At 57.3% G+C, this 57,671-nt stretch carries 55 protein-coding genes (2 of these 55 running past the window's edge); 40 read left to right on the top strand and 15 right to left on the bottom strand.

Annotation, left to right across the window (positions count from 1 at the left end):
• The 11 genes from murC to C5L39_RS03750 all read left to right on the top strand — a co-directional run.
• Positions 1-839, top strand: partial view of a UDP-N-acetylmuramate--L-alanine ligase gene (gene murC, locus C5L39_RS03800; RefSeq protein WP_123047533.1) — the 3' portion only. 616 nt of this gene lie to the left of the window's left edge; the window shows 839 of its 1,455 coding nt (coding positions 617-1,455); its start codon lies off the left edge, out of view; its stop codon occupies positions 837-839.
• 14 nt (positions 840-853) lie between these two features.
• The gene (locus C5L39_RS03795) at positions 854-1,513 is read left to right on the top strand and encodes a cell division protein FtsQ/DivIB (RefSeq protein ID WP_123047532.1); all 660 of its coding nucleotides are present in this window, start codon (positions 854-856) and stop codon (positions 1,511-1,513) included.
• A gap of 156 nt (positions 1,514-1,669) precedes the next feature.
• Positions 1,670-2,899 (top strand): cell division protein FtsZ, encoded by a 1,230-nt coding sequence (gene ftsZ / locus C5L39_RS03790; RefSeq protein WP_123047531.1) that lies wholly within the window; start codon positions 1,670-1,672, stop codon positions 2,897-2,899.
• 10 nt (positions 2,900-2,909) lie between these two features.
• Positions 2,910-3,659, top strand: a complete 750-nt coding sequence (pgeF, locus tag C5L39_RS03785; protein ID WP_245974867.1) for a peptidoglycan editing factor PgeF — start codon at positions 2,910-2,912, stop codon at positions 3,657-3,659.
• A gap of 2 nt (positions 3,660-3,661) precedes the next feature.
• The gene (locus C5L39_RS03780; RefSeq protein WP_123047530.1) at positions 3,662-4,369 is read left to right on the top strand and encodes a YggS family pyridoxal phosphate-dependent enzyme; all 708 of its coding nucleotides are present in this window, start codon (positions 3,662-3,664) and stop codon (positions 4,367-4,369) included.
• A 65-nt stretch (positions 4,370-4,434) separates the two neighbouring features.
• The gene (locus C5L39_RS03775; protein WP_123047529.1) at positions 4,435-4,956 is read left to right on the top strand and encodes a cell division protein SepF; all 522 of its coding nucleotides are present in this window, start codon (positions 4,435-4,437) and stop codon (positions 4,954-4,956) included.
• 67 nt (positions 4,957-5,023) lie between these two features.
• Complete coding sequence (locus C5L39_RS03770; RefSeq protein WP_123047528.1) at positions 5,024-5,311, top strand: YggT family protein; 288 nt, start codon at positions 5,024-5,026, stop codon at positions 5,309-5,311.
• Between the two features lie 193 nt (positions 5,312-5,504).
• Positions 5,505-6,623 carry a DivIVA domain-containing protein gene (locus tag C5L39_RS03765; protein WP_123047527.1) on the top strand — a complete coding sequence of 373 codons (1,119 nt, stop codon included), beginning with the start codon at positions 5,505-5,507 and terminating at the stop codon, positions 6,621-6,623.
• A 331-nt stretch (positions 6,624-6,954) separates the two neighbouring features.
• Complete coding sequence (gene ileS / locus C5L39_RS03760; RefSeq protein WP_123047526.1) at positions 6,955-10,161, top strand: isoleucine--tRNA ligase; 3,207 nt, start codon at positions 6,955-6,957, stop codon at positions 10,159-10,161.
• A complete protein-coding gene (locus tag C5L39_RS03755; protein WP_245974866.1) occupies positions 10,161-11,015 on the top strand; it encodes an EamA family transporter in 855 nt (284 codons plus the stop codon). The genes ileS and C5L39_RS03755 overlap by 1 nt, the downstream gene beginning before the upstream one ends.
• A gap of 9 nt (positions 11,016-11,024) precedes the next feature.
• Complete coding sequence (locus C5L39_RS03750) at positions 11,025-12,416, top strand: DNA polymerase IV (RefSeq protein WP_123047525.1); 1,392 nt, start codon at positions 11,025-11,027, stop codon at positions 12,414-12,416.
• On the opposite strand, the gene C5L39_RS03745 is transcribed toward C5L39_RS03750, so the two are convergent.
• A complete protein-coding gene (locus C5L39_RS03745) occupies positions 12,400-13,320 on the bottom strand; it encodes an asparaginase (RefSeq protein WP_123047524.1) in 921 nt (306 codons plus the stop codon). The two genes, C5L39_RS03750 and C5L39_RS03745, sit on opposite strands and share 17 nt — an antisense overlap.
• 132 nt (positions 13,321-13,452) lie before the next feature.
• Here C5L39_RS03745 and C5L39_RS03740 point away from each other — a divergent pair, with 132 nt between their 5' ends.
• Positions 13,453-14,034 carry a WKL family lipoprotein gene (locus C5L39_RS03740; protein WP_123047523.1) on the top strand — a complete coding sequence of 194 codons (582 nt, stop codon included), beginning with the start codon at positions 13,453-13,455 and terminating at the stop codon, positions 14,032-14,034.
• Here the strand turns inward: C5L39_RS03740 and C5L39_RS03735 are convergent, their stop codons facing one another.
• Both C5L39_RS03735 and C5L39_RS03730 read right to left on the bottom strand, forming a co-directional pair.
• Positions 14,035-15,708 (bottom strand): ABC-F family ATP-binding cassette domain-containing protein, encoded by a 1,674-nt coding sequence (locus tag C5L39_RS03735; protein ID WP_123047522.1) that lies wholly within the window; start codon positions 15,706-15,708, stop codon positions 14,035-14,037.
• A gap of 5 nt (positions 15,709-15,713) precedes the next feature.
• Complete coding sequence (locus C5L39_RS03730) at positions 15,714-16,706, bottom strand: DUF6263 family protein (RefSeq protein ID WP_123047521.1); 993 nt, start codon at positions 16,704-16,706, stop codon at positions 15,714-15,716.
• 60 nt (positions 16,707-16,766) lie between these two features.
• Between C5L39_RS03730 and lspA the strand changes: the two genes are divergently transcribed.
• Genes lspA through C5L39_RS03715 form a run of 3 tightly spaced genes read left to right on the top strand, consistent with a single transcriptional unit; the run spans position 16,767 to position 18,843 of the window.
• Positions 16,767-17,291: a signal peptidase II gene (gene lspA, locus C5L39_RS03725; protein ID WP_342767895.1), complete on the top strand. Its 525-nt coding sequence runs from the start codon at positions 16,767-16,769 to the stop codon at positions 17,289-17,291.
• Positions 17,288-18,217: an RluA family pseudouridine synthase gene (locus tag C5L39_RS03720; RefSeq protein WP_123047519.1), complete on the top strand. Its 930-nt coding sequence runs from the start codon at positions 17,288-17,290 to the stop codon at positions 18,215-18,217. Before lspA ends, C5L39_RS03720 begins: the two co-directional genes overlap by 4 nt.
• A complete protein-coding gene (locus tag C5L39_RS03715; RefSeq protein ID WP_123047518.1) occupies positions 18,214-18,843 on the top strand; it encodes a hypothetical protein in 630 nt (209 codons plus the stop codon). Before C5L39_RS03720 ends, C5L39_RS03715 begins: the two co-directional genes overlap by 4 nt.
• 28 nt (positions 18,844-18,871) lie before the next feature.
• Here the strand turns inward: C5L39_RS03715 and rarD are convergent, their stop codons facing one another.
• On the bottom strand, positions 18,872-19,768 hold the full coding sequence (rarD, locus tag C5L39_RS03710) for an EamA family transporter RarD (protein WP_123047517.1): 897 nt from the start codon (positions 19,766-19,768) through the stop codon (positions 18,872-18,874).
• An 86-nt stretch (positions 19,769-19,854) separates the two neighbouring features.
• On the opposite strand from rarD, the gene dnaE reads away from it, so the two are divergent.
• Together dnaE and ilvA are read left to right on the top strand one after the other, a co-directional pair.
• On the top strand, positions 19,855-23,418 hold the full coding sequence (dnaE, locus tag C5L39_RS03705; protein WP_123047813.1) for a DNA polymerase III subunit alpha: 3,564 nt from the start codon (positions 19,855-19,857) through the stop codon (positions 23,416-23,418).
• 58 nt (positions 23,419-23,476) lie between these two features.
• Entirely contained in the window at positions 23,477-24,781 is a 1,305-nt protein-coding gene (gene ilvA / locus C5L39_RS03700; RefSeq protein ID WP_123047516.1) for a threonine ammonia-lyase IlvA, read from the top strand.
• A gap of 10 nt (positions 24,782-24,791) precedes the next feature.
• Here ilvA and treZ read toward each other — a convergent pair whose 3' ends face one another.
• A complete protein-coding gene (gene treZ, locus C5L39_RS03695; RefSeq protein ID WP_123047812.1) occupies positions 24,792-26,519 on the bottom strand; it encodes a malto-oligosyltrehalose trehalohydrolase in 1,728 nt (575 codons plus the stop codon).
• A gap of 55 nt (positions 26,520-26,574) precedes the next feature.
• Between treZ and C5L39_RS03690 the strand changes: the two genes are divergently transcribed.
• The 3 genes from C5L39_RS03690 to C5L39_RS03680 are packed head-to-tail and all read left to right on the top strand — an operon-like array spanning position 26,575 to position 27,865.
• Positions 26,575-27,210 carry a YigZ family protein gene (locus tag C5L39_RS03690; protein ID WP_425453846.1) on the top strand — a complete coding sequence of 212 codons (636 nt, stop codon included), beginning with the start codon at positions 26,575-26,577 and terminating at the stop codon, positions 27,208-27,210.
• A 23-nt stretch (positions 27,211-27,233) separates the two neighbouring features.
• Positions 27,234-27,473, top strand: coding sequence for a hypothetical protein (locus C5L39_RS03685; protein ID WP_123047514.1), 240 nt, complete (start codon positions 27,234-27,236; stop codon positions 27,471-27,473).
• A gap of 8 nt (positions 27,474-27,481) precedes the next feature.
• Positions 27,482-27,865: an RNA-binding S4 domain-containing protein gene (locus C5L39_RS03680; protein WP_123047513.1), complete on the top strand. Its 384-nt coding sequence runs from the start codon at positions 27,482-27,484 to the stop codon at positions 27,863-27,865.
• On the opposite strand, the gene C5L39_RS10925 is transcribed toward C5L39_RS03680, so the two are convergent.
• The 4 genes from C5L39_RS10925 to C5L39_RS03665 are packed head-to-tail and all read right to left on the bottom strand — an operon-like array spanning position 27,862 to position 32,030.
• Positions 27,862-27,990 (bottom strand): hypothetical protein, encoded by a 129-nt coding sequence (locus tag C5L39_RS10925; protein ID WP_281270221.1) that lies wholly within the window; start codon positions 27,988-27,990, stop codon positions 27,862-27,864. The two genes, C5L39_RS03680 and C5L39_RS10925, sit on opposite strands and share 4 nt — an antisense overlap.
• Before the next feature lie 43 nt (positions 27,991-28,033).
• Positions 28,034-29,059, bottom strand: coding sequence for a GTP pyrophosphokinase (locus tag C5L39_RS03675; RefSeq protein WP_123047512.1), 1,026 nt, complete (start codon positions 29,057-29,059; stop codon positions 28,034-28,036).
• Positions 29,052-31,544 (bottom strand): malto-oligosyltrehalose synthase, encoded by a 2,493-nt coding sequence (gene treY / locus C5L39_RS03670; protein WP_123047511.1) that lies wholly within the window; start codon positions 31,542-31,544, stop codon positions 29,052-29,054. The genes C5L39_RS03675 and treY overlap by 8 nt, the downstream gene beginning before the upstream one ends.
• A 45-nt stretch (positions 31,545-31,589) precedes the next feature.
• On the bottom strand, positions 31,590-32,030 hold the full coding sequence (locus tag C5L39_RS03665) for a hypothetical protein (protein WP_123047510.1): 441 nt from the start codon (positions 32,028-32,030) through the stop codon (positions 31,590-31,592).
• 392 nt (positions 32,031-32,422) lie between these two features.
• Here C5L39_RS03665 and C5L39_RS03660 point away from each other — a divergent pair, with 392 nt between their 5' ends.
• A complete protein-coding gene (locus C5L39_RS03660; RefSeq protein WP_123047509.1) occupies positions 32,423-33,277 on the top strand; it encodes a serine hydrolase family protein in 855 nt (284 codons plus the stop codon).
• A 5-nt stretch (positions 33,278-33,282) separates the two neighbouring features.
• Here C5L39_RS03660 and C5L39_RS03655 read toward each other — a convergent pair whose 3' ends face one another.
• Positions 33,283-34,632 (bottom strand): 3'-5' exonuclease, encoded by a 1,350-nt coding sequence (locus tag C5L39_RS03655; protein ID WP_245974865.1) that lies wholly within the window; start codon positions 34,630-34,632, stop codon positions 33,283-33,285.
• Between the two features lie 82 nt (positions 34,633-34,714).
• Here C5L39_RS03655 and C5L39_RS03650 point away from each other — a divergent pair, with 82 nt between their 5' ends.
• Positions 34,715-35,083: a winged helix-turn-helix transcriptional regulator gene (locus tag C5L39_RS03650; RefSeq protein ID WP_123047507.1), complete on the top strand. Its 369-nt coding sequence runs from the start codon at positions 34,715-34,717 to the stop codon at positions 35,081-35,083.
• Positions 35,084-35,092: 9 nt separating this feature from the next.
• Here C5L39_RS03650 and glgX read toward each other — a convergent pair whose 3' ends face one another.
• Together glgX and C5L39_RS03640 are read right to left on the bottom strand one after the other, a co-directional pair.
• Positions 35,093-37,546 (bottom strand): glycogen debranching protein GlgX, encoded by a 2,454-nt coding sequence (gene glgX, locus C5L39_RS03645; RefSeq protein ID WP_123047506.1) that lies wholly within the window; start codon positions 37,544-37,546, stop codon positions 35,093-35,095.
• Positions 37,543-38,136: a TetR family transcriptional regulator gene (locus C5L39_RS03640; protein WP_165857963.1), complete on the bottom strand. Its 594-nt coding sequence runs from the start codon at positions 38,134-38,136 to the stop codon at positions 37,543-37,545. Before C5L39_RS03640 ends, glgX begins: the two co-directional genes overlap by 4 nt.
• 118 nt (positions 38,137-38,254) lie before the next feature.
• Between C5L39_RS03640 and C5L39_RS03635 the strand changes: the two genes are divergently transcribed.
• The 4 genes from C5L39_RS03635 to C5L39_RS03620 all read left to right on the top strand — a co-directional run bounded on the left by C5L39_RS03635 (position 38,255) and on the right by C5L39_RS03620 (position 40,956).
• On the top strand, positions 38,255-38,938 hold the full coding sequence (locus C5L39_RS03635) for an Rv0361 family membrane protein (RefSeq protein WP_123047504.1): 684 nt from the start codon (positions 38,255-38,257) through the stop codon (positions 38,936-38,938).
• Positions 38,939-38,944: 6 nt separating this feature from the next.
• Positions 38,945-39,481, top strand: a complete 537-nt coding sequence (locus C5L39_RS03630; RefSeq protein ID WP_123047503.1) for a hypothetical protein — start codon at positions 38,945-38,947, stop codon at positions 39,479-39,481.
• A 5-nt stretch (positions 39,482-39,486) separates the two neighbouring features.
• Complete coding sequence (gene nadC / locus C5L39_RS03625) at positions 39,487-40,368, top strand: carboxylating nicotinate-nucleotide diphosphorylase (protein ID WP_123047811.1); 882 nt, start codon at positions 39,487-39,489, stop codon at positions 40,366-40,368.
• Positions 40,369-40,575: 207 nt separating this feature from the next.
• Entirely contained in the window at positions 40,576-40,956 is a 381-nt protein-coding gene (locus tag C5L39_RS03620) for an META domain-containing protein (protein WP_197714709.1), read from the top strand.
• Between the two features lie 152 nt (positions 40,957-41,108).
• Here the strand turns inward: C5L39_RS03620 and C5L39_RS03615 are convergent, their stop codons facing one another.
• A complete protein-coding gene (locus tag C5L39_RS03615; protein WP_123047502.1) occupies positions 41,109-42,155 on the bottom strand; it encodes a YbjN domain-containing protein in 1,047 nt (348 codons plus the stop codon).
• 143 nt (positions 42,156-42,298) lie between these two features.
• Here C5L39_RS03615 and hisD point away from each other — a divergent pair, with 143 nt between their 5' ends.
• The 14 genes from hisD (at position 42,299) to pyk (ending at position 54,283) form a co-directional block, all read left to right on the top strand.
• The gene (hisD, locus tag C5L39_RS03610) at positions 42,299-43,627 is read left to right on the top strand and encodes a histidinol dehydrogenase (RefSeq protein WP_123047501.1); all 1,329 of its coding nucleotides are present in this window, start codon (positions 42,299-42,301) and stop codon (positions 43,625-43,627) included.
• A 1-nt stretch (position 43,628) separates the two neighbouring features.
• Positions 43,629-44,732, top strand: coding sequence for a histidinol-phosphate transaminase (locus C5L39_RS03605; protein ID WP_123047500.1), 1,104 nt, complete (start codon positions 43,629-43,631; stop codon positions 44,730-44,732).
• Positions 44,733-44,735: 3 nt separating this feature from the next.
• Positions 44,736-45,338 (top strand): imidazoleglycerol-phosphate dehydratase HisB, encoded by a 603-nt coding sequence (gene hisB, locus C5L39_RS03600; protein WP_123047499.1) that lies wholly within the window; start codon positions 44,736-44,738, stop codon positions 45,336-45,338.
• Positions 45,339-45,341: 3 nt separating this feature from the next.
• Complete coding sequence (locus tag C5L39_RS03595; RefSeq protein WP_123047498.1) at positions 45,342-45,551, top strand: hypothetical protein; 210 nt, start codon at positions 45,342-45,344, stop codon at positions 45,549-45,551.
• Positions 45,552-46,865: an MFS transporter gene (locus tag C5L39_RS03590; RefSeq protein WP_245974864.1), complete on the top strand. Its 1,314-nt coding sequence runs from the start codon at positions 45,552-45,554 to the stop codon at positions 46,863-46,865. It begins immediately after the preceding gene.
• Between the two features lie 61 nt (positions 46,866-46,926).
• Positions 46,927-47,562, top strand: a complete 636-nt coding sequence (gene hisH, locus C5L39_RS03585; protein ID WP_123047808.1) for an imidazole glycerol phosphate synthase subunit HisH — start codon at positions 46,927-46,929, stop codon at positions 47,560-47,562.
• Positions 47,563-47,580: 18 nt separating this feature from the next.
• Complete coding sequence (priA, locus tag C5L39_RS03580; RefSeq protein ID WP_123047497.1) at positions 47,581-48,321, top strand: bifunctional 1-(5-phosphoribosyl)-5-((5-phosphoribosylamino)methylideneamino)imidazole-4-carboxamide isomerase/phosphoribosylanthranilate isomerase PriA; 741 nt, start codon at positions 47,581-47,583, stop codon at positions 48,319-48,321.
• A 9-nt stretch (positions 48,322-48,330) separates the two neighbouring features.
• Positions 48,331-49,122, top strand: a complete 792-nt coding sequence (locus tag C5L39_RS03575; RefSeq protein ID WP_197714715.1) for an inositol monophosphatase family protein — start codon at positions 48,331-48,333, stop codon at positions 49,120-49,122.
• A gap of 27 nt (positions 49,123-49,149) precedes the next feature.
• Complete coding sequence (gene hisF / locus C5L39_RS03570) at positions 49,150-49,914, top strand: imidazole glycerol phosphate synthase subunit HisF (RefSeq protein ID WP_123047496.1); 765 nt, start codon at positions 49,150-49,152, stop codon at positions 49,912-49,914.
• Positions 49,911-50,267, top strand: coding sequence for a phosphoribosyl-AMP cyclohydrolase (gene hisI / locus C5L39_RS03565; RefSeq protein WP_123047495.1), 357 nt, complete (start codon positions 49,911-49,913; stop codon positions 50,265-50,267). Before hisF ends, hisI begins: the two co-directional genes overlap by 4 nt.
• Positions 50,267-50,914: a TIGR02234 family membrane protein gene (locus tag C5L39_RS03560; protein WP_123047494.1), complete on the top strand. Its 648-nt coding sequence runs from the start codon at positions 50,267-50,269 to the stop codon at positions 50,912-50,914. The genes hisI and C5L39_RS03560 overlap by 1 nt, the downstream gene beginning before the upstream one ends.
• A gap of 86 nt (positions 50,915-51,000) precedes the next feature.
• Entirely contained in the window at positions 51,001-51,822 is an 822-nt protein-coding gene (locus C5L39_RS03555; protein ID WP_123047493.1) for an indole-3-glycerol phosphate synthase TrpC, read from the top strand.
• Positions 51,823-51,828: 6 nt separating this feature from the next.
• Complete coding sequence (gene lgt / locus C5L39_RS03550) at positions 51,829-52,785, top strand: prolipoprotein diacylglyceryl transferase (RefSeq protein ID WP_123047806.1); 957 nt, start codon at positions 51,829-51,831, stop codon at positions 52,783-52,785.
• Between the two features lie 73 nt (positions 52,786-52,858).
• On the top strand, positions 52,859-54,283 hold the full coding sequence (gene pyk, locus C5L39_RS03545) for a pyruvate kinase (protein WP_123047492.1): 1,425 nt from the start codon (positions 52,859-52,861) through the stop codon (positions 54,281-54,283).
• Between the two features lie 88 nt (positions 54,284-54,371).
• Here pyk and C5L39_RS03540 read toward each other — a convergent pair whose 3' ends face one another.
• The gene (locus C5L39_RS03540; protein WP_123047491.1) at positions 54,372-56,753 is read right to left on the bottom strand and encodes a glycogen/starch/alpha-glucan phosphorylase; all 2,382 of its coding nucleotides are present in this window, start codon (positions 56,751-56,753) and stop codon (positions 54,372-54,374) included.
• Positions 56,754-56,861: 108 nt separating this feature from the next.
• Positions 56,862-57,671, bottom strand: partial view of an amidohydrolase gene (locus C5L39_RS03535; RefSeq protein WP_123047490.1) — the 3' portion only. 456 nt of this gene lie beyond the right edge of the window; only the last 810 of its 1,266 coding nucleotides appear in the window; the start codon falls outside the window, past its right edge — the gene reads right to left on this strand; its stop codon occupies positions 56,862-56,864.

The following is a 57,671-nucleotide window of genomic DNA, read 5'->3' as shown; positions in this document are numbered from 1 at the left end:
TCGATGACTTCGCGGACCGGATCAACCAGGGTGGCTCCTTGGTCGTGTGTCTGGATGATGTTCATGCAGCGAAGCTAGGGGAGCGCAGCCTAGGCAGAGGGGTAAACGTAGTCGGCTACGGCACTGCTGCAGCGGCAGCCCTGCACCCGAATATCCCCTTGGGTGCGGAAGTGTTGAGTACTGAAATTACTGATGCCGGGACTACGGTCCATCTCACCATTGATTCCCAGCCGGTGACTACGACCTTGCAGATTCCGGGTCAGCATATGGTCCTCAACGGAGCAGGAGCACTGCTTGCCGGATACCTAGCTGGCGGCGATCTGGAAGGCCTATCGGCCGGGCTCAGTGACTTCAATGGGGTGCGCCGTCGTTTCGAATATCGCGGTTCCATTGACTCGGGAGAATTCGCTGGGCTTCGGGTATATGACGATTATGCCCACCATCCGACCGAAGTCACTGCGGTAATGCAAGCAGCTCTGCAAAAGGTCGAAGCAGAGGGTGAGGGTGCTCGAGTAGTCGTAGTTTTCCAACCGCACCTGTACTCACGAACCATCGAATTCGCCGAAGAATTTGCAGCCGCCCTTTCGCTGGCGGACCACGCTGTGGTGCTGGAGATCTATGGGGCCCGTGAACAGCCGGTGGAAGGAGTTACCTCCCGCATTATTACTGATGCCATGAGTGGCGGGGTTTCCTATGAACCAGATTTCTCTGCTGCGGTAGGCACACTGCGCAGGCATGTTCGCGCCGGAGATCTCGTCCTGACTATGGGTGCAGGCGATGTCACTCTCCTCGGCAGCGAGATTATCAGCGGCTTGGCTGAGTCTCTTCCGGATCAGTAAACCGGGACAACCTCATGTCAAAAAGACGCATCGCCGGGATTGTGGCTGGCCTATTCGCGGTGGTGGTCATCGCCGCTGGTCTGCTGTGGGTATTTCCGATCCTCAAGGTCTCTAACTACGAGATCATTGGTATCGAACAAACTCCGCAAGAGACAGTCGTGGAGGCCACCGGGGTAGACGAGGGCGACAACCTCGTCCGCGTAGACGCGACTGCGGCTGCTTCCGGGGTAGTAGAACTGCCGTGGGTCAGGGCCGCGACGGTTTCTCGTTCTTGGCCTTCCACTCTGCGAGTTGAGGTCACCGAACGCGAGGCACTGTTATTCATCGAAGAAAGCGACGGAAGCTATCTCATCGACGCTAAGGGAACTCCATTTATTATTGGTGTTCCGCCAGAAGGTGCGATAGAGGTCACTGGAGTCTCACTAGATAATCCAGATGATCTCTCATCGGTGGCATCTGTGGTGGACACTCTTCCTGAGTCAGTGCGCAGCCAAGTCTCCAGGGTAGATGTACCCGGCAGTTTCGACATTACGTTCTACCTTTGGGACGGGCGTATTGTGTACTGGGGAGCAGATGAAAACAACCAGAACAAGGCAATTGCGATGGAGACAGTGCTCACCCGCGAAGGGCAGGACTGGAATATCTCAAACCCGACGATGGTCACGGTGCGTTGATGCTAAGAAACTGCATGTCAACAACCTTAAAGTTAAGGTTTAGACTAGCGACACGCCGTTTAGAATGAGACTTGAAATGTCTCTACAGTCGCCCATGATAGAAACTAAACTTCACACTTCATATTCCTGATAACCCGAAAGGCGAGACCAGAACCCATGACCTCACCCAACAACTACCTCGCCGTCATCAAGGTCGTCGGTGTCGGCGGCGGTGGCGTGAACGCCGTCAACCGCATGATTGAGGAAGGGTTGAAGGGTGTTGAATTCGTCGCCATCAACACCGACTCCCAGGCACTGCTGTTTTCTGATGCCGACACCAAACTCGACATTGGCCGCGAAGCTACCCGTGGTCTGGGCGCTGGCGCCAACCCTGAGGTAGGACGCACCTCCGCTGAGGATCATAAATCGGAGATTGAGGAAACCCTCAAGGGTGCTGACATGGTCTTCGTTACCGCCGGCGAAGGTGGCGGAACCGGAACCGGCGCTGCCCCGGTCGTTGCTGGTATCGCCAAAAAGCTCGGCGCTCTAACCGTCGGTGTGGTTACCAAGCCGTTCAAGTTTGAGGGCCCGCGCCGTACCCGTCAAGCCGTCGAAGGTATCGATGCATTGCGTGACGTCTGCGACACGCTCATTGTCATTCCAAATGATCGCCTGCTCCAGCTCGGCGACTCGTCGTTGTCGATGATGGAGGCCTTCCGCGCCGCCGATGAGGTCCTGCATAACGGCGTCCAGGGGATCACCAACCTGATTGTCACCCCCGGTGTCATCAACGTCGACTTTGCCGACGTGCGTTCGGTCATGTCCGATGCTGGCTCTGCGTTGATGGGTGTTGGTTCTTCTCGGGGCGATGACCGCGTCATGAGCGCTACTTTGCAGGCGATCAATTCGCCGTTGCTCGAGTCCACCATGGAAGGTGCTCAAGGCCTGCTGCTGTCGGTTGCCGGTGCCTCCGATCTGGGTCTGCAGGAAGTCAACGAAGCCGCCACTATCGTTCAAGAGAAGGCCGATGAGGATGCCAACATCATCTTCGGCACGATCATCGACGATAACCTCGGTGATGAAGTGCGCGTGACCATCATTGCCACCGGCTTTGATGCAGAAAACAACAATCCTCCCGCAGTGGTGACGCGACAGGAGCCAGCAGCTTCTGTCACTCCGGCACCGTCCACTCAAGAGGACAACAACCGCGGTCGCCTTTTCGAAGAGCGTGACCGTAACACTGAGCGCCACGATAACTCTGATGGTGGCCGCCATCATCACCGCGGTTCCACTCCCGGTAACAGCGGTCTATTCACTTCTGGTCGGGATGATCGTTACCGCGACGAGTCCCCGAGCCGTCGGGGCGGCAACTCCGACGATCTCGATGTGCCGGACTTCCTGCGCTAACCTTTAAGGCATGGCAGCTTCTGCAATGAACCGGGAAACCGGTCAACCCACCCGCCCCGTCCGCATGGTCTTTAGTACCCGAGCGGGCGGGGTGTCGGTCTCTCCTCATGACTCTTTTAACCTCGGCGATCATGTCGGCGATGATCCCGCCGCGGTCGCAGCCAATCGCACCCGTTTAGCAGGCGTGCTTGGCCTTGATCCGGCTGATGTCGTCTGGATGGAGCAGATTCACTCCAATACGGTCACTGTGGTTGAGGCCGCGCAAGATGGCCCCGTAGCGGCCACCGATGCCCTCGTGACTACTCAGCGAGGGTTAGCCTTGGCCGTACTGGTGGCTGATTGCGTCCCCGTGCTCTTGGCTGATCACGTCAACGGCGTGGTGGCTGCAGCCCATGCCGGGCGGATGGGAGCTCGAAACGGGATTGTAGCCAAGACCGTCGAGACCATGATTGGGCTGGGCGCCGCACCCGCAAATATTCAGGTTCTCCTCGGTCCGGCAGCCTCAGGGCGCCATTATGAGGTGCCGGCTGGGATGGCCGCGGACGTCGAAAAGCATCTTCCAGGCTCCCGTACTCGTACAGCGGCGGGCACGTGGGGAATCGACGTGCGAGCGGGCTTGGTCCGTCAGCTTCTCGGCTTGGGCGTGACTAATATCGAGGCCGATCCGAGATGCACTATCGAGGACACCGATTTTTATTCCTACCGCCGTGAAGGAACCACCGGCCGCCAAGCCGGTCTGGTCTGGCTGACAGGACACTAATGATGGATAACCGTACCGAAGAACTACAACGCAACCTGGCGGCTGTCCACCAACGAATCGCCGCCGCCGCCCGCGCCGCCGATCGAGATCCTTCGGGAATTAGATTGTTGCCAGTGACCAAATTTCACCCAGCGGCCGATGTTGCCCGATTAATATCACTCGGCATCGTTGATGTGGCGGAAAATCGTGAGCAGGAAGCTCGCACCAAAGCGGAAGAAGTCTCAGAAGCGCAGGTCCACATGATTGGCCAGATTCAATCAAAAAAGGCCAACTCCGTAGCAAGGTGGGCTGCAGGAGTGCAGTCGTTGGATTCTCTGAAACTTGCTCATGCGCTGGAACGCGGGATGGGTTTGGCATTAGAACGTGGAGAACGTGCCAGTGAGCTCCTTCCGTGCCACCTCCAGCTGTCTGCGGATGGAGATCCACAGCGTGGGGGAGTGTTAGAGGCTGACCTTGATCAGTTGGCGCAGGTAGTTGCGGAGTCTCAGCACTTGCATTTGGCCGGGCTGATGGTTGTGCCACCACTTGGGTCAGATCCATTCCGAGTCTTTGCCCGAGCTCGAGAACTCAGCGATGGACTTGCTGCCACTTTTGGCCGGCGGATGTCCCTGTCTGCTGGGATGTCAGGGGACCTAGAACAAGCGGTGGCTGCGGGCAGCAATATCGTGCGTGTCGGAACTGGCGTGCTTGGTAGACGCCCAGTACCGTAGATCACAAGCTATTAATAAACGCCCCGCCAGCTGCATGAACGGTCATTTTTCGGGAGGAAAAACACATGTCGACCTTCAAAAACCTCAAGGATTTTTTTGGCCTCGCCCCGGTAGATCTGGAGCACGAGGACGCCTACTATGAGGACGAGCCACGCTACTCATCTCAAGGATCTTCCGCTTACGCCCCAGCTCCGGCACCTGTCGCTGCCGCTGCCAGCCGCGACTACGGCTATAAGTACGATTCCTATGAGCGCCCGAGCCGAGACTTCAGCGCGGCTGCGCCTCAGCGTGAAGAGCCTGCGTTCGCCCCGACCATTGTGGCCGTGGAAGTTGCTACCTACAGTGAAGCTGCGGAAATCGGTGGACCTTTCCGCGACGGCGACGCTGTGGTCTTCGACATGACCCGGATGGACAATGGCGAGAACAAGCGCATCGTCGATTTCGCAGCTGGGCTGTGTTATGCCTTGCGCGGACGCATGGTTAACCTGACCAAGAATCTGGATACTTCCCGTACCGTATTTGCCATCGTTCCGGACTCTGCTGAGATCTCTCAGCTTGAGCTCGAGCGCGCAGCTGGCCTGCGTTAGAAATCATGGCACTGCTTGAGGGCGTGGTGGTGTCATTGTTAAGGCAGTTGAGTTAGGCTCGTTGATCGTGAGCCTGATTGGAACTGTCCTTTACCTTGTCCTTCAACTGTTCGTCTTGATCTTGATCGCGCGAATAATCATCGAGATGATCCAGTCGTTTTCTCGTAACTTTCAGCCGCCGCGATGGTTTTATTATGTCGCCGAGCCGCTGTTTAAGATCACTGATCCGCCGGTAAATGCTCTGCGCCGGATTGTGCCGCCCTTGCGGCTAGGCGGAGTTTCTCTAGATCTTTCGGTGATTGTGCTGTTCATCATCATCTCGCTGCTGCAGTTTGCCGTGCAGGTCATCTTCTAAACCCCCTCTCTTGGGTGTGACAGAACGGTTGAGTGTGTGAACCTCCGGTAAAGATTAAGGGTGTTCCTCGGTCAGGACATGGTCTGTTGGGGTTACACTTGATAGAAACCACAACGTATAATTAGTTAAATTGCACTGTGGGGGTCCCCCCGCACCCGCCCTTAGGGGCTGAAAAGAACTCGAAGGGAACGCTATGCCGCTGAGACCAGCCGACGTGCACAATATCGCTTTCAGTAAGCCGCCGATCGGCAAGCGGGGGTACAACGAGGACGAAGTTGATCAGTTCCTTGACCTCGTAGAAGACACCCTCAACCAGTTGCAGGACGAGAACGAAGCCCTCAGCACTCGCGTTGAGGAGCTGGGATCCGGTGAAGCTGGTGCGTCAAAGACTCCAGCATTCGGGTCCGCTCCGGCTGATGAGGCCAAGCTCCGCAAGGAGATTGAAGCCAAGCTCCGCGGTGAGTACGAAGCCAAGCTGGCTGATGCTCGCAAGTCTGCAGAGGCTGCCAAGGCTGAGGTTGCAGATGCTAAGTCCGCAGCCGATAAAGCCAAGGCTACTGCCGCTGAAGCTAAGGCCGCGGCCGCTAAGGCTCAGACCGAGGCAACTGAGGCCAAGAAGAAGGCTTCTGCTGCTTCGTCTACCCCGGCTGCAGCAGCGCCGGCTCCGACTCCGGCTCCGGCCGCCAGCGGCGCTGTTGCTTCTGCCGATACCCACATGCAGGCTGCAAAGGTTCTGGGGCTGGCACAGGAGATGGCAGATCGCCTGACCTCGGAAGCTCAGGCAGAGTCTCGCTCCATGCTCGACGAGGCACGTACTGCCGCCGAGAAGCAGCTCTCTGAGGCTGATAACTTCTCCAAGACTCAGCTCGCTGATGCGAAGAAGCGCGCTGAGACTCAGCTGGCAGAAGCCGACAACCGGGCCAAGACCCTCGTCGCTGATGCGAAGAAGCGCGCTGAGACTCAGCTGGCAGAAGCCGACAACCGGGCCAAGACCCTCGTCGCCGACGCTGAGAAAAAGGCTGCTGATACCACGAGCCAGGCTTCTTCTCGGGCAGAAGCTCAGATTCGTCAGGCAGAAGAAAAGGCCAGCGCATTGCAGGCTGACGCAGAGCGTAAGCACACCGAGATCATGGCCACGGTCAAGCAGCAACAGACCGCCCTTGAGACTCGCATCTCTGAACTGCGCACCTACGAGCGTGAATACCGCACTCGTTTGAAGACCCTGCTGCACTCCCAGCTCGAAGAGCTAGAGTCCCGCGGATCTTCGGCACCTGTCGCAGGTTCGGGTGAGAACATCGTCAAGGACAACTAGTCCAGAGGATTAGGCAATAGAGATTTTCCCCGTCAGACCGCAAAGGTCTGACGGGGAATTTTTCCGTTATCATCCAGAGGGTATAGTGGCCCTCGTATGACACCCAGCGAGGTGGGCTACCGCATTGATCCGGCCATCACCGGGGAGCGTATTCGGAAGAACGGCGCTTGGCGTCTAGTAGAACCGGACGGGTAGGACCGTGAAAGACCTTCACCACGAATCAAGTGGGGTGTGCAACTGGTATGTGCATCCAAGCAGGGTGGTACCGCGCAATCAAAGCGTCCCTGCAGACCTTAAGAAGTAGTCGTGAGTGAAGGAAGTTGAGTCGGCGATGTCCGCACCCGAGCAAAAGAAGAACTCCGTAGGCGGGGTCTACCCCCGAGTCGATTTGACCGGCGGATCCTCTCGTTTCCCGGACCTAGAACAAAATGTTCTGGATTTCTGGAAACAGGATGACACCTTTCAGGCATCCCTCGACCAGCGGGAAGGCAACGAAGAATATGTTTTCTACGATGGTCCTCCCTTCGCCAATGGGTTGCCCCATTACGGGCACCTGCTAACCGGCTACGTCAAGGACATTATTCCGCGCTACCGCACGATGGCTGGCTACCACGTACCGCGCGTATTCGGCTGGGATACCCACGGCCTGCCTGCTGAGTTGGAGGCTGAAAAGCAGCTCGGTATTACCGACAAGGGCCAGATCAAAGACATGGGCTTGGCCAAGTTCAACGAATATTGCGCATCTTCGGTTCTGCAGTACACCGAAGAGTGGAAAGAGTATGTCACCCGTCAGGCTCGCTGGGTGGACTTTGACAATGGGTACAAGACCATGGATCTGTCCTATATGGAATCTGTGATCTGGGCTTTCAAAGAACTCTATGCCAAGGGCCTGATTTATCAGGGCTTTAGGGTGTTGCCCTATTCCTGGGCAGAGCACACCCCGTTGTCGAACCAAGAGACCCGCCTGGACGACTCTTATAAAATGCGCCAGGATCCCGCGCTGACGGTGACCTTCCCGCTGACCGGAGCGCGCCCAGGAACTGCTGCTGAGCAGACTTTTGCCAATCATCCTGAACTTGCCGACGCCGCCGCTCTGGCATGGACGACCACGCCGTGGACCCTGCCGTCCAACTCTGCACTAGCCGTACACCCAGAGGTCAACTACTCACTGGTCAAGGCCGGCGAGAAGTCTGATTTTGCTGGCCAGTCCTTGTTGATCGCAGAAAACCTAGTGGGCAACTTTGCTAAGGAGCTCGGCGAAGACCACGAGCTGCTGGGGAACTTCCTCGGCGCACAGTTGGTGGGCCTGAGCTACCAGCCCATCTTCAACTTCTTTCCGGATCTGGAAAACGGCTTCCAGATCCTAGCCGCCGACTATGTCACCACCGAAGACGGCACCGGTATCGTCCACCAGGCTCCGGCCTTTGGTGAAGACGACATGATTGCCTGCAAGGCGCTCGGCATCGAATTGGTCATTCCTGTTGATATGGACGGAAAATTTACTGAGCAGGCAGCTCCCTACGCCGGCCAGCTCGTCTTTGACGCCAACAAGGACATCATCCGTGACCTTAAGGCCGCTGGTCGAGTGTTGCGCCATGAGACGATCGATCACTCCTACCCGCACTCTTGGCGCTCCGGCCAGCCGCTGATCTACATGGCACTGCCGTCTTGGTTCGTCAACGTCACTGAGATCCGTGACCGGATGGTGGAACTCAATCACGAGCAGATTGCCTGGATGCCCGAGCACATCCGCGACGGTCAGTTCGGTAAGTGGCTCGAGGGTGCTAGGGATTGGAATATCTCACGTTCGCGCTACTGGGGTTCCCCGATCCCGGTCTGGGTCTCTGATGATGAGAACTACCCGCGCACCGATGTCTACGGTTCCTTGGATGAATTGGAAGCCGATTTCGGTGTCCGCCCGACCTCTTTGCACCGGCCCTACATCGATGATCTGACTCGCCCGAATCCCGATGATCCGACTGGCAAATCCACCATGCGCCGAGTCTCTGACGTTCTCGACGTCTGGTTTGATTCCGGTTCCATGCCGTTTGCCCAGTTCCACTACCCCTTTGACAACAAAGAGTGGTTCGAAGATCACGCCCCGGCAGACTTCATCGTCGAGTACATTGGCCAAACCCGCGGCTGGTTCTACCTGCTGCACGTGCTCTCGGTTGGCCTGTTTGATCGCCCCGCTTTTAACAAGGTGGTCGCTCACGGCATCGTCCTTGGTGATGATGGGCTCAAGATGTCCAAGTCCAAGGGAAACTACCCGAATGTCAACGAGGTTTTCGACCGCGACGGCTCGGACGCTATGCGTTGGTTCCTGATGTCCTCGCCGATCCTGCGTGGTGGCAACCTCATCGTTACTGAGCAGGGCATCCGTGAGGGTGTTCGTCAGGCAATGCTGCCGATGTGGAATGCCTACACCTTCCTGCAGCTCTACTCTTCTAAGCCAGCGCAGTGGTCGGTTGACTCGACTGATGTGCTCGACCGCTACATCCTGGCCAAGCTGCATGACCTAGTGGTCGATGTTGATGCGGCCTTGGCCAGCGCCGAGATCGCCGATGCTACTGATGCGGTCCGTCAATTCTCTGATGCACTGACCAACTGGTACGTGCGCCGCTCGCGGGAGCGCTTCTGGGCTGGAGATGAAGAACATCCAGAGGCTTTCAACACCCTCTACACTGTGCTCGAGGTGCTCACTCGCGTGACTGCTCCGTTGCTGCCGATGCTCTCCGAGGTTGTGTGGCGTGGCTTGACCGGGGGTCGCTCGGTGCACTTGACGGACTTCCCCGCAGCAGCGCAGATCCCAGCCGACTCAGCATTGGTCTCTGCGATGGATGCCACGCGTGCGGTGTGCTCGGCAGCTTCTTCGGTACGCAAGGCTCATAAGCTACGCAATCGCCTGCCACTGCCGCTGCTGACTGTGGCGCTACCCGATGCTGGTCAGCTCGCAGACTTCTCCGACATCATTCGTGATGAAGTCAACGTTAAGGAAGTTGTACTCACCGATGACGTCGATGTGGTGGGCACCTTCGAGGTCGTCGTCAATGCCAAGGTGGCTGGCCCACGCTTGGGTCGGGACGTCCAGCGCGTCATCAAGGCCGTCAAATCTGGCAACTATGAGCGGGTCGGCGATACCGTTATCGCCGACGGCATCGAGCTGGCAGAAGGGGAGTTCACTGAGCGCCTCGTTGCGGCCAACCCAGAATCCACCACCCGGATCGAGGGGCTTGACGGCTTGGTCGTCTTGAACATGGAGCTAACCGAGGAACTCGAAGCCGAAGGCTGGGCCGCCGATGTTATTCGTGGCTTGCAGGATGCTCGTAAGGCCTCCGGTTTGGAGGTCTTCGACCGGATTGCAGTTGAGCTATCGGTACCCGAGGACAAGCTCTCTTGGGCCACCCGCCATCAGGGAGAAATCGCAGCTGAGGTCTTGGCACTGAAGCTGGAACTGAGCACGCAAGCACTTTCGTCCGAGCCGATCCATGACGTGGTCAAGGGAGTAACTGCCACGGTTGTAAAGATCGAGGCCTAATGAAAACGCTCAGCCCGAGCTCCTCGGCGGCGGCACCAGCCGTCATGATTATCTCGGGGCTGAGTCTCTATGCAGGGGCGGCAGTGGCCGTCGGGCTTTTCGACGTCCTCCCGCCCCTGATCGTTGCTTGGTTTCGAATCTCGGCGGCAGCACTGATTCTATTGGCGGTGCTGCGACCGTCGCCACGATCTTTTATCGGCCGCAGCGGAGCTCAAGCAGCGGTCTATGGGATCGCGACCATGGGCATGAATATGAGCTTTTATGAAGCCATCGCTCGTCTGCCGCTGGGCACGGTTGTCGCGCTGGAATTTCTCGGCCCGGTGGTAGTGGCTGCGCTGGGTTCTCGCAGCATTCGTGATTGGGTGGCGTTGGGGCTGGCAGCGGCAGGCGTGCTGGTCATTTCTGGGGCGGTGTGGTCAACCTCTGCCAGCGGGCTATTTTTTGCGCTGTTGGCCGGTGGGCTATGGGCGGTTTATATCCTGATCGGTACTCGGATCGTCGGTGGGGTCGGAAAACCGATGGAATCAATGACTGTGGGCTTTAGCATTGCTGCGGTGGTTGCACTGCCAGCGATCTGGTTGCTTTGGCCCACCAGCGTTGATCTGCCAGCACCGCAACTATTTGGGTTGGCGATGGGACTTGGGGTGCTTTCTGCACTCATTCCTTATTCGCTCGACCAAGTGGTGATGAGGATGGCTGGCTCCTCCTACTTTGCCTTGCTCCAAGCATTGCTGCCCGTTACTGCTGCACTATTGGGTGCCGTGGTGTTGGGCCAGTGGCTCACCGGGCCAGAGTTGCTCGGCATTGTCTTAGTAGTGGCAGCGGTTGGTCTACGCCGGCCCAGTTCCGCCTAATCTAGATACATGCAACGCTGGGTTCTGCACATCGATATGGATGCGTTTTATGCTTCCGTTGAACAGCTGACCCGGCCTACCCTCCGTGGGCGTCCGGTTCTGGTGGCGGGCGTCTCGGGCAGGGGAGTGGTCGCTGGTGCCAGCTATGAAGCGCGTGCATTAGGAGCACATTCCGCCATGCCCACGCAATTAGCTGCGCGGTTGGTGGGTTATTCGGCCGTGCTGGTGAGCCCGCGCAGGGCGGTCTATTCGGCGGCCTCACGCCGAGTGTTTGAGCTGGTTTCCGCTCAGGTGGAGGTGCTCGAGCAGCTCTCGATCGATGAGGCCTTCTTAGAACCTGAGGAGCTCATTGGCGCTGACTCGGCGCAGGTGAAGAAGTGGGCAGATGATCTGCGCGCACTAATTTATGAAGAGACCGGGTTGCCTGCGTCAATCGGAGCTGGAACGGGCAAACAATTCGCCAAAATCGGCTCCGGCGAGGCGAAACCGGCAGGCACTTTCGTCATCCCGGCGGATCGGCAGCTGGCGATGCTCCACCCACTCGAAGTGGCCAAACTCTGGGGAGTAGGTCCGGTGACCCAAGCTAAGCTCTCCCAGATTGGGATTGCCACCATCGGTGACTTGGCTGCCATGACTGAAAAAGAAGTCATAATCTCCCTCGGTGGCACGATTGGTCCGATGCTCTGGCGGCTGGCCCAAGGCATTGATGATCGTCCTGTTGCCCCCAGAGCCGAAGCCAAACAGATCTCTGCTGAGTCCACTTTCCCGCGGGATCTGAACTCTCGCGCACAAGTCGATGCTGCTTTGTGCCAGGTGGCTGAGTCAGCTCATCGCCGTTTGCTTATCGACGGCCGTGGCTCCCGTACCGTCACCGTCAAACTTAAGATGGCTGATTTTCACACCGAATCTCGTTCCGCGACCTTGAGCTATGCCACCGATGATCTCGCGACCTTAAAAGCAACTGCCGCCAGACTGGTGCGTTATCCAGATAGTGTTGGTCCTATCCGCTTGGTGGGAGTTGGCTACTCAGGGTTGGAAACGGCACGCCAAGATGTCCTGTTTCCCGAGTTAGACCAGCAACTGCTTCGAAACCCTAGCCAGGCAGACGATGATTTCGAAACTGGAGTCAGCGACCATGCCACCGAGCTGACAGTCACCGAAGTCTTGCTGGGAGACGATGAGCAGGCAGGTTGGCGGGCTACCCAAGACGTGTGGCACCCGAAGTTTGGCCACGGGTGGGTGCAAGGCACCGGTCATGGCATTGTTTCTGTGCGTTTTGAAACTCGGGCCACCGGCCCCGGCCGGACGCAGACTTTCCAGATCGATGACTCAGAGCTGCAGCCTGGTGACCCCCTCGACAGCCTGGCCTGGGAAGACTGGTTGGCTACAACAGAGTCCTGACATCGACTCCGGTGGCTAGTGCCGCGATCAGTACAATCCGAGCTTGCCCGGCCCGAAGATAACCAGCCCCGACGGCCCCAGCGGCCGCTAGCACCGAGCCTCCACCAGCTCCTGCATAAGCCAGTGCTACTTCTCCGGCTGGCACTCGAGTAGTAATCACAACTGGAATCCCTTGGGCTAGCGCGTCCTGGATTCCAGCGCCCATTTGTGGGCCAGTGTTACCGGAGCCCAATCCTTCCACGATGAGACCTTGGGCACCGGCAGCAAGCGCGGCGTCGATTAGTTCTCTGCCTGATCCTGGCCAAGCCGCGATCACGGGGACAAAGATCCCCGAGAGCGAAGCTGGAGACAGTGCTGCTGGTCGGGAAACCTCTATTGGGGTAGTAGAGATGAAGGCGTCGATCTCGTTGGTGTGGCGCTTGGCAGCACCTCGCGCCGGGATTGTCCAGCCGCCGAAGGCGATGAGCACTCCCTGGCCACGGGCGAGCGGATCGGCGGCCAATTCAATCGCTTCCAGGAGATTTCCAGGTCCATCGGAGGAGGGATGATCGAAGGCTCGTTGGGCGCCAGTAAGCACCACTGGGGCATCTTGCTGGTGGAAAATATCCACCGCAAGTGCGGTATCTTCCATTGAATCGGTCCCGTGGGTGACTACGACTCCGGCGACTTCTGGATTTGCCAATTCTTCCTGGATTGCGTTGATGAGGGCATCGAGCTCACTAAGGGTGATCGCAGAGGAATCCAATTGCGTCAGCTCTCGGACGGAGAGCGTGATGTGAGCGGGGAGAAGATCCTGAACATGCTCAGCAAGCTCGGTGCCAGTGATGGTGGGGCTCAGTGCACCGGAACTATCGGTAGTGCAGGCGATAGTTCCACCGGTGGCCAATAACGAGATGCGGGTCATGGGACCAGAGTGCCACAGGTGAGGGCGGTTGAAAACGAATGGTCGAAACTATATGACGTGTAATATATGGGCGGATGAGGGCACCAGGAAGTTCCTGACCGTTGGCGCCCCGAACATGAGGAGAGTTTTTCCGTGAAGTTGACCAAGATCGTCGCGATGACCGCTGCTGTGGGCGCCGCCCTGGCCCTTTCCGCTTGCTCCGACAGCGGGGAGTCCGAGTCTTCCTCCGCGACCTCGGAGATCAATTCCGAGACCACTTCCGAGGTGGCTGCCCCGGCACTACCGACGGCAGATGAGCTCAATATGGTTCTGGCACGTGCTACTGACCCGAATCTGCCCGTGGAAGAAAAAGTTGACACCGTTCAAGGTGGCGAAGAAGCTCCCGAGCTTTTCGAGACGATGACCGCCTCCCAGGTTGAGTCCGGCGCTCAGTTCCAGGTCGTCAACCCGGTTCTGCCGGGCTACACCCCGGATTCAGTCCTTGCTTCGGTGAACTTCACCCTCCCGGACCAGGCTGCTCAGCCGGCTGAGAACGTTGAGTTCATCTACGAAAACGGTGTTTGGAAGCTCTCCCAGTCGTGGGCCTGCACCCTGATCACCAATACCGTGGCACCGGAAGAGGTCCCGGCTATGTGCCAGGAGTTCGCACCGGCTCCGGTTGAAGAAGCAGGCGAAGTACCAGCCGAAGAACCCGCTGAGGTTCCGGCACAGTAATTACTCGGAGCTCTCCTGGCCGGAGAGCTTGAGTACTTTTCCGCGCCCGTTGGTCTGAATCGCCCAGCGGCGCCGGATCCACCGGTCATGAGTAGCCATGACTACTGTGCCTGGAAATTGCGTCAGAGCTTCCTCGAGTTCCTCGGCTAGAGCCAATGAAAGATGGTTGGTTGGCTCGTCGAGCAACAGGAGATCTGGCGGAGAGGCCAGAATAATGCCAAGTGAAACCCGTCGTCGCTGTCCGAGGGAAAGTTCTCCCAACGGGCGGGCGGCGGTTTCCTCATCCATCAAACCCATCTCCACCAGATTCGGGACGCTTTTCGGGGTGTGAGCGGCAAAGATCTCCTCTGCCGGAATATCTAGATTGGTCCATTCATCGTCTTGGCTCAGCCGCGAAATCGTCAGCTCCTCAGGAATACGCAGTAGTCCTTCATCTAGGGAGATGCTTCCTCGAATGACCGAGAGGAAGGTGGATTTTCCAGCACCATTGGGCCCTTCAACCAGCCAGTGATCACCAGGTTGGATGGTTACTGTTAGTGGCCCTAATCGATCATTGACCAGTAGCTTCTTGGCCACCACAGCTGGTTCACCTAGGGAGGTGAGGCTAGTGTGTTCGGGAATGCCATGAAAGCGCAGTCGAGCAGGGGGAGCTGGTAGCTCCTCGCGCTCTAATGCCTCCAGACGATTGCGGGCTGAGCGCAGCCGGTTGCCCAGTGTCTTGGCAGCACGATCCGCGTAGAACTTCGCTGCGGCGCGAGTCTCAGTCTTGTTCAGATCGTGGTTGAAGACATCGTCTTCGTCTTGACCCGCGGCCTTTTCCAGACGAATACGTTCATGTTCTTGGGCGGCATAGAGCTCCTCCCAACGGCGACGGATGCCCTCACGGGCGTCGAGATAGTCGCTGAAAGAGCCGGTGAACTGGGTACCTTGCCGGGTTTGCTCCCCAGTGCCGCCTTCGGCCCCTAATCCGGGGTCTAAGTCGACGAGAGAATCAGCGACTTTGTCGAGGAAGAAGCGATCATGGCTGGCTACCAAAGTTGGACCACGGAAGTTCTTGAGTTCCTCGATGAGAAAGTCCACGCCCTCATCATCAAGGTGGTTAGTCGGCTCGTCCAAGACCAGAGCATCGACTGGGCGCAAGAGCAATGCTGCAAGCGCGAATCGGCGTCGTTGGCCACCGGATAGTTCGGAAATGATGGTGGTCAGCGGAACCTCCGCCAGACCGAGTCCAGCCAACACTGTCGCGATCCGAGAGTCTAGTTCCCAGACCCCGGATTGCTCGGCCGCGGCTAGTGCGGCGTCGAAATCCTCTGCCAGTTGCGGGCTTTCTGGTTCCTCGGCCATCTGGATGGAGATCTCGCCGATCCGGGCCTCTACCTGCCGAAGTTCGGCTACGGCGGCGTCGATAAGATCAGAGGCTGGGGAAGAAAATGCCAGATCGGTTTCTTGGGCGATGAATCCAGTGCTGGGGGGCCTGGTAATAAAACCGACATCCGGTTCCAGATTTTCGGAAATGAGCCCCAGCAAGGTGGATTTTCCGGAGCCATTTTCGCCGATCAGGCCGGTGACGTGTCCGGCGGGAACCGCGAAGGTCATATCAGTGAGCACCCGGCGGGAGGTGCCGGGATAAGTAAAACTCACCCCGTCAATTTTAAGGTGATGAGAAGATGCCATGAGTATCAGCCAAAGGTCAGTGCGGTGGTGGAGTCTTGGACGATGCGGACATCAGAATCCGCACCGCCGTAGATCACCCGCGTGGTGAATGCCACTGATCCGTCAACGGGCAGTGGCTTGGTGAGATCTACCGTCAGCGAGCCCTCGCTGGTGGTGTTGGAATTGAGCACGCTCAGCGTCTGTCCGGTCAGTTCCTCGGCGCCTTCTTGACCATCGAGTTCAAGTGCACCGAGTGCCGGCCGCTGCTGAACCTCAACGTCGAGCTCAACGGTGTCCCCATCGACCGAAGCAAGAGTGTAGGTAGTGGTCTGCAGCAGCGTTGCTTCACCGGTCACCCGGGAATCGACGGTCCAGACCGCACCCGGGGCAAGCTCTTCCTCGGGGAAAATGATGGGCAGGGAGAGCAGTTTAAACAGTGCCTGTTCAGCGATTGCTCGCCCGGTATCGGTGGCATCTACCGGTGCAGCCACACGAACAGTGGATACCTCGCCGTTGTCCTCGGCGCGCCAACCCAATGTGAAGCCTTCAGCGGAGCGAACATCCTCAGTCAACTCGAGATTGGTGATGGCCGGCTCGCCCAGAATCAGTTCAACGTCTCGGGTGGCGGCACGTTCTTCATTGTCCGGGTCGGCGTCCTCGGCCGCGAGGGTGGAACCAGAAAGTGGCAGGGTAAGCGCTTGCACCTCGCCGCCAGCGGGCGCAGCCACGTCCACGGCATCGGCCTGGACGAGCGTTTGGTCGAAGCCTTCGGAGACCTCAACCTCGATTTCTTGCTGCACAGTGTCGGACTCTTCGGTGATATCCCGGTATCCGAGGACCTCTGCGGTTCCGGTACCAGAGGACTGGAGCGTTACCCGAGGAGCGTCGACGCTCAGCCCTACTGCTGACTCGACCGAGGTATCTACTTCCTCAGAGCTACAGGCCGTCAGACCCAAGGCGGAGGCGATGACCACCGCGGCGAGTGCGCGAGTTGTTCGGGAGTTAGCTAAGAAAACCACCTGTCTAACGCTACTCGATGCAGCTGGTCGGGTGGACCCAAGCCACGCTGGTGAGGAATGATGGTGTCCGTGAGCCAGCAAGCAGGTCCTAAAGCGATGAATTCGCAGCCCAGATTCGTCACTTTGATGGCGGCAATCATTCTTCTAGTAGCGCTGATTGACCAGATATCCAAAGCTCTCATGCTTATCTGGTTAGAGCCAGGAGTTCCGGTGCCGATTCTGGGCGACTGGCTGCGGCTATTTTTGCTGTTTAACCCGGGGGCGGCCTTTTCCTTGGGTCAAGACTCCACCTGGTTGTTTACTACTATCCAGCTGACGTTCGTTGTCGGCATTGCGATCATCGCCCCACGCATTAAAGACCGTGGTTCGGCGATCGGGCTAGCAATGATCGCTGGCGGCGCGCTGGGCAACCTCATTGATCGGTTGTTCCGCGACCCCGGTTTCTGGTTCGGCCATGTGGTCGATTTCATCTCTGTCGGCAGATTCGCGGTATTTAATATCGCCGACGCCTCAATCACCCTCGGGGTCGTGGTGTTTGTTATCGCCATGTTCGCCGAAGAACGCCGTGAAGGAAAAACTGCATGAGCAACCGCGAAACCCGAACCCTCCCAGTCCCTGAGGGGCTAGCTGGCATGCGTGTCGACGCCGGCCTTTCCAAAATGTTGGGTCTTTCCCGCACCGTCGTCGCCGATCTTGCCACCGCCGGTGACGTGCTTATCGACGGCCGCGTAGTCGGCAAATCCGACCGCCTGATCGCCGACGCCTGGATGGAAATCACCTTGCCGGAGCCAGCACGGCCGCTGACCCCGAAGGTCGAGGTCATTGAGGGAATGGAAATCCTTTACTCCGACGATGACCTGATCGCGGTGCACAAGCCGGTCGGAGTGGCAGCTCACCCTACCGTCGGCTGGGATGGACCCAGTGTGGTCGGCGGGCTGGCTGCTGCCGGTTTCCGGATTTCCACTTCTGGCCCTCCGGAGCGCAAGGGAATCGTCCAGCGCCTTGACGTTGGTACCTCTGGAGTCATGGTCATCGCGGCGTCGGAACGCGGTTACACCTCCCTGAAACAGGCGTTCCGAGATCGCACCGTGGAAAAGACCTACCATGCGCTAGTCCAAGGACATCCAGATCCGTTCACCGGAACTATCGATGCTGCCATCGGCCGTCACCCCTCGGCAGGCTGGCGCTTCGCGGTGACCTCTGCTGGCAAACATGCAGTTACCCATTACCAAACCATTGAAGCCTTCCGCGAAGCCACCTTGCTCGAGGTGCATTTGGAGACCGGGCGCACCCACCAGATCCGTGTCCACATGGAAGCCATCCACCATCCGTGCGTCGGAGATCCCATGTATGGATCGAATCCGGAGCTTTCCGAACGCCTAGGTCTGACTCGCCAGTGGCTGCACGCCGTGCGTCTCGGGTTCAATCATCCGGCCGATGGACGCTGGATGGAGATTGAAGCTCCCTACCCGGCAGATTTGGCTCATGCCTTGGAGGTCGTGGACAAATGAGTGACGCACAGCGTCGGATGATCCAAAAGATCGTGGCTATCTTGGCGATCGTCGCACTACTGGGCGCGCTAGTCCTGGCGTTTTTGGACGATGCCACCCATAAACCGGTGGCTATCAACGGCGACATTCTGGGATCAGTCACTGATGAGAGCTTCGAGGACTATCGTGAGCGCGCAGCAGAGTCCTTGGCTGAGGCACCCGCCACCGAGCCGGCCTATGCTTTGGTGACCTTCACTGAGCCCCTGGAACCTGCTGCGGCCGCGGCACTTCTCGAACCGATTGACCGCGTCAATGCCATGGTGATCGCGTTGGCCGCGCCTTTCGCCTTGCCTGAGCCAGTGGCGGGGGAGACCCGCGAGGATGTGTTCAACCGTGAGCTCGACCGGATCGCCGCCAGCATGGTGGGCATCGGCGATGTAGCCAGCCCTACGCGTATCGACGCCGTCGTAGTCCGAGACACCGGCGATGCCCTGCGTTCACTGGCTGCTTCCGAAGAGATTGCCGTGGTGGAAGTACTGCCTCCGGATGCTTCTTGGGGTCGTTTCGGGGTCCGGCCGGTGGAGATACCTGGGGATGCTTCGGTGGAGATACCTGGGGAAGCCCCGGCGGCTGATCCCGGTATTTAACTGATCCCGGGATTTACGACCTGGGGTTTTACACTGGCTCCTGGGTGTTGGCAGGAAGGGGTTGACCGTGATCAGTCGACCGGTTCCTTCTCCTAGCGATATCCACCAGGTAGATGGTCACTGCCACCCAAATGATGATGAACCCAGCCCAGCGCGCCGGGGATAGCTGCTCCTGGGTGACAAATAGCGCCCAGAGCATCTGCAACGTCGGCGTCAGATACTGGATCATGCCAATCGTGGCCAACGGCAGACGCTTGGCCGCCATCCCAAAGAGCAAGAGCGGGATAGTGGTCACCGCTCCAGAGACCACTAGCAGCGCCATATGGGTGGGGCCTTCAGTGAAAAACGTCCCTTGCCCAGTGGATTCCAGCCAGATTAAGTAGATCAGCGCTAGGGGAGCAACCGCCAAGGTCTCTGCGGTCAAGGATGCGGCGGCAGAGACTTTGACTCGCTTTTTTACCAGACCGTAAAACCCAAAGCTCAGCGCCATTCCCAATGCCATGACCGGTGCTTGGCCGGATAGGAAGGTCAGTTGGATGACTCCGATGGCGGCGATGCCTACGGCCAACAACTGCATACGGTTGAGTCGTTCGCCCAAAAAGACGACCGCTAACAAGATTGACAGCAGCGGGTTGATGAAATAGCCCAGCGCCGCGTCGGCGACGTGATCGCTGTTGACAGCCAGCACATAGATGCCCCAGTTCGCGGAGATAAGCAGACCAGCGGTGATCAATAGCGCCCAAGTACCCCGTGAGGCGTTCCTGAGCTGTCCCCAGCCCTTGATCGCTGCCAGTACCACTGACATGAGTACGGCGGTCCAGAGAATCCGGTGGGCGAGGATCTCCAGCGGTCCAGCCGGGAGCAGCAGTGGGAAAAATGCCGGGAACAGGCCCCACAGCAGGTAGGCAAGCACTCCATAGATCATGGACAGGCACCTTAGTCAGCTGCTCCCACCTTGTGCCCGCCGGTACCGGCAAAGGCTATTTGACGGCTCCAGTTAAACTCATCGGCATGGCAAAGAAATCCTCCTTCGTCCACCTGCACAACCACACTGAATTCTCGATGCTCGATGGCATGGCGAAGGTAGATCTGTTGGCGGAGGAGGTCGTACGTCAGGGGATGCCGGCGGTCGGAATGACAGATCATGGCAATATGTTCGGCTCGGATTCTTTCTATCGGAAGATGACTGCGGCGGGGGTCAAGCCGATCATTGGCGTCGAAGCCTACTTAGCTCCAGAAAGCCGGTTCAATAAAAAGCGTGTGCGTTGGGGCGAGCCGCACCAGAAGTCAGACGATGTTTCGGCCTCGGGCGCATACTTGCACCAGACGATGATGGCGGAGAATGCCACGGGTCTGCGCAACTTGTTCTATCTGTCCTCGATGGCTTCCTATGAGGGGCAGCTGGGCAAATGGCCGCGCATGGATGCCGATCTGATTGCTGAACATGCCGATGGAATTATCGCCACTACTGGTTGCCCCTCCGGCGATGTGCAAACCCGCCTGCGCTTGGGCCAATTCGATCAGGCGCTAGAAGCCGCGGCGATGTGGCAGGACATCTATGGCAAGGAGAACTACTTCCTTGAGGTGATGGATCATGGTCTCCACATTGAGCAGCGAGTGCGCAGTGAGCTGTTGGAAATCGGCCGTCGGCTGGAAATGCCTGCGTTGGTGACTAATGATTGCCATTACGTGGTGCAGTCGCAGGCAAAGGCACATGAAGCCATGTTGTGTGTCCAGACCGGTAAGACGCTCAATGATCCTGACCGGTTCCGCTTCGACGGTAGTGGTTACTACATCAAAACGGCTGAGGATATGCGTGCGCTATTCGACGACGTCGTCCCCGACGGTTGCGATAACACCCTGCTTATCGCCGAACGGGTGCAGGACTACGGCGAGATCTGGGAGGCTCACCCGCATGACCGCATGCCGGTTGCCGATGTGCCGGAGGGATTCACACCGACGACCTGGTTGAACCATCAGGTCCTCGAAGGGCTGCGAGAGCGTTTCGACGGTCGCGAGATCCCCCAGGACTATCTCGATCGGGCGGAATATGAGATTTCCGTCATTGATCTCAAGGGCTATCCCTCCTACTTCCTCATCGTTGCCGAGATCATCAAACATGCCCGCGAGATCGGTATCCGGGTCGGCCCAGGCCGTGGTTCCGCAGCTGGTGCGCTCGTGGCCTATGCGCTGACGATCACCAATATCGATCCCATTGAGCACGGACTGCTCTTTGAGCGCTTCCTCAACCCGGAGCGACCGTCGGCACCCGATATTGATATCGACTTCGATGATCGTCGGCGAGGCGAGATGATCCGCTACGCTGCTGATCGTTGGGGCGAAGACAAGATCGCCCAGGTGATTACCTTCGGCACGGTTAAAACCAAGCAGGCGCTCAAGGACTCCGCTCGCGTGCAGTTCGGGCAGCCTGGTTATCAGATGGCTGACCGGATTACGAAGGTCCTGCCGCCGCCGATCATGGCCAAGGATATTCCGCTCTCCGGAATCACGGACCCGTCCCATGAGCGCTACAACGAGGCTGGAGAGGTCCGCCAGCTCATTGAGGCTGACGCTGATATTCGCAGCATCTACGAGACTGCGCGTGGGCTGGAGGGCGTGGTTCGCCAAGCAGGTGTCCATGCGTGTGCGGTGATTATGGCGTCGGTGCCGCTGCTTGAGCACATACCGATGTGGAAGCGGCCCAACGACGGTGCACTGATTACTGGTTGGGACTATCCGGCCTGTGAGGCCATCGGCTTGCTGAAGATGGACTTCCTGGGGCTGCGTAACCTCACCGTGATCGGCGATGCGCTGGAGAATATTCGCAAAAACCGTGGCGATGACATTGACCTAGATACCCTCCCAGTGGAGGATCCTGCCACCTATGAGCTGCTCGGACGCGGCGATACGCTGGGCGTCTTCCAGCTCGATGGCGGCGGTATGCAGGAGTTGCTCAAGCGAATGCAGCCTACTGGTTTCAATGACATTGTCGCCTCACTAGCGCTTTATCGACCAGGCCCCATGGGCGTCGACGCCCACTTGAACTACGCCGACCGCAAAAACGGCCGCAAACCCATTGAGCCGATTCACCCCGAGCTGGAGGAAGCGCTAGAAGAAATCCTCAGTGAGACCTACGGCTTGATCGTCTACCAGGAGCAGATCATGAAGATCTCGCAGAAGGTAGCTAATTACACCGCTGGTGAGGCCGATGGATTCCGCAAGGCCATGGGCAAGAAAAAGCCCGAGGTGCTGGCGAAGGAGTACGCAAAGTTCGAAGCCGGGATGCAATCCAACGGCTTTTCCAAGGAAGCCATTAAGGCGCTGTGGGATACCATTTTGCCCTTCGCCTCCTACGCGTTTAATAAGTCACACGCGGCAGGCTATGGTCTGGTCTCCTTCTGGACCGGCTACCTTAAGGCGCACTACGCGCCCGAGTACATGGCGGCACTATTGACCTCAGTGGCAGACAAGAAAGACAAATCGGCCATCTATCTTTCCGATTGCCGCCACCTTGGTCTCAAGGTGCTGTCACCAGATATCAATGCCTCCGAGAGCGACTTTCTCGCCGTTGGTGAAGATATTCGTTTCGGGCTCGGCGCCATCCGCAACGTGGGTGAAGAGGTCGTGGAATCGATCGTCGCTACGCGCAAGGCCAAGAGCAGCTACACCAGCTTCAGTGATTACCTCGACAAGATCGAGCTATTGCCGTGCAACAAGCGAATCACGGAATCCTTGATCAAGGGCGGGGCATTCGACTCGCTCAACCATCCGCGCAAGGGGCTCATGCTGGTCCACGAGGACGCTGTGGATTCAGTTCTGGCCACCAAAAAGGCTGCCGATAAGGGGCAATTTGATCTCTTCGCTAGTTTCGGCGACGACGGGGGAGAGGAAGTCACCAATGTGTTCGCCATTGATGTGCCGGATGAGAGCTGGGACCGTAAACACGAGCTGGCCTTGGAACGAGAGATGCTCGGGCTCTACGTCTCTGGCCACCCGCTCGATGGATTTGAAGAAGCCATCGATGCCCAGACTGACACCCCGTTGACCAAGCTCCTCGCCGGTGAAATGCGGCATGGGGCAGAGGTGACCATCGGCGGTATTATCTCGGCCGTCGACCGGCGATTTTCCAAAAAGGACGGCTCTCCGTGGGCAATCGTCACGGTGGAAGACCACCACGGTGCCCAGGTAGAGCTGTTGGTGTTCAACAAGGTCTATGCCTTGGTTAGCTCTCAAATTGTGGAAGACAACATCATCTTGGCTAAGGCGCACGTGTCTATCCGAGACGAGCGGATGTCCCTGTTCTGCGATGACTTAAAGGTCCCAGAGCTCGGCCCCGGAAACGGTGCCGGACTTCCATTGCGGCTGAGCCTGCGTACCGAGCAATGCACGATGGAAAATATTGCCAAGCTCAAGCAGGTGCTGGTCTCCAATGCTGGTGATTCAGATGTCTACCTGAAGCTGGTCAGCGGAGATGAGTCGACGATGATGATCCTCGGTGAGCACCTGCGCGTCACTCGTTCCGGATCACTGATGGGAGATCTGAAGGCGACGATGGGGCAAGGCATCCTGGACTAAAACCGAAGGGGAGTGCCAGCGTGAGAGAGTTGTTTTCGGGAGACTACACTGTGTGGATATGAGCGAGAAGCAATCTGTCACCCTGGCTGCCCCGATCCCCTTCGAACCAGTTCGCGCATCGGACATTCAGCAGGCACAAGCGCAGATTTCCGCGGTCATCGCGCCCACCCCGTTGCAATTTTGCCCACGGTTGTCCGAAGAGGCTGGAGTGCAGGTTTTCCTCAAGCGCGAGGACCTGCAGGATGTCCGCTCTTATAAGATCCGTGGCGCCTACTACGCTGTGTCCAATCTCAGCCAGCAACAGCGAGCAGCTGGCATCGTAGCGGCTTCCGCTGGCAACCACGCACAGGGTGTCGCCTACGCCTGCCGCACGATGGGAATCCAAGGTCGGATCTATGTGCCCAGCCAAACTCCGAAGCAAAAGCGTGACCGCATCATGGTCCACGGCGGCGACATGGTTGAGCTCGTGGTCACCGGAAGCAACTTCGATGAAGCAGCTGCAGCCGCTCGTGCTGATGCCGCCGAGCGCGGCGCCACCATCGTCGAGCCTTTCGACGCCCGCGACACCGTCATCGGCCAGGGCACCGTCGCCGCGGAGATCCTCTCCCAACTGACCTCCATCGGCAAAGCACTCGAGACCATCTTCGTGCCGGTCGGTGGCGGCGGATTGCTCTCCGGCGTGGCTAGTTACTTAGCCGATATGGCACCGCGCACCGCGATCATCGGAGTGGAACCAGCAGGTGCAGCCTCTTTGCAAGCAGCTCTCGATAACGATGGGCCGATCACCCTGGATACCGTTGATCCCTTCATCGATGGTGCCGCAGTCAAACGCATCGGGGAGCTTCCGTACCACGTCATTGAGCGCAATCTGGGACGCATTCACGTCATGGATGTCTCTGAAGGCGCGGTCTGTACCGAGATGCTCGCGCTCTACCAAAATGAAGGAATCATCTCGGAGCCCGCCGGAGCACTCTCGGTCACCGGTCTTCGGGAGATGAACCTCTCGCCGGATTCAGTAGTGGTGTGCATCATCTCTGGTGGCAACAATGATGTGCTGCGCTATGCCGAGATCATGGAACGCTCTCTAGTTCATCGCGGGCTCAAGCACTACTTCTTGGTCAATTTCCCGCAGGAGCCGGGGCAATTGCGCCATTTCCTCAACGATATTCTCGGCCCTGAGGACGACATCACTCTCTTCGAGTATCTTAAGCACAGCAACCGGGAAACCGGCGCTGCTTTGGTTGGCCTCGAGTTAGGTCAGGCCCGAGACCTCGACCCGTTGATGGAGCGGATGGCGCAGTCTCGGATTAACTGCCAACACCTCCGACCAGGAACCCCCGAATACGAGTATCTGGTCAGCTAGGCGGTTTTTCCTAGCGGCGCAGTAGCGCAAACTCCCAAGGACCCAACTCAGTAGAGCTCTCACCGACGGCAGGTGAGCTGAAGGAATAGATCAGCTCCCCGCCAAAGGGAACGCTCAGCTTCTTATCGGAGAGGTTGGCCACCAGCATGACCTCTGGGTGGCCCATGGCCAACCACGGTTCGTCCTCGGAGCCTACCTCTACGATCAGGCGGGTCAGGTCTGAACGGGAGAGTCCTAGCTCTTTGCGCAGCCGCAGCAATTGGCGATAGGCACTGAGGATTTCGCGCTGCTCTGGATTAAAATCCCAATCCAATTTCGAGGCGGCGAAGGTGGCCGGATCGGAAGGCGCTGGGACCTCGTCATCACTCCATCCCGAGCGGGAGAACTCACGTCGCCGCCCCTCGGTGGTCAGCCGGTTAAGCTCCTCGTCGGTGTGTGAGCAGAAGAAGGCAAACGGGGTCTGAGCACCAAATTCTTCACCCATGAACAACATCGGGGTATAAGGCGAACTATAGATAATCGCAGCCTTGAGCACCTGTTGCGTGGCCGTGAGATTCATCGATGGTCGATCACCACTGGCTCGGTTGCCTACCTGATCGTGAGTGGTGGTGTAGGTGACCAAACGATGTGCTGGAGTGTTAACCAAATCTAGCGGCCGGCCGTGAGCACGTCCTCGGAAGCTAGAGAAGTTGCCGGTATAAAAGAAACCCTCACGCAAGGTCTTAGCCAGTGCGTCCACCGAGCCATAGTCCTCGTAATATGCGTGGCGTTCTCCCGTGACCATCGTGTGGAGAGCGTGGTGGATATCATCGACCCACTGGCCAGCCAGACCGAAACCTCCGGCGGCGTTTTCAGTGATCAACCGAGGATCATTGAGGTCAGACTCAGCAATGATCGAACGAGGTACGCCCGTGCGCGAGGCCACGTCATCAGCGATGTATTGGATCTGTTCCATCAGCGAATAGGCGCCGTGGTCATCGTAGGCATGGACCGCATCCAAACGCAGGCCATCAATGCGGTATTCGACTAACCACAGAGCCACCGAATCAAGGATGAAGGAACGGACCTCATCGGAGTTGGGGCCGGAGATATTGACCACTTCACCCCAGTCGGTGGATCCGCCCGAGGTATAGGGGCCGAACATTCCGTTGTAATTGCCATCTGGGCCGAAGTGGTTATAAACCACGTCGAGGAAGACAGCCAAGCCGGCACTATGCGCGGCGTCGACAAGCTTTTTTAATCCCTCGGGGCCGCCATAAGAATGGTGAACTGCATGCCAAGAGACTCCGTCATAGCCCCAGTTACGATCTCCGCCGAAAGGCTGGATCGGCATGAGCTCGATGGTGGTGACTCCGAGATCGCGCAGGTAGTCCAGCCGATCAATGATGGCCTCGAAGGTGCCCTCCGGGGTGAAGGTGCCCACGTGGAGCTCATAGATGACCTGGGCAGACAACGGGCGGCCGGTCCACGATGAAGACCACTTGAAATCCGGGTCAGTGACTTCGGAGAGCCCGTGGACGCCATCGGGCTGAGCAGTGCTGCGGGGATCTGGAAGGGGCTTGGACCACTCTTGACCGTTGTAGAGGCCGAAACCATAGCGCATCCCGGGTTCAGCAATCATGTCGCCAGACCACCAACCCCCGTCGATCGGCCTCATCGGATAGATCTGATCGTCGAGGTGGAGACGGACATCCTGGGCGGAAGGTGCCCATACTGAAAAGGGCTCATGCGCAGTCATGCAATCCAGGCTAGGGGTTTTGACTGGCCCTCGCCAGGTAACATCAGAGACCATGCTGACCTCTTACCCCCTGCCCGCTGCAGGTCGCACGTGGATTAATGAGACTGAGGTTAAACGCTCCCGATTCATCGCCCTTGCGCGGCGCACCTCAACTGAGCAGCAGGCAAGGGAGTTCATTCGAGAGGTCAAAGACACTTATCCGGACGCCCGGCATCATTGCAGCGCCTACCTGATCAATGTGGAGGCAATGAACCCGGTGGAACGGTCCTCAGATGATGGCGAACCATCCGGCACCGCGGGCAAGCCCATGCTGGATATGCTTCGTGGCTCCGGGCTTCTCGACGTCACCGTGGTCGTCGTCCGCTATTTCGGCGGAGTCAAACTCGGCGCTGGCGGGCTAGTCCATGCCTATTCCGATTGCGTTGGACAAGTTCTGCCGCTCATCGAACGCAGAACCTCCAGCCTCCGTGAACTCTATGCCGTGGAATCTCCGCATGCTCAGGCCGGGAGATTAGAAGCCGAACTGCGCTCGCGGGCAGTGAATGTGGCCGAAGTCGACTACGCGGCAGCAGTCACTTTCATCCTGGCAGTGGCCCCTGGTAGGCGAGAAGAGCTGGAATCGACGCTGGCGGCCCTGACTTCTGGCCGGGCGGAGCTGCGAGCACACGGCACCGCTTGGGTGGAGTCTTGAGAAAGTGCCTATAGACTGTTGCCATGACGATGCAGAACCGACCCAATAATCCCATCGAACTGCGCAAGCAGGCCGTTCGTCGATACACCCGCAATGGTGCCCTGAGCGTTGGCGGTGGCATGATCGGCGGCGTGGCACTAGCAGTGCTCTTTGGTAGCTGGGCATGGATCATAATCGGACTAGTAGTTGCCGTAGTCGGCGGATACCGCAACTGGTCGAAGATCCAGAAGATTGTGAACTACAACTACCGCAACGGTGCCTAGCTCTGACTATGACCACACCTGACGGCGGGCCCGTCCGCATCGATGCTTGGGCGTGGGCGGTGCGGATTTTTAAGACTCGCAGCGCCGCCGCAGAAGCAGTGCGCGCCGGGCATGTGAAACTCAATGGAAATACGGTTAAACCTGCTCAGCAGGTAGTCCCGGGGGACCGGGTGCGAATCTGGATTAACCACCGAGAACTCGATCTGGAAGTCCTAGCCACGGTCCGTAAACGAGTGGGTGCTCCGGTGGCCAAGACGTGCTATCTCGACCACTCCCCGCCGCCGCCATCAAAAGAACTGCTTGCGTCCATGCCCAAGCGTGACCGCGGGGCAGGTAGGCCAACTAAACGCGAACGCCGGGAGACCGACCGATTGCTTGGTCGAAGGGACTAGAACAAGCCCCAGTCAGCCGGCGGGAAATCGATGTTCATCGGACGGAAGAAATCAGCGATCGACAGCGCCCACACATGAATGAAGTCGGCGAGTAGCGGGAAGTCTTCGCGAATAGAAGAGATCATCAAGGTTCTCCAGAGCTGGGTTGAAGTCGGTTACCCGATCATACTACCCGTGTTTATCCTTTTTCCGTGGCACGATCTGTTCGGCGCGCATTCGTTTTAGGCGTGCAGCCATTTGCTGCCGACGCTGATTAGGCCGGGCGCCAGAGCCACCAGTGCGCTTGATATGGTCTTGCCCGAAACGACGTAACAAGAGATCATCGATCAACCGAATCTGGCCAGGACGGAAGCGGTAGTTCACGGCCTTGTGGATAGCGTCAATATCGGCATCATTGAGCAATCCCTCTAGCTCAGGGACTGTAGTGATGCCGTTGGCATTGAGCATTTCTTCCAACCAGCGGTAGTTTTCAGAACGGGACCTAGGGAAGCGATTGCCTAAGAGCATGGCGAGTACACCCGGCAGAGTCTCTGCGGTGAACTCGATATCTTCGGCCGGTGAGGTGTCTGGATTCTGTAGCGTGATGATCTGATCGAACTGCTGATCAGCGAGCTCGATCAAGCCAGCTGCCAGTGCGAAGGCCCGATCAACTCGGGGATCTAGCTCCTCTTGGCCGCGCTTATAGCGGATATCATGTTCGAACTCCGCCCAAGCATGCTGCAAAACGGTGCGTACCTGAACTTCAAATACCACCCCTTGGTATTCGGCGAGTTCCTCGATGTCAGCGGATTTTTCATCAATCCGCAAGACTAGATGGTGGGAGCCATAGCCGAAGCCGCCAGCCACCCGGGTTTCGGCAGTCTTATCTACCGAACGGTCCACCGTGAACCACTGGCGGAGGACTCCGATAACGAGCGGAATCTCCGTGGACTGAAAAGTAATTACCCGGACACCAATAACGTCGTGGATATCGGTCCACGGATCAGGATAGAGCGGGGTGCCATCGGGATTACGTTTACGCGCCTTGGCCTTAAGTGAAGGCCATTCCTTCACCCGAGCGACTACTCGGTCATAGGTGACACCTGCATCGGTGAGTAGATCCTCGATGGCCCCGCCGAAATGATCGGCGGCATCCGGGTGGGCACGAATCCAGTCATGGTATCTGCTACCCAGCCGGGCAATTCGATCAGACATCACGCTCCACAGTAGCTCGGATCAGCAACGCAGTAGGAAAGACCTTGAGCACTTCTCCCAAGGCCACAGTGCCGTTGTAATTGCGGCCGGTGAGTCGGTCGAGCCAGACTCCCTCCGGCAACGTCACTGTCGTTCCTTCCCAACCTCCGCGTTCTTCAAGCAGGAGCGGGCGACGGGTCGCCAGCGTGATCACACCGATTCCGGACTGGCCTGGAGTGTCGCCATCCGCACGGGCGACACCGATGAGATGAGAATCGGCCGGCCCATCGGCGAATACGGCTTGGACGTCGCCACCGACAAAAAACTCCGGCAGCTGTGAGCGCAACACAATTCCTTCATGGACCACGTGGAGTTTCGCCCGATCCCCGTGCACCTCTAGATAGGGATAGAGGCCATCGGCGCCTTCTTGGGCTCTGGCCTCGGCGGCGATTTCTTCCCAGTTCTCTTCGCTCAGGATCTCCAGCGCCTGCTGGCGAGCGGTGTAGTCAATGAACCGTCGGTTGTCCGGATCAACGAGCGAATCGTCGAAGAACTCAGTTCCCTGGTAAATATCCGGAATTCCGGGGCCAGTGATCTGGAGCAACTTTCGGCCTAGCGACACTTGGCCTGCGCCACGAGCGAGAGCGTCCACGAACTCGGTGATCGTGGAGGTCATAGGACCGTCGAAAAGCACGTCGACCCAGTCGGTGACCGCAGATTCGAAGGATTCGACAGGGTCGACCCAGTTGGTGTGTACGCCAGCCTCGCGGATGGCTTTGAGGGAGTAATCCCGGAAACGCTCGCGAAGGGAGGGCGTGATCTGTCCATCGACGGGCCAGACACCGAGCAAATTCTGAAGCAAGAAATGCCCGGTGCCCGGGTCCGGAGCTGGGATCACAGAGGTCACGCGGTAAACGAGCTCACCGAAGTCATTGGGGTTCTCGGTCAACTCAATGATTCGGGCACGGACGTCCTCGCCGCGCTTGGTGTCATGGGTCATCAACGTGGTCATTGCCTTAGGCCACAAGCGAGCACGTTCCTGTTGGAGCAGGTGGAACTCGGCCGCAGAGACTCCAAACCGGCCAGGGGCGCCGCCGACTTCTTGGAGTGCGACTAGCCGGGAAGCACGGTAGAAGGTGGTGTCCTCCACGCCTTTAGCCATGACTGCGCCACATACCTGCGCAAAGCGCACCTTGGCTTCGCCGTTGGCGTTGAGGGCAGCGACGATGAGGTCAAGAGCATCGCGCCGGGAAGGGAACCTGCGGGACATCTCGGCGACCACCGTGGCAGTAACTCGGGAGAGCGAAAGATAGTCGGCTCGGTAGACCGGCATAGCGGCCACTAGCTCGATAATGGTGGTGTTGAGATCTTTTTCCGTCACCGCAGAACCGGTGGTAAAGAAGTTATCGCGTCGCATGGCGCGGGCCAATCGGCGAATTTCTGCGGATAGTTCCTCGCGAGCTACCTCACGCTTCAGCTGCTGCTGGACGCCGGTGACCGCGGCTTCGTCCCACGTCGATCCGGACTGCTGCAGTGCCAGCATCGACATCGTGTCTTCGGCCTCTCGGGAGATAAATACCCCGTCGAGCTCGCGCATCGAGTCATAGCCGGTGGTGCCGTCGACGGAAAGTCGCGGATCAAGGACTTCGTCGACCTCGAGGATTTTTTCCACTAGCAGCCAACGCTCTTGGCCTACTAGATCGCGCAATCGAGTGAGATAACCGAAAGGATCGCTCAGTCCATCGGGATGGTCTACTCGCACTCCATCGATGAGGTCTTCGGCGATGAGATGCCGAATGATCCGGTGGGTGTGCTCGAAGACCATTGGGTCTTCCTGGCGGATGCCAGCGAGCCCATTGACAGAGAAGAAACGTCGGTAGGAAATCGCTCCGTCACGCCAGAACATCAAGCGGTAAGACTGGCGATCATAGACTTCCAGGGCATCGTCATCGAGGCTGCTGAAAGTGTCATCGGCCACGGGGAAAACATGGTCGTAGTAGGCCAAGACCGGTTCGCCTTCGAGTTCTTTAAACTCCAAGAGCGTCTCATCACCAGGCTGTCCGAGGATAGGCATTCCCAGCTTGCCGCCAGCGCCATTGTCGGTGTGCCAATCGATGTCGAAATAGTGCTCGTATTCGGAGTCCTGCCCGTTTTTGAGGACATCCCACCACCAGCGGTTGAGGCGAGGGTTTTCTACCCCCAAATGGTTAGGAACGATATCGATGATCAAGCCCAGCCCTGCTTCATGCGCGGTGGCTGCTAGCTCGCGAAGGCCTTCAATGCCGCCGAGCTCCGGGTTTACTTCGGTGGGGTCAGTGACATCGTAGTTATGCGTGGAGGTCGGATCTGCGGTGAAAATAGGTGAGAGATAAAGGTGGCTGATACCGAGTGCGCGCAGGTAAGGGACTTGGGCTGAGGCCTCGGCAAAGCCGAAAGACCGACCCGAGGGATCCGCCTGTGGACCGCGCAGCTGCAGACGGTAGGTGGCGGTGATGGGACGGCGCATGAGACTCCTTGGAAGCGGGGGATGCGGAAAACTTCACCTACCACCCTAGGGGTGTGTGAGCATTGGTGCGGGAGCCTCGACCGGAAAACCGTGTGTCCATGTCACAGGTGAGCTCAACAACTGCTCGCCAACCAAGGTTCGGGCACTCGCCTGCTTGGCCCATTTCAGATCATCGAGTTCCGACAGCGGCAAAGCTAAGAGGATTGTTTGCGAGGGCACCAAATAGCCCACTCTTTCCCCTAATAGACCTGATACATGTCGGTCGAGGATGGTGAATGGCTGCGGGTGAGACAGCCAGGCAGACGCTGGACCACCAGGAATAGCAACCTGTAGTCCTGGTGCGCCCTTCCCAAGGAAGCGCTCGGCTGAACGCGTAAGGAAACGGACCCCCTCCGTCGAATGTGCTTGGGCTAAGAGATTGGCAGCCGCAGTATCCCAAGCGCGGTGGGCAGACAGGTCGAGCTCTCCCAGTCCGCGATAGCTCACCGCTCGTCCTCCACAGGTGAAACCAGCACTAAGCTGACGCGACAGTGCGATATAAGCGGGGGAGTCGCTGAACCCGTCGTCGGAAAGCCCGTTTGTTCTCGTGTGGGACAGCGGTTGCAGGCAAGGCAATAAGGCGTCGTGGCATAGAGACATGTGAAGTCCTTAAAGTGGCGACAGTATCTTCTCACCACTGTCAGACCCCGTTAGGTAGGCATTTGGTTCCCGCTCAGCCAGAGTCTTTTACAGGACACTAGCCATAGTTGTGCTTGTTTCTGATTAGGTTTGGTGGATCAACGGGATACTCTTTGGATGAGTACTTTCCGGACGGATTAACTTTATGGACCTCATGGAAGTTTCGCCGGAGGCCCCTCAAGCAGGGAGAAAAATCGAGAATGAAGAAACTGGCTAAGCAGTTCATCATCGGTGCCACCAGCGCCCTCCTCGTGGCACCGATGGGTGTGGGGGTTGCCACGGCTGCCCCCGCCCCAGTCACCGATGGGGCAGGCCAGATAGTGGCACCTGTGCGTACCTCCATCAGCTTCGAATACTCACCGACTGGATTTCACGTCGGAACCGCCAACGAGCACGAGTCGCGTCCGGGGCTATCCATCGTCAAGCTCTACCTTGCAGATCACATCTATCGTGTATCTGCTAGTCAAGCAGACAAAGATGCTGCAGCCCAGATGATTCGGGTCTCCGATGACCAGATCGCCTCAGAGCTCTATGCCAGATATCCCGATAGCATCAACGAGACGGCCCGCTATTACGGCCTTAATGAAACTTATGGCGCCGCACACTGGGGATACTCTCGCACCAGCACCTTCGACACCGTGAAGTACTTAGAGGCAAAAAAGCGCGAGAACCCCTATGGCCCGGTTCTTGAGGCAATGACTCAGGTCGCTCCAGTGGCCGCCGATGGTTATGTCCAAAACGGCGGAACAGCTAGTCTCCCGCAGGTCATCGGCACGAAGTTCGGTTGGGATGACTCCACTCAGAGTTTTACGGCGACGGCCTCTTTCGGTTCTGATTTCTCGGTGTCCGCTATGACAAGTGGAAACAAAGAGGCCATGACCGAAGATGTCCGCAATGCCTTCACGGATTCCCTGCTGGCAGAGGGAAATCCAGCGCAGCAGGCAGTGTGGAATTCCACTCAGCAGTTTAAGGGTTCTGTGAGCGGTAGCTCCGATGCTGCCATTAATGCGGAGATCGACCGAATCTCAGGTCTGCTGATCAACGCACTCGGCTGATTGTCCTAAAAGGGAGGTTCGTCCTCGACTGGCTGCTGATTCGGGTCTAGGCCAAGCACTGCGAATAGTTGGGTTGCGTCCCAAATCTCGAGAGCTTGTCCTTTATCGACTAATTCTTCGGCTCGTTTGAGTTTAGAGGTCTTTTTCGCCCACGGACCGGAAACCAGAACCGTGGTTTTCTTGGTCACGTTCTTTCCAATGGTCCCGCCCAGCTGCGCGATCGCCGACCACAACAAACCCTTGTCAAAAGGCTCGAAGTCACCGGAGAGAGTCACATTCTGCGCAAATAGCGGATTGTTTGGGTCGGCATCCAGATTGGCCTCCGGGATGATATCTGGGGTTGCCACTGCCTGCCAAGGAGCCTTGCTTGTCGACGCCCGCGCAGACTTTACCGTCGTTAGGGGAGGCTCATCTGTCGCCCGTGGTGAGGCAGGATGCGCTGTGCGCTCGCGCAGTACTGGATAAGCGCGAGTTGGTTCGAGGGAACCAAGGCTAAAGCCGCAGGCATGGTGAAAGCCCTCGAGGTCTCCTTCATAGCCAGCCCGTTTGGCTAGTTCTACGACGATCAATGCGGCAGCGCGGGCGTCTTCGGCGGCGTCGTGATGATTGTTTAAAGACACACCTAATGCTTTGGCAACTACTGGAAGCCGATGACTAGCTAGTCCCAATTTCGCATTCCGGGACAAGCTGAGGGAGCAACCATAAGCTAAGCGAGGTACCTCAAGCCCGGACGCTCGGCAGGCTCTTTGCAGCGCAACGGTATCGAATTGAGCGTTGTGAGCCACCACTGGAAGATCCCCGATAAACTCTTTCAGCTGCAAAAAGAGCTCAGAAAACCTTGGGCTATCAGCAACATCCTCGGGAGTGATTCCGTGGATGTTGATATTGCCGGCTGCAAAATGATCTATGCCAGGTGGCGGGATACAGAGCCAAGAGCACTCGGCGACCTCGAGGCCGTCGATAATGCGCACTAAACCGATTTGGCAGATGGAACCTGAGTCAGGATTGGCAGTTTCTACATCTAAACCCACGAAATTCAAACCCGGGACCGCACCCGTTGAACGTAGCGGAATATCTCCTTCGAGAGCTGCCCTCACATCGGCCAAGAACTCTTGGGCTCGAGCGTCTTGGTTGGGAGAAAACGCGATTGCGGTGTCTAGCCCTGCTAACTCCACCCAACCCATATCAACTGAACTAGGTTGATGGACCGATACATCAGTGACAGCAGCGAGATCGAGCTCGATCACGGATTCATCTGCATTCGTGGGATTGAGTAGTGCCGTGGATAGGGCCGATCTCTCGATGCGGATGCTAGTAGAAGTGACACTTAGTTGTGCTCCGTGGGCCGGGATCACGTTCTCGACTCCCCTTTTTGTCGGTTGGTCCGGATGACAGGAAAGTCTACCTGCCTGACCTGGGTAGGTATTATGGGTGGGCATGAGTGATGGGGCCAGCGGATTCGATCCTTTCGATCGCGACTGTCCGAGCCGTGGGCTGTTGCACACCATCGGTGATAAGTGGGTCATCCTGATCATTGTGGCGCTTGAAAGCAGCCCTTTGCGCTATGGAGAAATCGAACGCAAAGTGGATGGAATCTCCCCAAAAATGCTGAGCATTTGGCTGCACGCTTTGGTCAACGATGGGCTGATTCGACGCACTGCCCACGACGAAATTCCGCCCCGAGTGGTCTATGAACTCACTGCTCTAGGACACACCCTGCTCCCACTAGCTCAAGCCTCGGTGGATTGGGCCTCGGAGAACATGAAGCTGGTCGCCGAGCACCGACGGGTGCTCGGCGACTGCTAACCTCTGCTGCTAATCCAGGTCGGTGTATTCGTCCTCTAGCGCAGCTTGGCGTGTGGCCCGAAGCTTCTCAGCTGAGAGGTCTGCGGCACCGGTGTCTTCGGACTGGGTAGCTGTGGTTGTGGCAGCCTTTTTCTGTTTCTTGGCCGCCTTCGGGTTTTTCAGCGCGATCTCGGGAGCTTTCTTCTTTGAAGCCTTCGAGACTGCCTTAGCCGTCGCGATCGATGCGGCGGTTGCACCAGAACGGGGCTTGCCCAGATCAGTGGTGCGATCCTTGTCGTCGAGGACCTCTATCGCATCCTCATCGTCGTATTCCGGACCCTCGACCTGTTTGAGCACCATTGTGGATCTAGCGGGCACGATGATAGTGCCCTTAGCCTCGATGACGGAGGCCTCAACAGGGTAACCAGTGTTTTCCGTGGTATCGACCAACAGTTGCCAGCGCACACCGAAAGAACGCGTTGGCAGAGTGAATTCGATCTCCTCATAGTGCGCGTTGAACATGAGAATGAAGGAATCATCGGTGATCTTCTGGCCACGGCTATCCGGCTCAGAGATGGCATTACCGTTGAGATAGACCATCAGGGCCTTACCGAAGCTGAAGTCCCAGTCATCCTGGGACATGAGCTTGCCGGAAGGTACCAACCAAGCGATATCGCGGTCACGAACATCGGCGCCCAACGGGCCACCGGCCAAGAACCTGCGGCGACGGAATACCGGGTGGCGCTGACGGATATTAAGCAGCCGTTTGGTAAACGCATGCAGAGTGGAATTCTCCTCCAACTGCTCCCAGTTCATCCACCCCAACTCATTGTCTTGGCAGTAGACATTGTTGTTGCCGTTTTGAGTTCGTGCCATCTCATCGCCGTGCGAGATCATCGGCGTACCCAAGCTGAGGATGAGCGTGGTCAGGAAGTTTCGGCGTTGGCGGGCACGTAGTGCACGAATATCCGGATCATCGGAGGGACCTTCTTCCCCGTGGTTCCAAGAACGGTTGTGGGATTCGCCATCCCGGTTATCTTCACCGTTGGCCATGTTGTGCTTCTCGTTGTAGCTGACCAAGTCATTGAGCGTGAAGCCATCGTGTGCCGTGATGAAGTTGATCGAGGCAGTCGGGCGACGATCATTGTTGGCGTAGAGGTCTGAGGAGCCGGTCAACCGGGAAGCGAACTCGCCCAGGGTTGAGGGCTCGCCACGCCAGAAATCGCGGACAGTGTCGCGGTATTTTCCGTTCCACTCGGTCCATAGCGGGGGAAAATTGCCCACCTGGTAGCCGTTGTGTCCGACATCCCAAGGCTCAGCGATGAGCTTGACCTGGGAGACAACCGGATCCTGCTGAACGAGGTCGAAGAAGGTAGCCAGGCGGTCGACGTCGTGGAGCTCGCGAGCCAGAGTAGAAGCGAGATCGAAACGGAAGCCGTCGATGTGCATCTCAGTGACCCAGTAGCGCAGTGAATCCATGATCAGCTGTAGGGAATGCGGATCGCGGACATTCAACGAGTTACCGGTGCCGGTGTAATCCATGTAGTGGTACTTGCTGTCTTCGACGAGCCGATAATAAGCCTCGTTGTCGATGCCACGGAATGCGATGGTCGGGCCTAGGTGGTTTCCCTCGGCGGTGTGGTTATAAACCACATCGAGAATGACCTCCATGCCAGCCTCATGATAGGCACGGACCATGTCTTTGAACTCAGAGACGGCGCCTCCGGGTTTGTTCGCGGCCGCATAATCTTGTTGCGGAGCGAAGAAACCGAAGGTGTTGTAGCCCCAGTAATTGCGCAGTCCTTGATCACGCAAGCGATCATCTTGCAAAAACTGGTGAACCGGCATGAGCTCGACGGCTGTAATACCAAGGGTCTTGAGATAAGAGATGACTGAAGGATGAGCAAGACCCGCATAGGTGCCTCGGAGGTTCTCCGGGACATCCGGGTGAGTCATCGTCATTCCCTTGACGTGGGTTTCGTAGATGACCGTCTCGTTATAAGAGATCTTCGGTGCGCGGTCTGCACCCCAATCAAAGAAGGGATTGATGACCACAGATTTCATCGTGTGGCCGAGGCTATCTTCCTCATTGCGACCCGAACCTTGCGGCTGGGCGAAAATATCATAGGAGAACAAGGAAGCATCGCCGTCAAACTCGCCGTCGAATGCTCGTGCATAGGGATCTACTAGTAGCTTGCTGGCATCGCAGCGCTTGCCATTTTCAGGGTCATAGGGGCCGTGAACGCGGTAGCCATAGCGTTGACCTGGTTGAACTCCAGGAAGATAACAATGCCAGACGTGGGCATCAACCTCTTCAAGATTGATACGGATCTCATTGTCCTCGCGGTCGATCAGGCAAAGCTCAACCTTCTCCGCAACATTAGAGAAGAGGGCGAAGTTGGTGCCTGCGCCGTCGTAGGTCGATCCCATCGGATAAGCATCTCCGGGCCAGACCGTGTAGTTTTGCGCGGACTCAAGTGTCATGTGGTCTGATCATAGTGTGTTGATGGTCGATATACCTGACTGGTGCTCCTACGTTCTAGGCCAAAAACAATAAGATCGATGCTCTGCCGGAAATCATCACCGGCAGATTCGAGTCCAGCTATCTCAGTACCAGTGTCTCGAGCGTATTGGATTTGAGCCTGTTCCTGAGCACTCGCACCGAGTACCAAATGCAGCAGTGCGCAGGCACCTACTCGGCGAAGATCATCGTCTGTTGATACCAGACTCAGCGACTCTGCCAGCTGCTTTTCGACGTTCGATCTGGTCGCGGAGTCTGGCTGGGACAAGGCGGCAGCGACCAGCTCCGCACCATCGCGATGCGCTAGCATTGCCTGCCTGAGCCGGCCAGACAGGTCTTCTGGAGCTGAATACTCGGAATGGGCCAAAGCGGGGGAGAGAATTTCATCCGCGATGGCGGAGATCAATTGTTGCTTATTAGGCAGATGCCAGTAGAGAGCACCTGGTGCTACTCCAAGATGGCTAGAAACCCGACGCATGGTCATGTCGTTGAGCCCATAGGCATCAAGGATGTCCAAAGCTGCAGTAACGATGGCTTCCCGAGTCAATTGCACACCGCAGAGCCTACCTCGTGTCATAGATAGCCTTCCCAGGGCAGTGACAGCAAAACATAAAGAAGAATTGCTAAGCTTGCCTTTCTAGATCTAAACCCCCAGGAGACTAAAAAACGTGATGATGTCGCTCAAGGCCAAAAAGAAGATGGCCGCATTAGTCCTCGTTGCCCCCTTGACGCTCGTCGCTTGCGGCTCCGATGCTGATAGCACTACTGAATCCACCAGCGCGTCCTCGAGCACAATCACCAGCACCAAGGCGATTGAGTCGACCACTGCTGAAGAAAGCAGCACGATTGAGCCCACCGAAGCTACGGAGACCACGGAGACCACGGAGCCGTCGGAACCTGAGGTAGCCCCTGAGACTACCGAGGAAGTAGCCGCCGCCCCGGAAGTTGATGTCCCGCTGGCTGAAGGCTCTCCGACCTACGATGAAGCAGCTCCGATCGAATCGGGTTCGCAGGCATCTGAAGCGGACCGTGCAGAGATCGAAGCCTTGATCCAGGGTATTTACCAGTCCGCTACGATCCATGAGTTCATTAGCTACATTCCGCAGAACTCCTGCCGAGCAGTGCTTGAAGCCAATGGTGGTGAAGCATCGTTGGATCTGACCGGAATTGCGGATATGCCACTCAATGAGTACCCAGCTTTTGTTGAGGCGCAGCCGCATGTTGCATCTATTGAAGATGTTCAGGTAAATGGCGACCAAGCCTCTGCAGTAGTTACTGCAGTGAGCTCTGGCCAAGCCGAAACTCGTACTCAGCGTTTCTTGCGCGAGGACGGACAATGGACGTTCTGTAACTAATAGCCAATGACTACTTCTACTATCCGAATGCCTGCGGTGCCGAAGAAAATCGGCAATGCCGCAGGTGTTCTCGCTGTTTCCTTGCTCGTGTTCTCTGGAGTGGGGGCACTGTGGGGGCTATTGCGTCCTGCCTATACCGGCACTCTGGGCGAGGGCGGGCAAGTGACTCTTGACCAGTCATTCAACGTCGAATTCACCTCGTACATCACCTTTGTAGCTGCCACCGGATTGTTGTCGATCATCCTGGCTTTGTCCGTCTACATCATCTCGCCGGAATCTCGAGGGCCAGGGATGCTGTGGTGGCTGCTGTTTGTCGCTGGTTTTTCTGCTTTGTCTTTCTACTTCGTTGGGCTGTGGGCCACTTCGCTGGTTCACCCGATACCTGACCCGGACACGCTGGCAGAAGGTGTCATAGTCTCGCTCGTTCCTAGTTTTTCCCCAGGGGTGGGATTAGCTGCAGCTCCGTTTATGGCGGCATTGACCTATTGGTGTTGTGCACTAGTGACCCCGGAGTACCAAGATGACTCCGCGTTATTAGAGTAATGAGCATGACTGTGCCTCAGCGTGAACTCTTCGTCCCAGATGCAGACGTGGATCGACTCATCACCACAGCGCTTGAGGAAGACTTGGCCTACGGGCCAGACATCACCACCTGGGCTACTGTCTCGGCAGCTCACCGGTCAACAGCACAGATAGTCTCCCGTCAGCCAGGAACTATTGCTGGCGTATTTGTTATCGATCGAGTCTTAAACCACGTAGCTACTGAGCCCTACAGAGTCGAGGAAATAGCTCCCGACGGCAGCCGCGTAGCCCCTGGTGGGGTCGTAGCCACCATCGAGGCTGGAACCCGTGATCTGCTGACCGCAGAACGTACGCTACTTAACCTGCTATCTCACCTTTCGGGCGTGGCCACAGCGACATCCGATTGGGTTGAAGCGGTAGCAGGCACCGGAACGCAAATTCGAGATTCTCGGAAAACGCTGCCCGGTATGCGTCTGTTGCAGAAGTATGCCGTGACCGTAGGCGGGGGAGTCAACCATAGGTTTGGGTTGGGCGATCGGGCACTGATCAAAGACAATCACGTCGTCGCCGCTGGTGGCGTCCTAGCTGCCTACCGGGCAGTTAGGGAATCCTATCCGGATAAGTGGTGCGAGGTCGAAGTAGATTCTCTCGAACAACTTGATGCTCTCCTGCCCGAGCATCCACATGAGATCATGCTCGATAATTTTGAACCCTGGGCGGTGCAAACAGCAGTTCAACGCAAAAATGCAGTATCGCCGGAAACCCTGCTGGAGGCTTCCGGCGGGCTCACTTTGTCGGTAGCAGGGGATTACGCCCGTTGTGGGGTTGATTTCCTCGCTATTGGTTCGCTTACACACTCCACCCTAGTCCTAGACCTAGGACTAGATTTCGATCCTGAGCAAGGCTAAACTGCCCGCCGTCTTCTCAAACCGATTGGCCTATGGGCGATTCGCGGCGGTTAGCCAAGCTCGAAGCTGCCGAAGGCAGTGGTGAGTGCATAATTGGCTAGTCGGGTTGGTTACCCTGCATTGGGCCAGGTTGATGGTAGTGAAGGCTCGGTAGGAAGATTTTATTGAGATAACAGAAAGACTCTAAGAAGCAAAGGTGTGTTAGGCATGATCTCCGGAAGAGTACGCATTGGCATTCTGACTGCAGTTAGTTGTGTGGGGTTGGCTCTATCTGCTTGCTCTAGTTCTTCTGCTGCCGTCGTCGTTGCTGGAACCTGGGGTGAAGATGCTCAGGGGCAGCCGCAGCTGGTTCTCGAAGAAGACGGCCATCTCAGTGGAACGGATGGATGCAATCGTCTCGCTGGATCCTGGGAACAAAATGATGAACAGACCATCACTTTTGACCAAGTCGCGATGACCAAGATGGCCTGTTTCGATGTCGATACTTGGCTGATGAGTCTGGACACCGCCTTCGTTGATGGGGATGTCATGCATGTTAACGATGCCTCTGGGGCAGAGATCGGCTCTCTGCTCAGAGCAGCTCAGTAGTAACGGCAGACTTCGAGTCGGCTACCAGAAGCAGCAGCTCATGCGAGGGCTTAACCTCGAGCTAGATGCTACTGAGTGAGTACACATTGAGCTTGGAAAGTACTCGCTCATTGCGCGATATGAGCCCAGCAAGGGTGGCTTCATCCCCAGGATCAGGGCCAGTCAACCGTGGATTCGCCAGTGGCTTCGGTGCTAATAGAGTCAATAGCGTGCAGCACTTGATTGATCGCCACGGCGGTATTGTGTTCGAGCTGGGCATCGTTGAGGCCTTCACCGATCGAGGCAATAAACTCCGCTCGGATCTGTAGTCCATCTTCGTCTTCGTGACAAAACGCTTTAGTTGATAGTGATGATTGATTCCAGTCGTTGCAGAGCAAAAACATCCGCAGGAAATCAGCGCCGGGAGCAAGCTCTGAGTCCCAGTGGCCCTTGATTAAATAGCTGGGACCGTTATCGAGGAAGAAGCAAAAGAGCACATCGTTAATCCACGCCGTGATGAGATCATCGTCGCCCTGGGTCTTTTTAATCCCCAGTTCGCTCAGCACCCGATTGATGCGCTGGGCGGTCACTGGTGTGGGGTCCTGGGAACCTTCCCAATCTTCAGCGGCTTGTTGATCAGTGCTCATGATCGCCGAGTGTTCCTTTCCGAATGTTCCTCGACTAATCTCTCGCAGACTCCCGATGTCATCATCGAGCTCGTTGATCACCACATGACGATCTCGGGGAAGGGGATCAGAGAGCGCTTCAGTATCCTGTTTTCTTCGATGCGATTGCGTATCTTCCGAGTCTTCCGGTGCTAGATCGGGAAATTCCGTGGCCAAATAATCAACAGCCATGCGGGTTGCTTCTACCGAGGTGCGCACGAATTCAGTCAGCTGTCCTGGGGTCAGGCCCACACCTGTCAGGATGCTCATGCGGGTATGTAGACTAACCTCGCCGTTATCGCCCACGCGGAGGGATAACACAGGTCCGATCCGTTCCAGATTCCACTGGTTGAGCACTGTGGCTAGCCGGTGCATTTGCTCCATACCGACGTCGATGCGCAGGTCGGAATCAAAAACCAAAGCCTCGGGACCACCCTCTTCGAGGTAGGCGATGAGCACATAATCACGGCAGGGAAACACCAAGCGATCGGCGCCGACATGGCAATGAAAACCACAGTCTTCTGCTGCGACATAGACCTGTGTCAGGGTGACCACGATGTCTGACCCCTTCCAATTTGGTACTTATAATGACAACTGTTCAGTCTAGTGCGCAGGGCTGGCCGCTGTGGGACCTACAATGAGGAGGCCCTTAATGATCAAGCTGCCTGCGGCCAGGCGGTCCGAGGAGAATGCCACCGATGCTCAACGTCATTGACCTGCGCGGTCGTACCCCATCCACCAGCGAGCTCCGACGCGCTCTGCCTCGTGGCGGCACAGATGTCGCCTCAGTGCTGCCCATCGTCGCGCCGATTATCGAGGCAGTCCGTGAAGGCGGTGCTCAAGCAGCCTTGGAATATGGGGAGAAATTTGATCAGGTCACCCCGACCTCTGTCAAGGTGCCCAAGGAGGTCCTAGCTGAGGCCGTCGATACGCTCGATGAAAAGGTCCGAGTTGCCTTAGAAGCTGCCATCTCGCGAGTGCGCAAGGCACACGCGGAGCAGAAGCCATCGGCGCATACGACCACCCTGGCGCCAGGTGCCACCGTGACCGAGATTTTCGTTCCCATCGAACGAGTGGGACTTTATGTTCCCGGTGGAAAGGCCGTCTACCCCTCCTCGGTGGTGATGAATGTGGTTCCTGCTCAAGAAGCAGGTGCTACTTCCTTGGTAGTGGCCTCCCCGCCGCAAAAGGATCACGGCGGATGGCCGCACCCGACGGTGTTGGCGGCCTGCGCATTGTTGGGCGTTGATGAAGTCTGGGCTGTCGGTGGCGCCCAAGCGGTTGCCCTGTTGGCCTATGGCGATGACGCGGCTGATCTTCAACCCGTTGATATGGTCACTGGACCAGGAAATATCTTCGTTGCCGGCGCCAAGCGCCTCGTCCAAGGCGTAGTGGGGATCGACGCGGAAGCTGGGCCTTCGGAGATTGCCGTGCTCGCTGATTCCACCGCTGACCCGGTCTATCTTGCCTATGACCTCATCTCCCAGGCTGAGCACGATGACCTAGCGGCCTCGGTATTGATCACCGATGATGAACAGCTGGCCAAGGCTGTGGACCGAGAAATCGACGCTCGTTATACCGTCACTCGCAATGCTGACCGTGTTGCTAGCGCACTTTCCGGTAAGCAGTCGGGCATTGTGCTCGTTGATGATTTAGACCAAGGCGTAGCGGTCGCCGATGCTTACGCCGCCGAGCACTTGGAGATTCACACTGCGAATGCCCGCGAGGTAGCTGAGCGCATCCATAACGCAGGCGCGATCTTCGTGGGTGCTTATTCGCCGGTGCCGCTGGGCGATTATGCAGCTGGATCCAACCACGTTCTGCCGACCTCCGGCACCGCGCGCTTTTCCTCGGGATTGTCGACCCACACCTTCCTACGCTCGGTCAATCTCATTGAGTATGACGAGATTGCGCTCAAGGAAATCGGATCCCATGTGATCACCCTCGCCGACGCAGAAGATCTGCCAGCCCACGGTGAATCCATCCGTGCCCGCTATGAAATGATGCCCACTACCCAGGAGCAGTAAAATGTCTGATATCACTCTTGATCAGCTTCCCCTGCGCGAGGAACTACGCGGACAATCCGCCTATGGCGCCCCGCAGCTGGACGTGAAGGTGCGCCTCAATACCAACGAGAACCCGTACCCGCCCTCTCCCGCGTTGATCGATGATCTCGTGGAGACCGTGGGTGCAGTAGCGTCGCAGCTCAACCGCTACCCGGACCGCGATGCCATGCAACTGCGCGCAGCTTTGGCCGATTATCTCACTGATCAGACCGGGGTTTCGGTTGCTGCTGAACAGGTTTGGGCAGCTAATGGCTCCAATGAAGTGCTCCAACAATTGCTGCAGGCTTTTGGTGGGCCGGGGCGCTGTGTTCTAGGTTTCCAGCCCTCCTATTCCATGCACCCGATCCTTTCGGCGGGCACTCAGACCACCTTCATCGATTGTCCGCGCGGGGCAGATTTCCGCATCGACATCGACGCCGCACTCGCAGCGATCGATGATCGTCACCCCGATATCATCTTCGTGACCACTCCCAATAACCCCACCGGGGACGTCACCTCTTTGTCGGAGATTAAAAAGCTTCTCGACGCCGCCCCTGGCATCGTCGTTGTCGATGAGGCCTACGCTGAGTTTTCTTCTTCGCCTTCCGCACTAGAGCTGCTGGCCGAATATCCGACTAAACTCGTCGTTTCCCGCACCATGTCCAAGGCCTTTGATTTCGCAGGTGGACGCTTGGGCTATTTTGTTGCCGATCCGGCCTTCGTTGAGGCTGTCATGCTGGTGCGTTTGCCTTATCACCTCTCGGTGCTTTCTCAAGCCGCGGCAATCGTGGCGCTGCGGCACCGCGGGGACACACTCGCGACCGTCGAGAAGCTCTCACAGGAACGAGATCGCGTCGTTGCTGGGCTGAGCGAACTTGGCTATGAGATTGTGCCGAGCGAATCCAACTTCGTGTTCTTCGGACGCTTCGCAGATCAACATGTGGCTTGGGAGTCTTTCCTCGAACAAGATGTCCTCATTCGCGATGTCGGTGTGCCCGGATATCTGCGCACTACCATCGGGCTGCCGGAAGAAAACGATGCTTTCCTTGCTGCAGCGGCCATTATCAAAGACACTCAGGGGAGTTAGATCATGACTGATCGCATAGGAAAAGCCACTCGAACCACCTCAGAATCCGACATCACGGTTGAGATTAACCTTGATGGCCAGGGCCGAGTAGATATTGACACTGGCCTGCCGTTTTTTGACCACATGCTGACTGCCTTTGGCGTGCATGGGTCCTTTGACCTGAAGGTTCATTCTAAGGGTGATATTGAGATCGATGCCCATCACACGGTGGAAGATACTGCGATCGTGATGGGCCAGGCACTACTGGCGGCAGTAGGGGATAAGAAGGGCATTCGCCGCTTCGGTTCCCAGCAGCTGCCCATGGACGAGACTTTGGTGGAAGCAGTTGTTGATATCTCCGGCCGCCCTTATTTCGTGATGAAGGGCGAACCTGATCATCTGCTCCACCAGATCATCGGGGGCCACTACGCTACCGTGATCAACGAGCATTTCTTCGAGACACTCGCGTTGAACTCGCGGATTACCCTCCACGTCATTTGCCATCATGGGCGCGATCCCCATCACATCACCGAGGCTGAGTACAAAGCCGTGGCTCGTGCGTTGCGGGAAGCCGTCGAGCTGGACCCACGGGTAACCGGAGTCCCTTCCACCAAGGGAGCGCTCTAGCGGATGGAGATCATTGATACGGTTGCCGCAGCAAGTTCATCCTCGGGGGAACCGTGGCTGGTATACCTGCAGTTTATTGTCGCCGGGCTCCTTGTTGGTGGAACCTGGTCGGCATATCAAGCAGGCAACAAGATTTTGACAATCATTTTGGCACTATGCGCAGCTTCCGCGTTCGCTGGAGCTGTGTTCTGGATGGCAGGAGTATTGAACTAAGTGGCACATAAGGGACTTTCCCGGGCGGAGGTCGAACGGCTCGACAGTATGTGGAAAGCCCCGGGATTCATCCCGACGCTGATCGCCGTGGGTGCGGCTTTCGGCTCGTGGGCATTACTGCTGCCGGTCATTCCACTCGCGGCTTTGGAAGCTGGGCACAGCGAAGCCCTGGCAGGTGCTTCCACTGGTGTATTTATGGCCGCGACCGTAATTACCCAGGTCTTTACCCCGAAGGCCTTGCGCACTTTCGGCTACAACCCAGTGATGCTGTTTTCCGCCATGATGCTGGGGGTGCCCGCATTAGGACACCTTTTGGGCACAGAGGCCTGGAGCATTCTCTTGTTTTCTGCTCTGCGCGGAATCGGATTCGGCGCACTTACTGTCTCTGAATCGGCCCTGATTGCAGAGCTAGTACCCGTGCGCTTCTTAGGCAAAGCCACCGGTATGTTGGGCGTGTTCGTCGGCGTTTCTCAAATGATCGGTCTGCCGCTGGGGCTGGCGCTGGTCAATAGTCTCGGTTACGCGACCGTTTATTTCCTCGCCGCTGGGGTCGCTTTGGTAGCCGCGATCGTGTGCGTGTGGATTCCCCGCATCAAGGCACCGCCGAAGACTCGTTCTCAAGACCAGCAACAAGACGATGGTGCTCAGCAGTCGGCTACGTGGAAACTCGTTCTCGTCCCGGCGCTGGCGATCACCAGCCTGTCGATGAGCTTTGGAGCAGTATCTTCCTTCTTGCCTGCAGCAGTACTTGAATTGGACGCCATCAATGGCGCAGTATTCGGTGGCCTCATGCTCTCAGTAGTGGGCGGCGCGGCGATGATCGCTCGCTACCTCGCTGGCGCGATTGCTGATTACCGCGGTCAGCCTGGGGCTACCATGATTCCCGCCCAAATTGCCGGGTTCATCGGCGTCAGTCTCATGGCCCTGGTCCTGGCACAGCAGTGGTCGGTGTGGTGGTTGCTGCTAGCCGGATTACTATTCGGCGGAGCTTTTGGCATGGTCCAAAATGAAGCACTCCTGAGCATGTTCCACCGTCTGCCTCGGTCGAAGGTCTCGGAGGCCTCTGCGGTATGGAACGTGTTCTTCGATGCGGGTACCGGAATCGGGTCTTTCCTATTGGGCGCAGTGGCTGCCCGGGCGGCCTACTCTGGGGCGTTCTGGGTTGGCTCTGGCATCGTGCTCATCGGGTTGGCTGTCACTGTTCTGGACAGAATTGTCGGTGAAAAGCGGCTTCACCGCTACGACAACACTCGTGCTCGATTGCACCGAATATCCAGTTCCCAAGAACCTGATTCAGTAGCCAACAAGCAATAAATTCCATCATTGGTTGCGACCCAGCCGGAAGATTAGCCATCGCGTGCCCTATGCTTTGAGCATGGCTAAATCCGTCGCCCTCCTCGACTACGGTTCGGGTAACCTACGTTCGGCCCAACGGGCAGTTGAACGTGTCGGTGCCGATGTCACCGTGACCTCTGATCCTCAGATAGCACTGGCAGCGGATGGACTATTAGTCCCCGGTGTCGGTGCTTTCGCCGCGTGCATGGACGGCCTCAATGGCGTCCATGGCGGGCGCATTATCGGCCAGCGTTTGGCCGGTGGCCGGCCAGTGCTCGGCATCTGCGTAGGTATGCAGATTATGTTTGAGCATGGAAACGAACACGGCGTGGAATCTCAAGGCTGCGGCGAGTGGCCCGGTACCGTCGAGCGGCTGCAGTCTAAAATCTTGCCGCATATGGGTTGGAACACCGTCGAACGCCACTCAGACTCGCAGATGTTTGCGGGCTTGTCAGATGACGAGCGCTACTACTTCGTTCATTCCTATGCAGTTCGGCAATGGGAGTTGGAGACCGATGGCCTGACCACTCCGCCCACTGTGACGTGGGCAGAACACGGTGGCGACCGATTCGTCGCAGCCGTAGAAAATGGGCCGCTATGGGCCACCCAGTTCCACCCCGAAAAGTCCAGCGACGCCGGCGCCCAGCTGCTGGCCAACTGGTTGACCATCCTGTAGCCGTTAGGATCACACACTATGACTGATTTCACCCTTCTGCCCGCAGTGGACGTTGTCAACGGGCAGGCCGTTCGCCTCGATCAGGGCGAAGCTGGCACCGAAAAATCTTATGGCTCTCCGCTGGAAGCTGCCCTGCAATGGCAGAAGCAGGGCGCACAGTGGCTTCATTTTGTGGATCTTGATGCCGCCTTCGGTCGCGGTTCCAACCATGAGCTGATGGCCGAGATCACCGCTACCCTCGACATCAAGGTCGAGCTGACCGGTGGAATCCGCGATGACGCTTCCTTGGAGCGCGCCTTGGCTACTGGTGCCAGCCGCGTCAACATCGGCACTGCAGCCTTGGAGAAGCCGGACTGGATCGCAGAGGTGCTGGCTAGCCATGGTGACCAAGTAGCTGTTGATATCGCGGTCCGCGAGATCGATGGTCAATGGCGCACACGCGGCAACGGCTGGGTCTCTGATGGTGGTGATCTGTGGGAGGTTCTAGAGCGTCTCGACGCCGCTGGATGTAGCCGCTTCGTGGTTACTGACGTTTCTAAGGACGGCACCCTAGCTGGTCCTAATATCGGACTTCTGCGCGAGGTGGCTGCAGCCACTGACGCGAAGATCGTCGCCTCCGGAGGTATTTCGGTCCTTGACGATGTGGTTGAGCTCTCCCGCTACCTCGATGAAGGCATCGATTCCGCGATTATCGGTAAGGCACTCTACGAGGGACGCTTTAACCTCCGCGAGGCACTCGACGCTATTGGGAAGTCGTAGTCAACCATGATGATGGATGCCAGGGAACTATTAGCGATTGCCGAGGCAGTCGCTGACGATGCTGAGGCGATGTTCCTCGCCGGAGTGGGCGCAGATCCTGCCGCGCTGAAAAACCCTGGTGATTTTGCCACCGAAGTTGACTTGGCTATTGAAGCTTATTTGCGTCAAGCGCTTACCCAGCTCACCGGAATTCCGGTGCTGGGGGAGGAGTCTGGTGGAGTGCTTGACCATCATGCTGTGTGGGTGGTCGATCCAATTGATGGCACGGCCAACTATGCCGCGGGTAACCCGATGTGTTCGATTCTCATTGCACTATTGGTAGAAGATCAACCAGTCGTAGCACTGACCAGCATTCCTTTGTTCAACCGACGACTGACTGCTTATACCGGATCTCCGGTGATGGTTAACGGACAGCCGGTGCCTCCACTGGCGGAGGTCGACCCCTTGAACGCTCAAATAGGTTTCTCGTCAATCGCCTCCCAGGTTCGTTCGACCTTTCCCTCCCTGTTGCGTCAAGGATTGTTGGCTGAATTATCAGCAACCTATCTGCGGCCAAGGATTACTGGCTCTGTCGGCATCGATTTAGCGTTTACGGCTCAGGGTATCTTTGGCGGAGCAGTGAGTTTTTCCCCGCATGTCTGGGACAACGCCGCTGGAGTCATGCTGATGCGAGCCGCAGGCGGAGTCGTGACCGACACCGAGGGCAACGAGTGGACTCCAGCATCCATTGGCGTCGTCGCGGGTACTCCTCGGGCCCACGAAGCCATCATGAGTACGATGGACAGAATCTTAAGTTCCTAAACCCACCTGCATGAAAGGGGCGGATTCATGGCCGTGGCCATCCGCGTCATTCCCTGTCTCGACGTCGACAATGGTCGCGTGGTCAAGGGCGTCAATTTTGAGAATCTCCGAGACGCCGGAGATCCCGTTGAACTGGCATCTCGTTATAACGATGAGGGGGCAGATGAACTAACCTTCCTCGATGTTTCGGCCTCTCGTGATGGTCGGGGAACCATTCTTGACGTTGTGCGTCGTACCGCGGAACAGGTATTTATCCCACTGACTGTCGGTGGCGGTATCCGCAGCGCTGAAGATGTCAATCAGCTCCTGCGCGCTGGTGCAGATAAAGTTTCAGTTAACACTTCGGCCATCGCCCGCCCAGAATTGCTGCGGGAATTAGCTGATCGCTTCGGTTCTCAGTGCATCGTGCTCTCCGTTGACGCCCGGCGTTGTACCGACCAGCCTTCGGGGTTCGAGGTAACTACCCACGGCGGTTCTCGTTCCGCAGGGCTCGACGCTATTGCTTGGGCGAAGCGCGGTGAAGAACTCGGCGTTGGAGAGATCCTGCTCAATGCCATGGATGGTGATGGCACTAAGAGTGGTTTCGATTTGGAACTGCTGCGTTTGGTACGAGCCGCGGTCCATGTTCCAGTCATTGCTTCCGGTGGCGCTGGCTTAGCCGAGCATTTCCCGCCAGCTGTTGCCGCGGGGGCAGACGCGGTCCTAGCTGCCACCATCTTTCACTTCGGTGAGGTTGCTATCCCCGAGGTAAAGGATGTTTTGGCCGCGGAAGGCTATGAGGTGCGACGATGAGCGATAATCCGGCTGATTACCAACTCGACCCAGCTATTGCTGCTCGGTTGAAAACCAATGAGGCAGGGCTAGTAGCTGCCATTGTGCAGGCGGAAGGCACCGGGGAAGTGCTCATGATGGCATGGATGGATACCCATGCCTTGGCCTATACTTTGGCTACTCATCGTGGCACCTATTACTCGCGCTCTCGTCAAGAATACTGGATCAAGGGACTGACTTCAGGGCACACTCAGGAAATCACCGGAGTGCGCTTGGATTGCGATGGAGACGCGCTGTTGCTCACTGCGCGGCAGGTTGGTGCGGCCTGCCACACCGGCACCCGTACCTGTTTCGATGGCGACGAGCTGTTTTGATGAAAAAGAAGGCAACGACGCGTACTGCCGCGCTTTTGATCGGCCTAGGTGCAATTGTGCTGTGGGCCGGATCGCGTTTTACCTGGATCACGGTGGAAACCTTCGATGATAAATCCGGTGAAGCTACCCTCGGAATTCCCGGTGCTACGTGGTCTACTGAGTCCACCGCGGTTTCTCTTTTGTTGTTGGCTGCCTGCGTAGCCGGCTTTGCGTTGCGGCGGACTGGTCGGCGTTTTGTGGGCATCATTGCGGCATTAGCCGCAGTCGGTGCCAGCTGGGGTCCGCTGAATCTATTGGCCGGTGAACCAAGTCAAGAGCGTGCTCGCAGTTTGCTCGCTTCCGGAGCTGCCAGCCAGCGGGCTGATACCGCGGTGTTGATCTCCGAATGGGCTGAAGTAATTGCCCTCACAGTCTCACCTGTCGGAGTAATCATCTCCATGATTGGTTGCGCTATCGCGCTGTTTGGTGGAGTGCTATTAGCTGTTCGGCCGGGTCAAGACTCCCCGAAACTGAACAAATATGAACGCAGACGCGACCGCGAAGCTCGCATATTAGATGATCTCGAGGCCACTCCCGATTCTGGCCGTGTGATGTGGGATGCCCTCGATGCAGACATTGATCCCACTGATGCTGATACACGGGGTTGATCTCTGACGTGGTGATTTCGTCGTGAGTCCGGTCACGGGTTAGCCTAAAACCTATCTAAGACGGTATCTGCAGAGGGGATACGCGGATGAACGCATCCACACCGGCTGACCGGATAGTCTCCGAGGTACTCAAGGACGTTGCTGCCAGAGAAGCGGTCATCTCATTTAAAGAGATCAAAGCCTCATCACGTGACGCCCCTGCTGTTCGTGACGGCATTGGTGCAATCCTACGCAGCGGCTGCGGAGTAATCGCTGAGATTAAGCGTGCTGTGCCAGGGCGCAGACCATTTGTGGAGGACCCATCTGTTGACTCAATTATTCGCCTAGCTCATGAGCTTGAAGATGGTGGAGCGCATCTCATCGCTTGCCAAACCGAACGACTGCGGTTCCACGGATCCTTAGAGGACATGAAGGCCGCTCGCGCAGCCGTGGATGTGCCGATGTTGTGTCGGGATTTGATCATCGACCCCTACCAAATCCATGAAGCACGCTTTTTCGGAGCGGATCTGGTGCCCCTTCAAGTCGAGTTACTCGATCAACCACGTTTTGAATCCCTGCTTGATCGCGTCGAATCGCTCGGTATGACAGCCGTGGCCGAGGTACGAACCCCTGAGGAAGCTGACCGAGCAATGACAGCTGGCGCCCGCGTGGTAGCAGTAAATGCTCGATCTCTCATTGATGGAAGGATCGATCGGCAGTTATTCGCCGGGATCGTCCCAGGTTTGCCCGAGGCAACCTTGAGAATCGCGATGTCCGGGGTCAGATCGCCGAAAGATCTCCTCTCCTATGCCTCGGCGGGTGCCGACGCCGTCGTGGTGGGCGAAGAAATCATGCTTGCGGAAGATCCCACTCGGCTGACGCGTTCGTTAGTTGCCGCCGGACAGCACCCTTCCTGCCCTTCACGCTGAGCCATGATGCACACTGTTGGTGTGCAGACGACTATTCTCGCCAATATTCCATCCCCGCCTCAGGGAGTATGGTCCATCGGGCCGATCCCTATTCGCGCTTACGCCTTGTGCATCATGGTCGGCATTCTCGCCGGTTTATGGTTGACTCATCGCCGTTATGTTCGTCGAGGCGGCAATCCCGATATGGTCTGGGATGCCGCAATCGTAGCCATCCCAGCCGGCATTATCGGCGGTCGTATCTATCATGTGATCACTGATAATGAGAAGTATTTTTGTGATACCTGTAACCCGGTGGATGCGCTGAAGATCACCAACGGAGGCCTCGGTATCTGGGGAGCAGTGATACTGGGATCGTTGGCTGTGTGGGTTCTATTCCGGTACCGGAAGGTCCCGTTGGGGCCCTTCGCTGATGCTGTAGCTCCCGGTATTATCCTCGGCCAAGCTATTGGCCGACTAGGTAACTGGTTCAACCAGGAAATCTACGGTCGACCTACTGATCTTCCTTGGGCATTAGACATCTTCTACCGAGTAGATGAGAGTGGCGCATTTGCTCCAGTTACGGGCCGATCTACCGGCGAGATCATCGCCTCGGTGCACCCGACTTTCCTCTATGAGCTGCTGTGGAACCTGCTGATCTGCGGTTTATTGCTCTGGGCCGACAGACGTTTCCGTCTTGGGCATGGTCGAGTATTTGCGCTCTATGTCGCCGGCTACACCCTCGGTCGATTCTGGATCGAGCTCATGCGTGATGACGCTGCCACGATGATCTTTGATCAGCGGGTAAACACCTGGGTTTCCCTGTTCGCATTCATTGCGGCAGTGATCATTTTCTTCCTTCTTCCTAAGGGCAGGGAGACGCCTGAGGAAGTGAACCCGCACCGAGATTCCGAGGCCAATGATCTAGATACAGCGGAGCCGTCTGAAGAGGTAGACCCAGGGCCGTCCCGCTCCTCACACACCTAGCAAGGTCTCTGGCACCAAGGTAGGTTAGTCCGTGTCGTACAGTCCTTGCCGAAAGCGGAGTAGGTTGTAACCTGTGACTAGAAGAACCAAGATTGTTTGTACCCTCGGACCAGCCGTCGGCACCAAGGACGCCATCGAGCGACTTGTTGAAGACGGGATGGATGTAGCCCGACTGAATTTCTCCCATGGAGACCATGCCGATCACGAGCAAAACTACCGGTGGGTCCGTGAAGCCACGGATGAAACTGGTCGTGCTGTCGGCATTTTGGCTGACCTTCAAGGACCGAAAATCCGCCTGGGCCGTTTTATCGAATCAAAGACGGTGTGGGCCACTGGAGAAATCGTCCGCATCACCGTTGATGATATCGAAGGCACCCATGATCGAGTCTCCACCACCTACAAGAACTTGGCACAGGATGCTCAGCCCGGCGACCCCCTGCTCATCGATGATGGCAAGGTAGGGCTTGTCTGCCGCGAGGTAGACGGCAACGATGTCGTCTGTGAGGTCACTGAGGGTGGCCCAGTATCCAATAACAAGGGTGTTTCCCTGCCAGGCATGGACATTTCTGTCCCTGCCCTTTCGGCCAAGGATATTCGTGACCTGAAGTTCGCTCTGGAATTGGGCGTTGACTTTATCGCGTTGTCTTTCGTCCGCTCCCCAGCAGATGTTGATCTCGTCCACGATGTTATGGATGAGGTCGGCCGCCGAGTGCCGATCATCGCGAAACTGGAAAAGCCTGAGGCTGTTGATGCCCTAGAGTCCATCGTCTTGGCCTTCGATGCCATCATGGTCGCCCGCGGTGACTTGGGTGTCGAGGTTCCCCTCGAGCAGGTTCCCTTGGTGCAGAAGCGAGCTATTCAGATTGCCCGTGAAAACGCTAAGCCGGTTATTGTTGCCACTCAGATGCTCGACTCCATGATCGAGAACTCCCGGCCCACCCGCGCCGAGGCTTCTGACGTAGCCAACGCCGTCCTCGATGGCGCTGACGCAGTCATGCTCTCCGGTGAGACTTCAGTGGGTGTGGACCCCCATAACGTCGTTCGTACCATGTCTCGCATCGTTGTTGAGGCAGAGACTAACGGTAGCGTTCCGGAGCTCAATCACGTGCCGCGCACCAAGCGTGGTGTGATTTCTTACTCCGCCCGCGATATCGCCGAGCGCCTCAACTCTCGCGCACTGGTCTGCTTCACTAGCTCTGGCGACACGGCACGTCGAGTCGCTCGACTCCACTCGCATCTTCCGCTGTTGGTGTTCACCCCGAGTCAAGCAGTTCGTTCTCAGTTGGCTTTGACCTGGGGCGCACAGACCTTCCTGTGCCCGCCAGCTAGCTCCACTGATGAAATGATGCACGAACTGGATTCTGCCTTGTTGGAGATGGACGCCTATGAAACCGATGACATGATGGTGGTTGTCGCTGGTACTCCGCCAGGAGTTTCCGGCAACACCAACTTGATCCATGTGCACTTGCTGGGTGAAAATACTAGGAACAACAAGTAGCAGAACCTTCCTTACTCCCGCTTGAGAAAGCCTAAGGGCGGTGGCCCCCTCTGATGAGGGGGCCACCGCCCTTAGGCTTTAGCTAGGACTAAGCGATCGGCGTGGGATCGATCTTCCACACCTCAGTGGCGTAGTCGTTGATCGTACGGTCGGAGGAGAAGCGTCCCGACTCGCAGATGTTGATCCAGCACATCCGTGCCCAGTGCTGGGGGTCAGCGTAGTACTCGGTGGCCATCCGGTCTCTGGTCTCGCGGAAGTCCGCGAAATCGCCCAGCAGGTAGTAGACATCGGCAATCTCTGAACCTGAGTCCAATAGGGAGGAGAAGAGATTGTGGAACATGCCCGTGTGGTTGTCGTTGAGCTGTCCATTGACTAGAGCGTCGAGTGCGCGCTTGAGCCCGGGGACCGTTTCATAGGCCTCGCGGGGGTTGTAGCTGGCACGCAACTCAGGCAGCTCTTCGACCTTGGCACCGAAGATGTAGGCATTTTCCTCACCAACGGAATCGACGATCTCGACGTTGGCACCATCAAGAGTGCCCAGCGTCAGCGCACCATTCATCATGAACTTCATGTTGGAGGTGCCCGAGGCCTCCTTGCCGGCGGTGGAAATCTGCTCGGAGACATCGGCGGCGGGGATGATCTGCTCTGCTGGGGAGACGTTGTAGTTCTCCACGAAGACCACGCGCAAGATGCTGTTGACCTCGGGGTCGTTGTTGACCAGCTCGCCGATCTCGTTGATCAGCTTGATGATGGCCTTGGCCCGGAAATAACCTGGGGCAGCCTTCGCACCGAAGATGAACGTCCGCGGCGGGACATCAGTGAGGCCGTCTTCCTTGATCCGGTAGTACAGATCAAGGATGTAGATGGCGTTCATCAGCTGACGCTTGTACTCGTGCAGACGCTTGATCTGCACGTCGTAGATCGAGTTCGGATCAATTTCTGATCCCTGGTGGTTGAAAATCCACTCCGCGAAGTCAGCCTTGTTGGCGGACTTGATCTCCATCAGCTCATCCATGACCGCCTTGTCCTTGGTCAAGGGGCGCAGCTTCTTGAGCTCATCCATGTCGGTGACCCAGGCATCAGAGCCCGAGAGACGAGTCAACAGGTCAGACAGGCGAGGGTTACACATCTTCAGCCAACGCCGTGGGGTCACACCGTTGGTCTTGTTATTGAACTTCTCCGGCCAAATGCCGTACCAGTCGCTGAGGGTATCCGCCTTGATGATCTCGGTGTGCAAGGCTGCGACTCCGTTGATGGAGTAGGCGGCATAGCAGGCGATCCAAGCCATATGCACGGTGCCGTTTTGCACCGGTGCCAGGTAAGAGATCTGACCTTCGTTGAGGCCCTCGGCCTGCATGTCCAGACGGAAGCGGCGGTCGATTTCCACGATGATCTCGTAGACGCGCCCGAACAGCTGCTGGAAAATTGAGGTATTCCACTGTTCAAGAGCTTCAGCCAAGACCGTGTGGTTGGTGTAGGCGAAAGTCTTAGTGACGATATCCCAGGCTTCTTCCCAACCGAGCTTGTGCTCGTCGAGCAGCAGGCGCATGAGCTCGGGGATAGCCAAGACTGGGTGGGTGTCGTTGAGCTGGATGCTGTTGAAGTCGGAGAAACCGGAGAGATCATCACCGTGTTCGGTGAGGTAGTTCTCGATCATTGCCTGGAGGGAAGCAGAGACGAAAAAGTACTGCTGGCGAACGCGCAGAACCTTGCCATCATAGGTGGTGTCATTCGGGTAGAGCACACGGCACAAGTCCATGACTCGCTCGCGCTCAACGATGGCGTCAGTGAAACGCTGGGAGTTGAAAGCGTCGTAGTCGAACTCTTCGAGAGGCTCGGCCTTCCACAGACGCAGGGTTCCCACGTTTTTGGTGCCGTAGCCGGTGATCGGCATGTCATAGGGGACCGCACGGACGATCATGTCATCGAAGTTGACGATGCGGGGCTGATCCTCGCGGCGGATACAGAAGGGGTAGCCGTCTTCTTTCCACGCGTCCGGCTGCTCATTCTGGAAGCCATCCTCGAAGGTCTGCTTGAACAGACCATAGCGGTAGAGGATGCCGTAGCCAGTGACCGGAAGATCCTGAGTGGCACAGGAATCGAGGAAGCAGGCAGCCAAGCGGCCGAGGCCACCGTTGCCTAGCGCGGCGTCATGCTCTTCTTCGAGAACATCAGTGAAATTATGGCCAAGTTCAGCCACGGCGGCGGAGGCTTCGTCCACCATGTCGAGGTTGGTGACGTTGTTGAGCAGCGCGCGTCCCATGAGGAACTCGGCGGAGAAATAGTGCTGCTGTCGGACTCCCGCGTAAGCCTTCGAAGTGGCTTCCCAGTTGTCAGCGATCTTTTCCATGACGTTATGAGAGAGACCAAACCAGAACTTTCGCTCGGTGGCATTCTGTGGCGATGTTCCGGCGGCGGCCCGAACATGGCCGCCAACGGTTGCGCTCAAGGCTGGTACAGGGTCAGTCATCTAGTTCGCTCCTGGGTCGTCGTGGTGAAGTATGCGGGGTTGCCGCTGGGCCAATCATATCGGGGTCAGCGGCGTTAGGCGCACCTTGTAGGTACCTGATGAGGGGAGCTAGGTCACATTCTGCGAGCCGAGATAAGTTAGAACCGCAGTTAGGGCCGCTTTGGTGCTGGCTTCTACTGTTGGTTCGAATTCTGGCAGGAAAGTTCCCATATGGTTGACCGGCACGTCCTCTCGCACTCGTCCGGAAGCCACTGCCCGGTCCCACTGATGCTGAGGGGTACAACCAACTACCCAATACAAATATGGGACGCCGAAGGCCCGAGGGATGTTGGCAAAATCTTCGGAGACCGTGGTGCGTTGTGCGTCTACGGAATTCTCACCAAATACGGAATCGAAGTTCGACCGCACGGCAGCGTAGGTACTGGTGTCGTTGTCGATGAGTTCTCCATGACCGAAGAAATCAAAGGTGGGTTCTTGGTCGATGCCAGAGGCTTGGCACTCTGCGATAACAATCCGCTTAATTGAGTCATAAACCTGCTCTTGGACTGTGGAGTCATAGAAGCGGCAGTTGAGCACTAGTTCAGCGGAATGGGGGATGATGTTGTTGGTTGAGCCAGCGCGCAACGTGCCCACAGAAACCACTGCGAAGTCATTGGGATCGACTTCGCGACCGACAATGCCCTGCAGGCGAACCACCACCATGGCAGCGGTATAGGTCGGGTCAATGGAGGCATGAGGCATAGAACCATGAGCACTGCGACCGGGGATGATGATTCGGATTGAGTCACAGGCAGCGAACTGAGGGCCAGCGAGCGTTTGAACCTGCCCGGCGCGTCCAGGCATGATGTGCTGGCCGAAGCAGACATCAGGGCGGGGGACCCTGGTCACGAGGCTATCGGAGACCATGGCGTTGGCTCC

Source organism: Corynebacterium alimapuense, from assembly GCF_003716585.1.
In the GTDB taxonomy this organism is placed as follows: domain Bacteria; phylum Actinomycetota; class Actinomycetes; order Mycobacteriales; family Mycobacteriaceae; genus Corynebacterium; species Corynebacterium alimapuense.
The sequence above is the reverse complement of the archived record's forward strand: the minus strand, read 5'-3'. Positions and strand labels throughout refer to the sequence as shown.

Coding starts and splice junctions, on each gene's coding strand:
- C5L39_RS03735 (WP_123047522.1), bottom strand. CDS start 15,708: ATGGCATCTTCTCATCACCTTAAAATTGACGGGGTGAGTTTTACTTAT.
- C5L39_RS03715 (WP_123047518.1), top strand. CDS start 18,214: ATGAGTGACGCACAGCGTCGGATGATCCAAAAGATCGTGGCTATCTTG.
- C5L39_RS03680 (WP_123047513.1), top strand. CDS start 27,482: ATGACCACACCTGACGGCGGGCCCGTCCGCATCGATGCTTGGGCGTGG.
- C5L39_RS03595 (WP_123047498.1), top strand. CDS start 45,342: ATGGAGATCATTGATACGGTTGCCGCAGCAAGTTCATCCTCGGGGGAA.
- C5L39_RS03750 (WP_123047525.1), top strand. CDS start 11,025: ATGCAACGCTGGGTTCTGCACATCGATATGGATGCGTTTTATGCTTCC.
- C5L39_RS03765 (WP_123047527.1), top strand. CDS start 5,505: ATGCCGCTGAGACCAGCCGACGTGCACAATATCGCTTTCAGTAAGCCG.
- priA (WP_123047497.1), top strand. CDS start 47,581: ATGACTGATTTCACCCTTCTGCCCGCAGTGGACGTTGTCAACGGGCAG.
- C5L39_RS03780 (WP_123047530.1), top strand. CDS start 3,662: ATGGATAACCGTACCGAAGAACTACAACGCAACCTGGCGGCTGTCCAC.
- hisI (WP_123047495.1), top strand. CDS start 49,911: ATGAGCGATAATCCGGCTGATTACCAACTCGACCCAGCTATTGCTGCT.
- C5L39_RS03605 (WP_123047500.1), top strand. CDS start 43,629: ATGTCTGATATCACTCTTGATCAGCTTCCCCTGCGCGAGGAACTACGC.
- hisF (WP_123047496.1), top strand. CDS start 49,150: ATGGCCGTGGCCATCCGCGTCATTCCCTGTCTCGACGTCGACAATGGT.
- hisH (WP_123047808.1), top strand. CDS start 46,927: ATGGCTAAATCCGTCGCCCTCCTCGACTACGGTTCGGGTAACCTACGT.
- C5L39_RS03675 (WP_123047512.1), bottom strand. CDS start 29,059: ATGTCTGATCGAATTGCCCGGCTGGGTAGCAGATACCATGACTGGATT.
- pgeF (WP_245974867.1), top strand. CDS start 2,910: ATGGCAGCTTCTGCAATGAACCGGGAAACCGGTCAACCCACCCGCCCC.
- hisD (WP_123047501.1), top strand. CDS start 42,299: ATGCTCAACGTCATTGACCTGCGCGGTCGTACCCCATCCACCAGCGAG.
- treY (WP_123047511.1), bottom strand. CDS start 31,544: ATGCGCCGTCCCATCACCGCCACCTACCGTCTGCAGCTGCGCGGTCCA.
- dnaE (WP_123047813.1), top strand. CDS start 19,855: ATGGCAAAGAAATCCTCCTTCGTCCACCTGCACAACCACACTGAATTC.
- lgt (WP_123047806.1), top strand. CDS start 51,829: ATGCACACTGTTGGTGTGCAGACGACTATTCTCGCCAATATTCCATCC.
- C5L39_RS03660 (WP_123047509.1), top strand. CDS start 32,423: ATGAAGAAACTGGCTAAGCAGTTCATCATCGGTGCCACCAGCGCCCTC.
- nadC (WP_123047811.1), top strand. CDS start 39,487: ATGACTGTGCCTCAGCGTGAACTCTTCGTCCCAGATGCAGACGTGGAT.
- C5L39_RS03795 (WP_123047532.1), top strand. CDS start 854: ATGTCAAAAAGACGCATCGCCGGGATTGTGGCTGGCCTATTCGCGGTG.
- treZ (WP_123047812.1), bottom strand. CDS start 26,519: ATGACTGCGCATGAGCCCTTTTCAGTATGGGCACCTTCCGCCCAGGAT.
- C5L39_RS03540 (WP_123047491.1), bottom strand. CDS start 56,753: ATGACTGACCCTGTACCAGCCTTGAGCGCAACCGTTGGCGGCCATGTT.
- C5L39_RS03635 (WP_123047504.1), top strand. CDS start 38,255: ATGATGTCGCTCAAGGCCAAAAAGAAGATGGCCGCATTAGTCCTCGTT.
- C5L39_RS03620 (WP_197714709.1), top strand. CDS start 40,576: ATGATCTCCGGAAGAGTACGCATTGGCATTCTGACTGCAGTTAGTTGT.
- C5L39_RS03720 (WP_123047519.1), top strand. CDS start 17,288: ATGAGCAACCGCGAAACCCGAACCCTCCCAGTCCCTGAGGGGCTAGCT.
- lspA (WP_342767895.1), top strand. CDS start 16,767: ATGGTGTCCGTGAGCCAGCAAGCAGGTCCTAAAGCGATGAATTCGCAG.
- C5L39_RS03775 (WP_123047529.1), top strand. CDS start 4,435: ATGTCGACCTTCAAAAACCTCAAGGATTTTTTTGGCCTCGCCCCGGTA.
- C5L39_RS03560 (WP_123047494.1), top strand. CDS start 50,267: ATGAAAAAGAAGGCAACGACGCGTACTGCCGCGCTTTTGATCGGCCTA.
- C5L39_RS03685 (WP_123047514.1), top strand. CDS start 27,234: ATGACGATGCAGAACCGACCCAATAATCCCATCGAACTGCGCAAGCAG.
- glgX (WP_123047506.1), bottom strand. CDS start 37,546: ATGACACTTGAGTCCGCGCAAAACTACACGGTCTGGCCCGGAGATGCT.
- C5L39_RS03755 (WP_245974866.1), top strand. CDS start 10,161: ATGAAAACGCTCAGCCCGAGCTCCTCGGCGGCGGCACCAGCCGTCATG.
- hisB (WP_123047499.1), top strand. CDS start 44,736: ATGACTGATCGCATAGGAAAAGCCACTCGAACCACCTCAGAATCCGAC.
- ilvA (WP_123047516.1), top strand. CDS start 23,477: ATGAGCGAGAAGCAATCTGTCACCCTGGCTGCCCCGATCCCCTTCGAA.
- C5L39_RS03575 (WP_197714715.1), top strand. CDS start 48,331: ATGATGGATGCCAGGGAACTATTAGCGATTGCCGAGGCAGTCGCTGAC.
- C5L39_RS03630 (WP_123047503.1), top strand. CDS start 38,945: ATGACTACTTCTACTATCCGAATGCCTGCGGTGCCGAAGAAAATCGGC.
- ftsZ (WP_123047531.1), top strand. CDS start 1,670: ATGACCTCACCCAACAACTACCTCGCCGTCATCAAGGTCGTCGGTGTC.
- C5L39_RS10925 (WP_281270221.1), bottom strand. CDS start 27,990: ATGATCTCTTCTATTCGCGAAGACTTCCCGCTACTCGCCGACTTCATT.
- C5L39_RS03745 (WP_123047524.1), bottom strand. CDS start 13,320: ATGACCCGCATCTCGTTATTGGCCACCGGTGGAACTATCGCCTGCACT.
- C5L39_RS03650 (WP_123047507.1), top strand. CDS start 34,715: ATGAGTGATGGGGCCAGCGGATTCGATCCTTTCGATCGCGACTGTCCG.
- C5L39_RS03555 (WP_123047493.1), top strand. CDS start 51,001: ATGAACGCATCCACACCGGCTGACCGGATAGTCTCCGAGGTACTCAAG.
- ileS (WP_123047526.1), top strand. CDS start 6,955: ATGTCCGCACCCGAGCAAAAGAAGAACTCCGTAGGCGGGGTCTACCCC.
- rarD (WP_123047517.1), bottom strand. CDS start 19,768: ATGATCTATGGAGTGCTTGCCTACCTGCTGTGGGGCCTGTTCCCGGCA.